Raw genomic sequence first — 57,671 nt, forward strand, 5'->3', positions numbered from 1 at the left:
AGCGTTTACCTATTCCAATCAATGAACCAAGGTGCCATCGCAGGTATGGTGAATGCCCGTGACTCCTCGTCACGGGCATTCACCATTGAGTGTTGCGCCGGGCAACGGAACCGAGGGTTACAGAAGCTCTTGTGCCAAGTCGAGCGGGGTTCCGAAACGGTGGTTCGTGATCGAGACCGCCTGCTCGCGCAGGAAGGGCAGCAGCTCCGCATGCGGGCACGACGTCACGTCACCCGTGTACAGCGCGACGTCGGGGCTTCCCGAGCTCGCACGGCTTGCATGCGCCCAGCGCTGTGCCGATGTCTCATCACGCGGGCCAAGGACGCGCACGCGCATCCCCAGGCCACCCGAGTTCGCCACCATCGACAGGCGCGACTCCCACGAGCTCGCATCCTCGACAGTCACCTCAATGTCCATGGACTCCAGCAGCTCCAGCACGGGCTGGGGCAGTGTGTCGGCGACCGACAATCCGATGGGGCCACCGGCGAGGAGGCCGGCTGCCAGGACACGAACAGTATCTACCAGCGGCGTTCCGCTGCCCGCTCGCAGCAGAACCGGTGTGGGACGGTAGCGCAGGATGTTACGCTCACACGCCATGCCGGTCACGTCGCGATTCGCCCCGTAATCACAGGCCCAGGCGGCCGCGTCTGCGCGAACGGCACGGGTCAGCTCGGCCGCTTCGTCCTCGCTCAGATGTGGCGCAACAGCTCCGCTCAGGGCGAGCACACTCGGGGCAAGAGTCTCAGCGTTCGTGGCTTCCACCGCAGCGGTGGCACCGCGGTCCGACTCGATGTCGCCCAGACCCAACAGGTACGATGGGCCGCCGGCCTTCGTGGTCGATCCGATAGCCGAGCGCTTCCACCCACCAAAGGGCTGGCGGCGCACGATAGCGCCGGTGATGCCGCGGTTGACGTAGAGGTTACCAGCCTCGATGCCCTCCAGCCACGTGGCCAGCTCGGCACTATCGAGGGTGTGGAGGCCCGACGTCAGTCCGTAGTCGACCTCGTTGACGGCGTCGATTGCATCCTCGAGGGTGTCCACGCGCATCACGCCGAGGACGGGTGCGAAGTACTCGGTCAGGTGGAATTCGCTGCCGGGCACGACGCCCGCACGGATACCAGGGGTCCACAGCCCATCACCCAGGTAGCGGGGCTTGAGCACCCAGTGCTCACCCTCCCCCAGAGTCGTCAGGCCTCGCACCGCCTTCTCATCGTCGGGCACGACGACGGGACCGACCTGAGAGTCCAGAGATGACGGCAGGCCGACCCGCAGCGAGGCTGCCGCATCCACAAGCTGGCGCGCAATACGCGAGGAGCGTCCCGCCGAGCCAACGAGGATCAGCAGTGAGGACGCCGAGCACTTCTGTCCCGCGTGCGCGAAAGCCGAGTGGACGATGTCGCGCACCGCTAGATCGGGGTCAGCCGAGGGGGTAACGATGATGGCGTTCTTGCCACTCGTCTCACCCAGCAGGTGCATGTCGGGCTTCCAGGAGCGGAACAGACGCGCCGTGTCATACGAGCCGGTCAAGATGACGCGGTCGACACCCTCATGCGTGACCAGATGGCGCGAGACGTCCCCGTCGTCGAGCGGGGCGAGGGCCACGAGCTCGCGGGGAAGCCCGGCCTCGTGGAAGGCCGCAACAAGCTCCGCGGCGCAGCGCTTGGCCGGCGGGGCCGGCTTGAGAATGACGGAGCTGCCCGCCGCCAGAGCAGCTGCGACGCCGCCCACCGGAATGGCCACGGGGAAATTCCAGGGCGAGGCGACGACAGTGACGTCCACGGGCACAAAACGCGCCCCCGACATGTACGCCTCATCGGCGAGCTGCAACGACGCATTCGCGTAGTGATGGCAGAAGTCGATCGCTTCGCTCACCTCAGGATCGGCCTGATCGATAGTCTTGCCGGCCTCGGATCCGGCAACCTCGATGAGCTCGCCCCGGCGCGCGGCAAGAACATCGCCGACGCGATGCAGCGCGGCTGCGCGCTCCTCGGGGGTCAGGGCCTGCCAGTCACGTGCCGCCTTGGCGCTGGCCTTGATGAGACCATCGATCGCCTCGCTCGAGGACAGCGCCTGCTCGCCAGCGCGCACGGCCTCGACACCCCGCGTCGAGGTGGGGATGGCCGCAGCGATGTCGCGCGCCCACTGGCGGTTAGCAGCCAGAGCGGGATCGGAGTCCGCTTCGGAGCTAAATGGACGACGCGCGCGCTCGGCAAGGCTCCCCCGCTCGGGGCCCACCCCTGCCTCGCGCTCGGCCAGACGGTCCTGGACACGGTTGGGAACGGGCAGCGGCGCGTCCGGATCAACGTCGGACAGCGCGGCGAGGAAGCGGTCGCGCTCACGGGCGAAGACATCCTCGTTCGTGGCGATGTCGAAGACCCCGGACATGAAGTTCTCGGGTGCGGCGTTCTCCTCGAGGCGGCGCACCAGGTAGGAAATGGCGACGTCGAACTCACGAGGATTAACGACCGGGACGTAGAGAAGGAGGGAACCAACGTCACGGCGCACAACCTCTTGAATGCCAGTAGCCATGCCGGAGAGCATCTCGAATTCAACGCTGTCTTCGACGCCGCGCGCGGCGCGCAGCTCATAGGCGAAGGCAATATCAAAGACGTTCTGTCCGGCCACACCCAGTCGGATCGCACGGGTACGCTCGGGCGTCATCGCCCAGCTCAGCATCCGCTTGTAGTTGGTGTCGGTAGCCTGCTTGGACGGCCACGTCGTCAGCTCCCAGCCGTGAATCTCGGCGTCCACCCTCTCCATGGACAGGTTCGCGCCCTTGACGATGCGGACCTTAATACGCGAACCCCCCGCGTCCACGCGTGCCCGTGCCCACTCCTGGAGACGCTGGAGGGCACCGAGCGAATCAGGCAGGTAAGCCTGTAGGACAATACCGGCCTCGTAGCTGCGCATATCCGGCTGATCGAGGATGGCCGTGAACACCGCGATCGTCAGGTCGAGGTCCTTGTAATCCTCCATGTCGAGGTTCAGGAAGGTCCCGTTGTCGCGAGCGAGGCGGTAGAGCGGCAGGAGGGCGCTCACGCCGTGGTCGACGACCTCCTCGAAGCCCCACGGGTTGTGGGGGCCGGTCACCGCGGAGACCTTGATGGACACGTAGTCGACATCTTCACGGGTCACGAGGCGCGAGACCTCAGCCAGGCGATGGGCCGCTTCCTTTTCGCCAAGCACAGCCTCACCGAGGAGGTTGACGTTCAGGCGGTGACCGCCCTTGCGCAGGCGCGCGAGCGCGGGGCCAAGGCCCTTGTCGGTCGCGTCAACAACGAGGTCGCCGACGATCTCGCGGAACACTCGGCGCGCAGTGGCTGTCACAGTACGAGGAGCGAGGAGCGAAGCAGTCGAGCCGAGGCCCATCGCCGCAGCCAGAGCCGGGGGCAGGAAGTTCTTGCGGCCGGCCGACAGGCGCTTCATGGCCGCGCTGGCGACGTCCAGGTCCGCGGGACGCACGACGTCGTCGACGAATCGAGTGGTGAAGGTCAGACCATCCGGATCGGCGAGGATACGGGACAGGAGCTTGGCCGAGCGCGGCGTGGGCTCATGGGCTGACTCGTCGGCCCACCGGCGCGCGCGTAGAATTGCGCGCTCCCCCAGCGCCCACAGGTCATCGGGGCAGCGTCGAGCGTTGGAATCGTGGTGGGACGGGGTGGGAACAGCGGTGTTCGCCATGCGTAGACCTCCAGGCGTGGATGTGCGACGGTTTATCGGCCTCGCGTGGAGCGTCAACGCTGGACACGCTCAGCACAACTCCCGACGTTGTGAAGGATGCTGGTTTGTCCATCGTAACGCGCGTCAGGCTTACCTGGGCGGGCATCACGGAACGCCGACACGATCTATCAAGGGACCTAAGCCCCAAATCCCGCGAAACACTCACAACGCCAGATCATGAGTGTTGCTTCTCACATAAGGCCCGTCGCCCTACGCGGCGACGCCCCGCCTCACTCGGGGCGAATGAGCCACCGCTCTTTCATGTCAACGGCGACGCCAGCCATGACCTCGTGCATATTGAGCGTACGACCACCGTCCGCGCGCGAGCAGAGCCACTGGACCTGAAGCCCGTCCGATATCGCAACGAGGCGGCGCGCGATCTGCTCACTCGGAGCGTCCTCACGCACCTCGCCCGTGGTCTTGCCGTGCTCGAAAGCCTCAACGAGGTAGGAAATCGCACCGATGAGGTGCTCGCGGAACCAGGGGTGCGCCTGATGCTTCGAATCGATGACGGCGGCCGACATCGCCGTGTAGAGAGCCACGCCGTCGGGGTGACGCTGGTTGTGCGCCACCATATCCACCCAGGCGTCCAGCGCGGCCTCGGCCCCCTCCTCGGGGCGCGGGAGTCGGCTGACTATGCGGCGATCACGCTCATCCAGGACTGCGGCGAGCAGCTGGTCCTTCGAGGAGTAGTGATGCAGGAGCCCCGCCTTCGAAATATCGGAGGCGCGCGCGATGTCTGCAAGCGAGGTTGCCACGTAGCCCTGCGTTGAGAAAAGGGTCAGTGCCTCCGACAGGATGCGCGCCTTCTTATCCTCGCTACCGGCCTTCGGACGGCCGGGCCGACGGGTGCTCGTTGCCTTAGCATCGTTGCTCATGCGGGCTGCTCCATGTTCATTGTGACAGAGTTACCAAAAACCCATCATAGCGTGCAACCGCCTACGCGCCACCGGGTATGCGAACTTCTTTCGTCGAGTCCGCATACCCGGTGCGTCGATAGTCTCATTCGAGGCCTTACTATCCGAATCGAACATCGAACTGGGGCTTGCCCGACGCGTCCAACTCGGGGATTCCGTCCTTATCGGTCTTCAGCTTCGCGGTCACGCGAAACGTCATGTCATGCCGCTTCGACCCGCTCAAGGTGCCCTGGATCGTGTACGTCGGCTCGGCGACGTACACACCCCCATCCGCCACACTCACGGTCGTGGGCATCGTCTTGAGCTCCAGGAAGGACAGTGGCCGAGAACTAATCGCACCCGGGCAGGCGGTGTCAGTGCGGCCAGAGACGGTCGCACACGAGTTGATCAGCGGACCCATAGCCTCGAGCGCGGCGGCAGCCACCTTGTCGTTATAGACGCCCTCCAGGTACACCCGTGGGCCGGTGCGCGTGCTGTCAAAGTCCTCGTTACCTCTAACCAACACCGTCTGGGGCTCAGCGTCGATATACTCGCCCGTCTCCTCCGGGGTGACTGTGTAGACGCCCGGGTAAAGCACGATGTATGCACTGGAGGATTCCGTCAGCGTCGCGACCGACATCTTTTCACCACCGATCGAGAAATGCGTAACCTTTCTTGGCTCCACAAACACCCGCTCAATCATCGCGTTCTCAATCTTCCAGTTGGTCACCAGACCAAAGGTCTTCTTCTCCTCACTGACGCGGAACCAATGGGTGAAGCGTTCGCCGCCGAGGCGTATCGTCGCCTCCACCACGCGCTCCTTGGAGTTCTCCTCGTCGTCAACAGTCACGTCCTCCACCTCGATGCGGGCACTCGCCGAGGCCATAACCTTGTCGGAGAGGAAACCACGCTGGTCGTCGGGCAGCCCCGGATCAACCATCGCCGTCGCAGCGCTGGCCTTACCGTCCGCGAGCAGATCAAGATACTGGCGCACCTTCGCCTCGGGCGTACTCGTCCAGTTCGCAACAGTGAGGGCAATGGTTCCGACGATGACGACAGCAACGAGGGCCACAGCGCCCACGACGATGCGCTTGATACGACGGTGGCCCGTGTCCGACATCGGCGTGACCGTCACCCCGGTCTGAGGAACATCGGCCGCAGGGTCGGCCGCGTACTGGGGGTTGCTAGGAGTAGAAGGAGGCGTCGGAATCCCCGAAGGGTCCGGGGGCGAGGGCACCGCGCCTTGATTCGAGTCGTACTGCCGCTGAGACATTGCTCGTCCCCCACTCTCTTCCGCACAGATGGAATGCCCCCGACACGGTCGAATACTCGCCCAATGGCGCATCGGAGCCGCTAAATTTTCTCATACGGTATTTATTTCATCAACTGAATAATTGATGCACGAACGCATGGAAAACGCACGCGTGTCATCCCACCATGAGAAAGCGACGCCCCACCAAGGTTCCCCCGCCTGCACAAGGAGGTTTCGCGGCGGATTCAGCGCTTCTGCATCGTCACGGTGATGTTCGGTTTCCCGTCGATATCAACCTCCGGAATACCGTCCGCATTCATGATGACCGTTGCCTGTACGCGGACCGTCAGGTCGTGCACCGAGCCGTCCTGATAACGGAAGACGGCGTCTTCAAGCTCGTATGTTCCATCATCACTGGCGCTAGTCAGCGTCTGCGGTGAGCTCAGCAGCTCAATCCCCGTCACCGCTGAGGACCGCAGCTCAACTGGGCAGGAGGGACGCATGTTTGTCCCGAGTGTCGCGCAGTCCTGTAGGTTCTTGTGCGCAACGCGAAGGACATCGCCCCGCAAAGAACTCGCCAGTTGCCCGTTGAAAGACACGGATGTCGTCTCATAAGACGAGGCATGTGATCCGTTCTCCACAACCACCTGAGTTGCTTGAGCATTCACATACGGTCCAAGGCCTTCCGGCTGGAAGGTGTAGACGCCCGGAAAGAACAGATATTCGACCGGAGAAGAGTCGGAAGAACCGGCGTTTGCTGACACGCCACCGACGCTAAAGGAAGGAACGCGCAGACCAGAGACGGGAACCTTGACGAACAAGCCATCACGTATCTTCCAGACAGACGAGTCACCTTTTTCCTTGTGCCGTCGCTCCAGCGAGAATGTATGAGTAAAACGGTCGCCATTGAGGCGCAGCGTTGCCGTCACTTCCTTCGTGTCGATGCCTCCATCGCCATAGGTCGGCTCACTGACCGATTCGACGACAATCCGAGATGAGGCGGCCGTTAGTACCTCGTTCGTCAAAAACAGACGCTGTTCGTTCGGGATGCCCGGGTCGACCATCGCCAGCGCGCCCGCCGCATCCCCCTCGGCCAGGAAGCTGAGATACCGACGCACCTCACCATCGGGGGTTCCTTCGACGCGCTCGATCACCCACGCAACCGGCATGAGAGCGAAGCTGAGGGCGAAGAGAGCAACGATTCCGACAAATGTGTTCGCCTTCTTGCGGCGCTTGGGCTCCATTCCCCGATACGCTGCAAACAACATTCCGGCGGACCCAAGGTTGGATCCACTGTTGGGCACGGCTCCGGGAACACCGAACTGCGGTACCGCTTTCTTCCTCCGCATTGAGAAGCCCCTACATCCTCGGTAACTACTTCGTAGGGGTAGCGTACGCCATCGTGCCCCACTCCACAATAAGCAAGGCCTCTGAGGCGTTCGGAGTGCCTATTTCTTGTTGACAGTGAAGTGCACCGAGGTATTCTCAGCCGGGGAAGTACCCGTGCCATCCATGATGACCGCTTGCTGAGGCGCCGCCCGATCTCCTTGCGCCAGGCCTTCCGCCGTGAAGGTGTAGACACCGGGGAAGATCCTCAATTCCCTGGATCCACTTGTGAGGGGAATGGCGTCGGCACCGCTGCCTATCACGCTCACGCCCGGCACCTGGTCACCGGAGATGTGGATGGTCACCAGAAGGTCATCGAACAGATACCATTCCGTCGGCCGATCCTTCGTCGGCTTATGGTGATAGACGGTGAAATCGTGAGTGAAACGCTCGCCATTCAAGCTCATCGTCGCACGCACCGTCGCACGAGAACCCGCGCGCCACTTACTGGTCAGGCTTTCGACCGATTCGACGACGATACGAGACTCAGCTGCGCCCAGCACCTCGTTCGTCACGAGCGGGAGCTCCTCGTCCACGAGCGGCCTTGTCAACATGGCCCGCGCCGACTCTGCATCGCCCTCGGACAGGTAGGTCAAGTACTGCCGCACGGTGTCTTCGGGATTTGTACGCGGCACATCCATCAGATAGAACACGCCGAACACGAATAGGCCGCAGATAACCACGAGGATGACTCGCACCTTGGTATCAGCCTTGCGCTGTTTCTGAGAGACGACAGGAGGCGGCGCCGAGGACCATCCTCCGACAGGCTGCCCCGGTTCGCCCACATGCATCGCGCTCATCGTGCCCTCTTTCCCAATGCTCCGCTACGAGGTCTCAGTCAACTGCGTCGTCGTTCGGATCAACGACGGGCAACGCCTTCGTCGGCGGCACGCATGCATCGCCCTGCAGCGCGGGTAGGGACAGGCCGGCGGTCGCCGGAATCTCCTCCGACGACTCCGCGAGCTTGCGTGCCACGCGCGACATCGGACGGGACGAGGCCTGGGAGCCTTCCGTCGCTCGATTCATCCTCACACTATTCCTCTCTGGCACCGATGCCATTCATGTCATCCAACAGCGAGGACGCGTTCCTCGCGGCCCACATCACACTAGTCTACGGAATCGGCAGAGAAATGATCCCATGCCCCGCGCAGGACCGCCCCATCCATCATCGCCTGAGGTTCTTCCTCAGCCCGGCATGCTCGCACCGCGCCGACAACGCGGAAACCATCGGGCAGCTGCGCATCCGGCGGGAAAACGGCGATCATGCCATGTTCCTCTCCCCCTTGCAGGACCCACCGCACGGGATCGACCGCGCAGACGCGGGCTGCGGGAGCCAGGTGGGATGCCTCCGCCTCGATGGCGTCACGATCAAACTCAATGACGACGCCCGAGGCCTGAGCGATGCGCGCTGCGTCCGTCGCTGGTCCATCCGACAGGTCCATCATGGCGCGAGCGCCCGCAGCCGCGGCGGCCACGCCAGAGCCCAGCGGAGGCCTCGGCGCACGGTACGTCTCAATGAAGGGCGCCAGATCGCCCAGCTGCGCTTCCCCTCGCGCTGACGGATCGACGTGCCCACCCTCCAGGAGATCGAGGCCCGCGTAGGAGTATCCAAGGGTGCCGCTGACCGCGACGACATCTCCGGGGCGCGCGCCATCACGGCGTACCACCGGGCCCGGGCAATAGCCGAAGGCCGTGATCGAAATGACGAGCTTCTCCCCCGCACTCAGGTCTCCGCCCACCACACCGGCTCCGACCTCGCGCGCGCGGTCCCCCAGGCCTCGAACAACGTCCAGGAAAACGTCCGCGTCCATGTCACGCGGAGCCACCACCGAGGCGACGAGGGCCGAGGGGCGTCCGCCCATCGCATCGATATCCGCGAGGTTCTGAGCGGCAACGCGCGCGCCGACCTCGTAACCGGTCGACCACGACAGGTGGAAATGCTGATCCTCCACCATGACGTCCGTCGTCACAATGAATGATCCTTCGGGAGCCGCAACCTGGGCGCAGTCGTCACCGATGCCGATCATCGTGCGCTCGCCGCGCGGGAAAGACTCGCGGAAATGAGACACCAACTGTGCCTCGGATAGCTCAGCTAACTTCATAGGAACCAGACTAGTCGCGGGCGCAGCTGCGCGCCGCAAAGCCGCCTCAGTTCTCGACGCCTCGCACAGTCTGGGAGGCAAAGAGGCAGGTCGCGGCCGCGCTGGCCACGTTGAGGGACTCCGCGTCCCCCGTCATGGGAATGGACACGAGGGCGTCGCACAGGCGCATCTCGTCGCCCGAGAGGCCACGTGCCTCGTTGCCGAACACCCACGCGTGCGACTGGGACAGACGCGAGCGCGCCGACACTCCCTGCACGAGGAGGTCGGACAGGCTGAGCGAACCGGCACCACCGCTGGTGCCCAGCAGGGCCGCGCTGCGACCGTGAATGAGTGCACGTGCATCCGCGAAAGACGGGACCACGCACACGGGAATGTGGAAGACCGAGCCGGCGCTCGAGCGCACAACCTTCGGGCTCGCGGCGTCCACCGTGCCCGCGACGGCCACGACACCGACCGCACCGAATGCGTCAGCCGTGCGAATGATCGTGCCGACGTTGCCGGGGTCGCGCCCCTGAGCGAGCACGACGATCGTCTCACCAACGCTCGGCTCAGGCAGTTCGCGCGACAGCGCATCCAGAGATGCGACTGCGCAGATGCCCTGCGAGTCCCCCGACAGGGCCGCCGAGACCTCAGCGGTCACCGGGTGCACCCAGCGCGTCGCGCGCCGGGCGGCTTCCACGACATCCGCGTGGGTGTCCCACGCGTCCTCGCGCACGTACACGTCACGCACCGCATCCGGTCGGTGGAGGGCTAGTTCGCGCACTGCCTGAGGGCCCTCGACAAGCATGAGGCCCGAGCGTGAACGCGCCGAGCGCCCGACCAGACCCGATACCCTACGCACGCGATCGGCGCGGGGATTATCGAGAACGGTCAGGCGCTCGGCGAAAAGGCTCACCTATCAGGCCTTGGGGGCGTTGATGTCGGCGGGCAGCGCGTCCTTGGCGACCTTCACCAGGGCGTTGAACGCGTTGATGTCGTTGACAGCCAGCTCGGCCAGCATGCGGCGGTCGACCTCGACGCCAGCCAGGTTCAGGCCCTGGATGAGGCGGTTGTAGGTCAGGCCCTGGGCGCGGGAGGCAGCGTTGATGCGCTGGATCCACAGACGACGGAAGTCGCCCTTCTTGGCCTTGCGGTCGCGGTAGGAGTAGACGAAGGAGTGAGTGACCTGCTCCTTGGCCTTGCGGTACATGCGCGAGCGCTGGCCGCGGTAGCCGGAGGCCTGCTCGAGTACGGTACGACGCTTCTTCTTGGCGTTGACAGAACGCTTAACACGTGCCATTTTCTACTGTTCTCCTCTTACTCGAGCTCAGATGCCCAGCATGCGCTTGACGCGCTTGACGTCAGCGGTCTCCAGGACCTGGTCGGTCGCCAGACGGCGGGTCTTACGGCTGGACTTGTGCTCCAGCAGGTGGCGGGCGCCGGCCTGCTCGCGCATGATCTTGCCCGAGCCGGTCGTGCGGAAGCGCTTCTTAGCACCGGAATGAGTCTTGTTCTTCGGCATTTCTATTCCTTCGTTGTGAGGCGATGGGTATCGCCGTCAGTCCTGTTCGTCAGCCTTGTCGGCTGCCACTCGGGCCTGGTCCTTGCTGGCGCGCTCCGCGCGCTTGCCCCGGCGCTCAGCGCGCTCGGCCTCGCGGCGCTTGCGCTGCTCAGTCAGGGCGTCAGCCTTGCGCTTGGTGGGGGCCAGCACCATCGTCATGTTGCGCCCGTCCTGACGGGGCATCGATTCGACGGTGGCAAGGTCACCAATCTCCTCGGCGAGGCGCTGCAGGAGGCGAACGCCAGCCTCGGGGCGAGACTGCTCTCGACCGCGGAACATGATCATGACCTTGACCTTGTCGCCGGCGGACAGGAAGCGCTCAACATGGCCCTTCTTGACGCCGAAGTCGTGATCGTCGATCTTCAGTCGGAAGCGGATTTCCTTCAGCTGCGTGTTCGCCTGGTTGCGGCGAGCATCGCGGGCCTTCTGGGCGGCTTCGTACTTGTACTTGCCGTAATCCATGAGCTTTGCGACGGGCGGCTTGGCGTTCGGCGCAACCTCAACCAGGTCGAGCCCGGCCTCTTCGGCCAGACGCAGCGCGTCCTCAACTCGGACGACGCCGACCTGTTCACCTCCGGGTCCCACGAGGCGAACCTCGGGGACTCGAATACGCTCATTGATGCGAGTCTCGCTGATGAGCGGCTCCTTCCACAGAATCCTTATGCGTGTAACGAAAAGCCTCCGTTACGCGACGCGCACGGAGGCTTCCATAGGGTCAACACACACGGGTGTTGACCGTCGTACCCGATCCCCTGCGCAACGCCCTTGCGGGCGGCATCCTCTCTGTCGAGAGGCGGGTATCCAGGTGGGATCTCTCCGCTTGCGTTCCGGGCTTTCGCCCAGACGGTCATATGTACTCTACCAGAAACAGCACAAGAGCGCCAGATCAGCAATCATTGCACGCCTCACGCTGTGCTGGGACTACTCGATGCCGATTCAGCGCAGCACGGGCGCGATCTCGACCCGGTCGGCCGCAGCGATGAGGCGCGGGTTCGACCCCAGGGCGTTCAGGGCGGCCGACAGGCTTTCTTTCATTGACGAGGCATCGGCCCCCTGCGCGAAAGACGTGCGATCCACGGACACGAGCACGCGCGTGAGTCCGTCGCCCGCGTAGGCGATCTCAACGTCGGCGATGGCCGGGCACGCCGCGGAGGCCTCGGCGAGCAGGAGCTCACGCAGAGCCTCGTCGCGCCAGGCAGGCAACCACTCATCCCCCTGCGCGAGCGCGGCCACGGCGGGACGCGGCAGTAGCACCGCGTCGGTACCCGGGTTGACGACAATGCGCCCACCCGTCTCGACGAGGGCGGTCAGCCCGATCGTGCGGAAGTCCAGGGCCATCGGACGGTCACCGGGGCGGTGAGCGGACAGTGCCTGCGCCGACGAGTAGATCGCGAGCGCCTCCCCCGCGGGGGTCTGCGCGCGCACGAAGTCGATCGGATTATGACCGTTTTCGCCGGCGTGAACGCCCGTCACGCGCGGGTCTGGTTCGACGTCGATGGGAACGATCACGCGTTCAAAGACGAGAGCATCGACGAGCGCCTCAAGCCTGGCCGCCCCCGCGTCGCTCCCCTGCCCCAGCGCGAGCGCCCGGGCGGTCCGAGGAAGCCCCTGCCCCACGTCTGCACGGTCGTGGCTCATCATCGACAGGCGCTGCGCCAGTCGGTTCTTCTGTTCCTCGGTGAGAGAAGGTGGCGTGTGAGTCATGAGAGTTCCTCGTATCCGGCAACGTCCAGCGCATCGGCCAGAGTGAATGCGCCCTGGTACAGGGCCTTTCCGACGATCGCGCCCTCGATGCCGAGGGCACGCAGGGCTTCGATGTCGGCCAGGGAGTTGACCCCACCCGAGGCGATGATACGTGCGGGGGTCTGGTCCGCGACGCGGGCCAGCAGGTCTCGATTGGAACCATTCATCTGACCGTCACGAGTCACGTCTGTGACGACGAGGCGGGCCACACCCGCCTCATTCAGGACGCCCAGGGCTTCCCAGACGTTGCCGCCCTCGCTACTCCCGCCACGCGCGGCCAGGCGATCGTCGCGCACGTCCAGGCACACGGCGACGCGCTCACCAAAAGCGTCGACGGCCTCGCACACGGCGTCGATATCGCCCAGAGCCTGCGTCGCAATGTTGACGCGCTCGGGGCCCATCGCCAGCCCGGCCTCGATGGCCGCTCGGCTCGTGATGCCTCCCGACAGCTCGACGCGCACGGGAACCTCACGGATCACCCGGGCGAGCAGCTCAGAGTTTTCGCCGCGACCGAACGCTAGATCCAGGTCCACGAGGTGCACCCAGCGGGCCCCGGCCTCGTTAAACGAACGAGCGACATCAATCGGGCTCCCCCAGGAGCCCTCGTCAATCGATCCGGAGGACAGGCGCACGGCCTGACCATCCGTCACGTCGATCGCGGGCAGCAGTTCGAGGATCGTCATGATTGCTTGCGTCGCAGCCAACCGAAGGGGCCACCGCCCTGGCAGCTGCCGTCGGCAGCCACGGAATCCTTATAGTCGGCGGGGGTCGTACGACCCAGCAGGAGGTCCTCCGTCGCCGCGGGCATCGCACCCAGCAGGAGGCCCGCGGGAATCGTCTCCTCGGGCTCACCGCTCACGTAGCGCTGGGCGGAGATACGACCCGAGACGCCCGGCTCCACGCCGTCCCCCTCGACGAGCCAGCTCATGAGCGCGACCGCCCCGTACTTCGACAGGTTCGAGACGGCCCGGGCCACGCGATCCACCGCGTCGGGCATCGGACGCTGGCCGGTCAGCAGAGCGTCGAGCTCCTCCTCGTCGGTCGGCGTCGTCTCGACGCGCAGCCACACGGCGGTCCACGGCTTGAGACGCACGATCGACTCACGCACACCCGTCAAAGCGAGCAGCGAGTGCAGCGCTTCCGGGTAGGAAATCGGGGCGAGCACGAGGGCAACCGACAGGCGACCACCCTCCAGGTGCAGGGACTCGTCAACGGGAGTGTCGTCCGGATCGAGGGACGGCAGAGAATCGCCCGCGGCAGGCGTCGATCCCAGCGATGCAACCAGCGACTGGAACTCCGCATCGATATCGTCGTTGTGAGCGCTCACCGCTCCTCCTTATACTGTGTGTCTCTACCCAAGGATACTGTCCATCCACGCCCTCGCGCGTGATGCGCTCTCCACCAGCGAAAGGATTCACCATGAGCACACCGACGATCCCCGTGCGCGGGGAGATCAAGCTCGGCCAATTCGTCAAGCTCGCCTCCCTCGCGGAGGACGGCGCACAGGCCCGCGAACTCATCCAGGCCGGCGACGTGACTGTCAACGGCGAGGTGGAGACACGCCGCGGCCATCACCTGAGTACCGGCGACCTCGTCGAGGTCGACGCCCCCTGGGGAAAGGCCTCCGCTATCGTCGGATCCGCCTCCTGAGCACGCCCGTCGACGACGCGAGCCGAGTCCCATCGGGGCCCGGCTCGCATCATATTAGGACGAGGTCACGACCCCACCCGCGCCGACGACTGCCTTGATGTGGCTGAAGAAGGCGCTCGTCTGTTCGACGCGCAGCTTGGGATCCAGCTCGACGACCGTCGTACGCCCAGGCTCCGTCAGGTGCAGGCGCACCGGGGAACCGCCCGGGTAGGACTCGAGGACACCGCGCAGGTCGGTGAGAAGCTCGGGCGTGCAACGCGCGGCCGGCAGGCGCAGGTCGAGGGGCAGGTCCGCCCCACCTGACAGATCCAGGAGCGTCATCGACTGGCCGTAGATGGTCATGCCCTCTTCGCGCACGTTCACCTTGCCCTCAATCTGGACGATGATGTCCTGCGCGAGGTAGGTCTGAATCGACTCGTAGGAGCGCGGGAAGAAGAGCACGTCCACCGAGCCCGACAGGTCCTCGATGGTCGCGATCGCCCACGCGTTACCCTGCTTCGTCACCTTCGTCGTCACGCCCGAAATAAGGCCCGCGATCTTCACGACGCGGTCCGCCATCGCCCCGTCGGAGCCGACGACCTGGGCGATCTCGTAGTCTTGGTGGCGAGCCAGCGCTGCCTCCACGCCGCGCAGCGGGTGGTCGGAGACGTACAGGCCCAGCATCTCGCGCTCGGCCGCCAGCTTCGTCTTGCGATCAAACTCGGGGAGGTCCGGGATGTCGATCGTCAGACCCGAGCCCGTGTCCTCATCCTCCCCCAGAGCGCCGAACAGGTCGAACTGTCCGATCGCCTCGTTGCGCTTAACGTCGATGATCGCGTCCACGGCCTCGTCGCAGCGCGCGAGGAGGGCACGGCGCGTGTGCCCCATCGAGTCGAAAGCGCCGGCGCGGATGAGGGACTGGATCGTGCGCTTGTTGCACACCACCTGAGGCACCTTGTCCAGGAAGTCCTGGAACGAGGCGAACCGCCCCTTCTCAGCGCGGGTTTCCACAATCGCATCGACGACCGGGCCGCCCACGTTCTGGATGGCGTTCAGGCCGAAGCGGATCGCCTCGCCGTCAGGCGCAAAGTTACCCATCGACGCGTTCACGTCCGGAGGCAGGACCGTGATGTCCATGTGACGGCACTCCGCCAGGTACAGGGCTCGACGATCCTTGTTGTCCTTCGTCGAGGTCAGCAGGGCGGCCATGTACTCCGTCGGGAAGTTCGCCTTGAGGAAGGCCGTCCAGTAGGAGACGAGGCCATATGCGGCCGAGTGGGCCTTGTTGAAGGCATAGGCGGAGAAGGGAACGACGACGTCCCACAGCGCCTTGATCGACTCCTCGGAGTAGCCGTTATCGACCATGCCCTGGCGGAAGCCCTTGAACTGCTGGTCCAGGACCTCCTTCTTCTTCTTACCCATGGCCTTACGCAGAATGTCTGCCTGGCCCAGCGAGTAGCCCGCCAGCTTCTGGGCGATCTGCATGACCTGCTCCTGATACACGATCAGGCCGAATGTCGTACCCAGAATGTCCTCGAGCGGCTCCGCCAGCTCCGGGTGGATGGGCGTGATCTCCTGGCGCCCGTTCTTACGCAGCGCGTAGTTCGTGTGGGAGTTCGCACCCATCGGGCCGGGACGGTACAGGGCGCCGACGGCCGAGATGTCTTCGAAGTTGTCGGGCTTCATGAGCTTGAGGAGGTCGCGCATACCGCCACCATCCAGCTGGAAGACGCCGAGGGTGTCGCCTCGTCCCAGCAGCTCGTAGGTTTTCTTGTCGTCGAAGGTCAGGTGGTCGAGATCCGGGTCCGGCTTGCCGTTGAGCGCGATGTTCGCAAGGGCATCGGACACGACGGTCAGGTTACGCAGGCCCAGGAAGTCCATCTTCAGCAGGCCCAGCGTCTCGCACGTCGGGTAGTCGAACTGCGTGATGATCGCGCCGTCCTGCGGGCGCTTCATGACCGGGATGATGTCGGTGAGAGTGTGGGAGCTCATGATGACCGCACACGCGTGCACGCCCCACTGGCGCGTCAGGCCCTCCAGGCCGAGCGCGTACTGGACAACCTCGTGCGTGTCCGGGTTCTCCTCGTAGAACTTACGGAACTCCGCGGCCTCGGCGTAGCGCTTGTCCTTCTCGTCGAAGATGCCGTGGACCGTGATGTCCTTGCCCATGATCGCCGGGGGCAGCGCCTTGGTGAGCTGCTCGCCGACCTTGAAGTCCTTGCCGAGGATGCGCGCGGAGTCCTTCAGGGCCTGCTTGGTCTTAATCGTGCCGTAGGTGACGACCTGGCTGATGCGGTCCTCGCCGTACTTGCGCTTAACGTAGGCGATGACCTCGTCGCGCCTGCGTTCGTCGAAGTCGACGTCGAAGTCGGGCATCGAGATTCGTTCGGGGTTGAGGAATCGCTCGAAAATCAGGCCGTGCTCGAGGGGATTGAGCTCGGTGATCTTCAGGGCGTAGGCCACCATCGAGCCCGCGCCCGAGCCACGGCCCGGTCCCACGCGGATGCCCTGGGACTTCGCCCAGTTGATGTAGTCGGCGACCGTGAGGAAGTAGCCGGGGAAACCCATCTTGATGATGACGTCTTCCTCGTACTGGGCCTGCTTGCGCACGTCGTCAGGAATACCGTTCGGGAAGCGGTCGCGCAGGCCTCGCTCGACTTCCTTGATGAACCACGAGGTCTTGTCTTCACCCTCGGGCACTGGGAAGTCGGGCATGTAGTTGGCGCCCTCCTTCGTGGTCGTGAAGTGCACGTCGCAGCGCTCGGCGATCTCGAGGGTCGAGTCGCAGGCGCCGGGCAGCTCGCTCCACAGCGCACGCATCTCGTCCGAGGAGCGGATGTAGTAGCCGTCGCCGTCAAACTTGAATCGGTCGGGGTCGTTGATGCGCGAGCCCGAGTTGATGCACAGGAGTGCGTCCTGGATCTTGCGGTCCTCGCGCTTGACGTAGTGCGCGTCGTTGGTCGCCACGAGGGGTGCGTTCATGAGCTTGGCGATCTCGAGGACCTGCTGGTGGGTGCGTCGCTCGATGTCGATGCCGTGGTCCATGACCTCGACGTAGAAGTTCTCCGCGCCGAAAATGTCGCGCAGCTCCGCGGCCTCAGCCACGGCCTCGTCCCACTGCCCCAGGCGCAGACGCGTCTGCACGGCGCCCGAGGGGCAGCCCGTGAACACGATGAGACCCTCGTGGAACTGGCTGAGCAGCTCCTTGTCGGCGCGGGGCCACTTGCCGAACTGGCCGTCCGTCGAGGCGTAGGACCCCAGGCGGAAGAGGTTGTGCATGCCGGTCGTGTTGTACGCGACCAGGGTCAGGTGGTTGTAGGAGCCGCCGGCGCTCACATCGTCGGAGCGCTGCCACGGCTCGCCCCACAGGACTTTCTGGCGATCAAAGCGCGAGGTCCCCGGCGTCACGTACGCCTCAAGGCCGATGATCGGCTTGACGCCCGCGTTCTTGCAGTTCGTGTAGAAGTCGAAGGCGCCGAAAAGATACCCGTGATCCGTCAGGCCAATCGCAGGTTGCCCGAGGCGAGCGGCCTCCTCCGCCATCGCTTTCGTCTTCGCCGCCCCGTCGAGCATCGAATACTCGGAGTGGTTGTGAAGGTGCACGAAGGAATCAGCCATGCGTCGATTCTACTGTCCGAGGCGCGCGCACCCACGGTGAACGCCCCGAGCGGAGCGGTCGTTCATCTCACGGCGGACACCTCGTGCCCGAGGCCGAGGCCGGGGCTGAGAAAAGCCGACTCCCCACCGACGATGCTTCAGTCGCGCGGGTGGCGCAGCTCCTCGAGGGCATCCGCGAGATCAGCCGGATACGGGCTGGACACGCTCATCGGCATCCCCGTGCGAGGGTGGTCGAATCCGAGGCGAACGGCGTGCAGCCACTGCCGGGTGAGCCCCAGGCGCTCCGCCTGGGTCGGGTCGGCGCCGTAGAACGTATCACCCACGCACGGGTGCCCGACGGCAGCCATGTGGACGCGGATCTGGTGAGTGCGTCCCGTCTCGAGGTGTACCTCGGTGAGCTGGGCGCCCGCCATGAGCTCGAGCGTGTCGTAGTGGGTGATAGCGCGCTTACCACCGTCGATGACGGCCATGCGCCATTCGCGCGAGGGGTGACGACCGATAGGCGCATCGATCGTGCCCGAGGCCGGGTCGAGGTGCCCGGCTACGACGGCGTGGTACACCTTCTCAATCGTGCGTTCCTTGAACGCGCGCTTCATGACCGTGTATGCGAGCTCAGACTTGGCGACCATCATCGCGCCGGATGTGCCCACGTCGAGGCGGTGCACGATGCCCTGGCGCTCGGGGGGCCCGTAGCTGGTGATGCGATATCCGGCCGCCTCCAGGTTGCCCAGGACCGTGGGGCCTTCCCAACCGGGGCCGGTGTGTGCGGCGACGCCGACCGGCTTGTCGACGACGACGATATCCTCGTCGTCGTACAGGATCGCCATATCGGTGACCGGCGTCGGCTTGTTCTCGGGTTCGGGGATGCTCACCTCGATAATGTCCATAGCACCGAGACGATCAGACTTTCCCGCGCTCACGCCGTTGATGAGGACGTGTCCCTCCCCCGCCAGCTCCGCGCAGCGCGAGCGCGACAGGCCGAGCATGCGGGCCAGAGCAGCGTCGACCCTCTCACCCACGAGGGCGTCGGGGACGGGAAGCATACGCGAACTCACTGAGCATCCTCCTTCGAGGGCTCACGGGAGAGCGCGAGGGCCAGCAAAGGTGCCCCGAGAACGATCCAAATGTCCGCAACGTTGCCGACGAACCAGGTGCCGTAAGCGATGAAGTCGGTGACGTGTCCGATGCCGAAGCCAGGTTCGGCAGTCAGTCGATCAATGAGGTTGCCGACGGCACCGCCCGTCAGCAACGCGATTGCCAGCAGGGTCGACGCACGATGAACGCGCCGAGCAAGCACGACGAGAACGCCAATGATAACGACGGTGAAAATCGTGAGAATCCAGGTCTTCCCAGCCGCAAAGGAAAAAGCGGCGCCCGAGTTGTGGACGAGCCGCAAAGAAAGCCACTCCCCGATCAGAGGGCGCGGCTCCTGCCCGTCGAGGGCAACGCGCGCCCACATCTTCGACGCCTGGTCGGTAACAATCGCGGCCACAAATACGAGGCCCGCGTAGATCCACGTCGAACGGGAGTGGGTCGGGTGGGAGGAGTCAGCCATGGTTCCCTATCTTAAACGAGCGGCGGCGGCGCACCGCGAAGTGCACCGCCGCCGGTCAAAGCGATTGCGATCAGTTCTCGCCGTTGCCGACCTCGTTGAGGAGGGTCTCGAGGTGGCTGCGCAGGTTCGTGCGGTACTCGGCTTCGAAGGTACGCAGACCGTTGATCTTGTTCTCGAGCAGCTCGCGCTCCTGGTCGAGCTGGGAGAGCAGCGAATCCTTCTGCTTCTGAGCGTCGGCGATGATCGCCTCGCGCTCGGCGTTGGCCTCGGCGATGATCTTCGCGGACTGCTCTTCGCCGTCGCGCACGTACTCGTCGTGGACGCGCTGGGCAAGGGCCAGCATCGAGGTGGCGGACTCGGCGTCCTGAGGGCCGGTGATGGCCGGGGCGGGGGCCGGGGTCTCGACGACCGGAGCCGCAACGGGGGCGGGGGTCTCGGCCGGGGTGTAGTCGGAGTTGGACAGCTCGGCAATGCGACGCTCCGCAGCTTCGAGCTTCTCCTTCAGATCCTGGTTCTCCATCTGCAGGGAGTAGATGGTGGAGACAACCTCGTCGAGGAACTCATCAACCTCGTCCTGGTCGTATCCCTCGCGGAACTTGACGTACTGGAACTTCTTGTTGAGGACATCCTCGGTGGTGAGCAGGGCCATTTCTTCGCCTCTCGGTCGTTTCGATTGGACGCGCGGGAGCCGCACGCCTGGACGACCGGGAAGGCCGCCCGCTATCACGTCACGAAAATAATAACTGAAATTGTCACACTAGCAACATCCATCACGAGAAGAGGTCCATTTTTGTGGGGCCTCTCATCTCGAGATTTAGGTACTACAGGCTCATGAAGTACAGAACATTAGCCAAACGCTGCGTAACGATGAGGACCAGGAACAAGACCATGAAACCGACATCAATCGCCATGCCGCCACCGACGCGCAGCGGCGGAACATAGCGCCCAATCCAACGAATCGGAGGATCGGTCAGCGCGTAGAGAACATTCGCAAGAACGAGCAGAATCCCACTCGGGCGCCATCCGCGCGCGAAAAACTGAACCCAGTCCAGAATGACGCGCGCGAACAGCACCATCATGTACAGGTTGATGAGGACGCTCAGCCCCCACCCGAACCAGCCGAGGATGATCACAGAGATTCTCAGCCCTGGTTATACAGCGAGCCGCGTCGGCCCGACGTGTTGTCGCCCTGGACCTCGACGGAAGCCGGGGACAGGAGGAACACGCGGTTGGTGACGCGCTCGATAACGCCGTGCAGTCCGAAGGTCAGACCGGCGGCGAAGTCGACGAGGCGACGCGCCTCCTCTTCACCCATGTCGGTGAGGTTGATGATGACGGGCGTGCCATCGCGGAACGCCTCGCCGATCGTCACGGCATCGGAGTAGGCGGTGGGGTGGATCGTCACGATGCGCGTGAGGTCCTCAGCCGGCTCCTCACGGCGAATGCTCGTCAGGGTCGGGCGGGACACGGGAGTAATGTCGGCCACGGGTGCTACCTCTTCCACCTCATCGAATTCTTCGAATTCATCGATGGGCTCCTCGGGTGAGTACCAGCCCATGAACTTACGTGCGCGTGCACCGAACGACTCGCTCATTGTTCCTCCTTCAGCCGATGCATAGCCACAAGCTACAGTTACCGAGCGGCCTCGCCTCGCAGGGCGCTCGGCGCGTCGCGAGTAGGGGTGCTGGCGCCCCTCATCACGGGGCATTCATCGACGAGGCCGTGGCACAGCGTGGCACGTTCACGGGACCCTCGCGGACGGGAGCCGAGGTCAGGCGGGAACGATAATCAGCGCTTGACGCCCGCACGAGGAGTCGCGGCGATAGGAGAAAAGAGAAGGGTCTTCTCGGGTGCATCGCGCATCGATATCGACGTCCACCCCCAAGGCTTCAAGGGAGGAGGCTGCGGCATGAGGCAGGTCAAGCGCGGAGGTCCCCCAAGACGTCAGAGTGCGAATGCCGGGCATGAGGGCCTCGCTCTCCTCGGCCATTCCTGCGGGCACCTCGTAGCAGCTCCCACAGATTGCCGGGCCAATGAGAGCGTCGATGGGACCGTCAGCGAGGGAGCGGATGCGCTCCACCGCACGAGCGAGGATTCCTCCGAGGAAGCCGCGCCTGCCCGCATGCACGGCCGCGACGATCTGACCGGAAGCGGCAGAAAAGACGACGGGGAGACAGTCGGCTGTTTGAACGGCAAGGGCAGGAGCCCCCTGACAACCGCGAGCGTCGATGACGACGCCATCGGCATCGACGGGACCCCACTCCCCCGGCGCTGGATGCTCGAGCGCGGCCTCACTATCCACGTTAACGAGCTCATCACCACACACCCGAAGAAGCTCGACCCGGGTCGAGTGAGTTTGATCCATCCAGACGACGTCGCGGCCCAGCCGTTGCGCGAGCGACTGACGCCGCTCGCGAACGAGGGATGGATCATCACCCACATGCAAGCCAACATTGCCGCATAGCGCACCGGTGCCCGGGTCCACCTCAGTAAGGTGGACCCGGGCACCGGCCCAGAGCTGTTCAGTCATCAGCGCAGGAAGGGGGGAATATCCAGCTCTTCCTTCTCCGGGGCCTCAGGGTAGACGCGAGGAACCTCGAAGGAGTGCTCGGACTCGGACTCCTCGTATTCCACGGCCGCAGGCGCCTCGACGGGGGCAGGAGCAGCCTCGCGAACCGGCGCTGCCACGTCGGCGCGGTGCAGCGGGCGACGCGTGGACACCTGGCTGATGCGAGTGGTCTCGGCAGCGGGAGCCTTCGCCTCGGGAGCAGCGGGACGCTGCTGAGCGACGGGTGCCGCAACGCGGGCAGCGGTGGGACGCGACAGCTGAGCGTCGGTCGCGTCGTCGAAGCCGGCAGCGATGACCGTGACACGAATCTCGTCTCCGAGGGCATCGTCGATGACGTTACCGAAGATGATGTTGGCCTCGGGGTGGGCGGCCTCACGCACAAGCTGCGAAGAAGCGAAGACCTCCTGCAGGGTGAGGTCGGAGCCTCCCTGGAAGAACATGAGCACGCCGTGCGCACCGTCGATCGACGCTTCGAGCAGCGGAGACGAAATCGCGCTCTCGACAGCGCGTAGCGCGCGATCCTCGCCGGTCGCGGCACCGATGCCCATGAGGGCCGAACCGGCATCCTTCATGACCGACTTGACATCGTTGAAGTCCACGTTGATGAGGCCCGGCGTCGTGATCAGCTCGGTGATGCCCTGAACACCCGATAGGAGGACCTGGTCGGCAGCGCGGAAGGCATCGAGCACGGAGATGTTCGCGTCGGAGATCTCCAGGAGACGATCGTTGGGGATCACGATGAGGGTATCGACCTCTTCGCGCAGCGTGGTCACGCCACCCTCGGCCTGGGCTGCACGGCGGTTACCCTCGAAGGAGAAGGGACGCGTGACGACGCCAACCGTCAGGGCGCCAGCGTCGCGGGCGATCTTGGCGACGACGGGGGCAGCGCCAGTACCGGTGCCACCGCCCTCACCGGCGGTCACGAAGACCATGTCCGCACCCTCGAGCGCAGCGGTGATTTCGTCGATGTGGTCCTCGGCAGCCTTACGCCCGACCGCGGGATCCGCGCCGGCTCCCAGGCCGTGCGTCAGTTCGCGGCCGATGTCGAGCTTCGTCTCGGCATCAGACATGAGCAGAGCCTGCGCGTCAGTGTTGACCGCGATGAACTCAACGCCCTTGAGGCCGACCTCGATCATTCGGTTCACGGCGTTAACTCCGCCGCCCCCGACGCCGACGACCTTGATCACTGCCAGGTGGTTTTGCGGTGTCGCCATGGATGTCTCCCTTGCATCAGACCCTCAACCTTTAGTTGAAGGTTGATGTTTAACGTGCTTCGTGTCGGAAAGAAGTTAGGGGTCCGCGAGCGATCCTTCAAGCCAACACGCGGACAACAAAGAAGGCTTAACTGGTCACAGGGTGATTCGGCGATGACACGTCGTAGGTCGTCGCCTTCACATTCGCCAGCAACGTGGCGAGCACTCTCGCCTTTTGAGGCGCATCCGCGTTCGTTCCCCACTTGACAGTCTGACCGCCACGCAGCGTGAAACTCACCTGCGTGCCCGTCGACGTCACAGTGGCCACCTGCGAGCGCGTACTGTCATCCAGCGCGCCCAGTGCTGAGGCGATATCGGCGGCACCGACACTGCGATCTTCTGGCAGCGTGACCACCGGGTAGTCCCCCGCACTGGCAACCTGCTGGAACGCCACACCCTGGTCGTCCACCAGCTGATAGCCGCCGGTGCCTGCCTCCACAGCCATAGGCGTACGCATCGTCACGGAGATACGCAGGCTCGTCGGCCACCGACGAGTGACCGTCGCCGAACGCACCGCAACATTCGATTCGACCGCGCGCGCAACCGCAGACGTGCTCAGACGCGTCAACGGCACGCCCTCAAAAGACGCAATCGACGAGCGCACGGAGTCAGCGGTCACGAGTGCGCCGTCCTCACCCGAGACGATCACCGCTGACGAAGAGAACGCAAAAATCGGCGAGAAGAACGCAACCCATGCACCGCCGCCAGCTAGAGCGAGCGTCACAAGTGTGAGCGCAATACGACGCGCAACGAGCATACGACGCGCACGATGACGCTCGCGCAGGCGATCGCCCAGGTCCGCCGCTTCCTCGCCTCCCAGCACGGACGCAGCATCGGCAACCGGCAGTGGCCGGTCAACCACCGAGCGCGCGCGGCGGCGCTCCACCAGCGAGACGGGACGGCGGGTCGTTTTCTCTGCCTCCCCAACTTCCTCGGGCTCGGGCGTCGAAGCGATAATCTCGTCGAAAGGTGAGCCGGCCTCACCCGTATCAGACGGACGCTCGTCACGAGGGCGCGAGCCCCCCGGACGCCTTGGGGAAGGCGGCCTCATGCCTCCATCCGCTTCCACTCATCCAGCACGTCCGACGCGCAGTGAGTGATGGAACCCGCACCCATCGTCAGGCACAGGCCACCCTCGGGGGTCAGCGAAGCGGCCAAGCGAGCGGCCTCGTGCATGTCCTCGATGTAGGACGCCCCCTCGATGCGCGACGCGATCAGCGTGGAGTCCACGCCGGGTTCGGGATCCTCGCGTGCACCATAGATACCCGCCAGGACGACGTGGTCCGCGCCCGACAAGGCCTGCGCAAAGCGCTCGGCGAAGATACGGGTCCGCGAGTACAGGTGCGGCTGGAACACGACGGTGACCTCACCCTCTCCGGAGACGACCTGCGCCTCGCGGATCGCAGCCTCGACCTCTGTCGGGTGATGGGCGTAGTCATCAAACAGGCGACGCGTACCAACCTGGCCACGCGCCTCGAAGCGACGGGCCGCGCCCGTGAACTCGCCCAAGCCATCGGCAATCACCTGGGGTTCGAGCCCGCACTCAATACCGGCCACCCACGCAGCAGTCGCATTGAGAACATTGTGTTCACCGGGCACTCTCAACGTCAGCGACGCGCTGCGCTCCCCCCACGTCAGGGACGCGCCGGCTCCGTGAGCCTCGACGCGTACATCGGAAATCACAACATCGGGTGCCTGGAGCGCGCGCTCCGCACGCCCGTACGTCACGACGCGCAATCCTTCGCTGCGAGCAGAGTCCGCCAGACGCACAGCGCCCTCATCCTCCGCACACGTCACCAGAAGGCCACCGGGGACCAAACGACGAGCGAACTCGACGAAGATCTCTTCGAACTCCTCGCGCGAGTGGTATCGGTCCAGGTGATCGGGCTCCACATTCGTGACGATCTCGATCGCCGGAGAGTAATTCAGGAACGACCCATCGGACTCGTCGGCCTCGGCAACGAACACGTCGCCGGCACCCAGGTGAGCACCCGTTCCCAGCTGCGGCAGCACGCCGCCCACGGCGACGGACGGATCCAGGCCGCACGCCGACAGCGCGATCGCCAGCATGCCCGACGTCGTCGTCTTTCCGTGCGCGCCAGCAACGCCCACAAAGCGCATGCCCGACGCCGCCAGCGCGAGCGCCTGCGAACGGTGGATCACCAGCTGGCCGCGCTCGCGCGCGATCTCCAACTCCGGGTTGTCTTCGCGGATCGCGGTCGACACAACGACCACAGAGGCCGGGTCCACGTGCGAGGCCTCGTGCCCGACGAACGCGCGCACACCAACGGAGCGCAGATGTTCAAGAACCGCGGATTCCTCGCGGTCCGAGCCCTCCACGGTCGCACCGCGCGATACCAGCAGCTCGGCAACAACGCTCATGCCGGCACCGCCGATACCAATCAGATGAAAACGATCCTGCAGCGTCGGCTCACTCATGGCCGCCCTCCTTCACCTGTTCCAGGGCCAGATCGGCCAACGCGCGAGCCGCACCCGCGCGGCCCAGGGACTGCGAGGCGGCAGCCATGTCCGCCAGACGCGTCGAGCCCAGCAGCGGGAATACATTGCGGCGCACGAAGTCAGCCGTGAAGTCCTTATCGTCGATGAGCTGCGCTCCACCGGCGGCCACGTGGTCCGACGCATTCAGGCGCTGCTCGCCGTTACCGATCGGCAGCGGCACGTAGATGCAGGGCAGGCCCAGGGCCTCCATCTCGGCCACGGTTCCCGCACCCGAACGGCACACGACGAGATCCGCAACGGCCAGCGCGTCCTCCATCGTGGTCAGGTAATCAATGACGTGCCAACGATCCGACAGGCCCGCTGCCTCGACGGCGGCGCGCACAGGCTCATCCTTGCCCCGGCCCGTCAAGTGCACGACCTGGGCACCCTCCGGAAGAGCATCGGCGGCCCCGGTCATCGACTCATTGACGTGCAGTGCGCCTAGGGAACCACCCGTGACGAGCAGCGTCGGCACATCGGGGTTCACGCCCAGACGCTCGGCAGCCTCCCGGCGCGCCTGCGCCGCCCCCTGCGCATCTTGGCGGCGGCTCGCCAGATCTGCAATTGCCGCACGCAGAGGCAGGCCCGTCACGACCGTGTTGCCGCTACGCGCACTCAGAGGGGTCGATGGGAAGGTGAGGGCGACGACCGCCGCATTGCGCGCTCCCACCTTGTTGGCCAGGCCCGGGCGAGCATTCTGCTCATGGATGACGATCGGGACACCCGCGCGCTTGGCCGCGATGTACGCGGGCGTTGACACGTAGCCGCCGAAACCAACGAGGACGTCGGCCCCTTCCAGGGCACGCGAGCAACGCTTCACGGCGTCCGAGAAACGCGACGGCAGGGTGAAGAAGGCGAGGGAAGGACGGCGCGGCAACGGCACGCGAGGAATCTCCACCAGTGGGAAGCCGGCAGCCGGAACCAGATCCGACTCCAAACCAGCCGACGTCCCCAGAACCACGACCTCGGCACCACTCTCACGCAGCTGTGCTGCTGTCGCGAGCAGAGGATTCACGTGGCCGGCGGTCCCGCCGCCAGCCATCACAACCTTGACCATAAGCGTCTCCTTTACGCGTGCGTAGCCCCAGTTTAGCGAGCCGCGCGCCGACGGGGTGCCACGCGGGGGTCGCGCCCCGCCGACGCCTCGTCCGGCCGACCGATCATCCGCATGCCTGCACGGGCGCGCGCAAACGACGCCACGACCGCGATCGCAGTGATCGTAAAGAGGAAGGATGATCCGCCGTAGGACACCAGCGGCAGCGGAACGCCGATAACAGGGCCCAGACCCGTCACCGACAGCACGTTAATGGTCGTCTGAACGCCGATCCACGAGGCGACACCCGAAGACACGACGACGACAAACAGATCCGAGGACTCGCGGGCCACGCGAATCATGCCCCACACCAGCAGGCCCAGGCACACAAGGACAGCGAGGGTGCCAAGCAGGCCAAATTCCTCGCCGACAATCGCGAAGATGAAGTCCGTGTGGGCCGCCTGCAGGTAGTTCCACTTCTCTCGCGATGCCCCGGGGCCAAGTCCAGTCAGACCACCCGAGCCCAGCGCCCATAGCGAATGGTCGATCTGTTCGGGAGCCGACTCATCCGGGCCTTTCGACGTGCCCGGCAGGATCGCGAGGATACGACGAATACGAGTGGGGTTCGACAGAACGAGGAGCACCATCGTCGGCACAGCGAGCATGACGAGACCGCCGAACCAACGCTTCGGCAGGCCGGCCACCCACACGGCACCAAGAGCGCCCACCGCAACGACCATCGCCGTGCCCATGTCGCGGCCGAGCATGACCGCACCCAGGGCGATAAGGATGGGAAGGCCAACCGCTACCGCCATCGCGCGCAAATCCGAGCGCTTCGACGCCGACTTCGAGACCATCAGTGCCAAGAAGACGATGAGCGCAAGCTTCAGGAACTCCGACGGCTGGGCCATGATTGGGCCGACCTTCACCCAGTTCGCGTTACCGCCCTCGGAACGGCCCAACGGGCTCAGGACCAGCGTCTGGAAGCCGAGCGCCCCCACAAACATGACCGGCGCGAGATAGACGAACCAGCGCTGGGGCACCAACTGGACGATCATCGCGATCAGCAGGGACACGACGATGATGAGCAGCGGGCGCGCATACGCCGTGTAGGGGTTCTCCCCCTGCGCGATCGAGGTCACCGTTTGCGCAGAAAAACCCATCACGAGGCCGAACACCGAGAGCACGATGGCCGGCAGGACGACGAGATAGTACGTCGTCACCGGATCCTCTTGACGTTCCTGGCCAGACCCGAAACGGATTCGAGGCAACGTGACCGTTGGGATGTGCCACCCGCGCTTATTCGTCGCCACCGGCGCTCCCCCACTGGGCAGCCAGGCGCGACACCGCGTCAGCGAAGGCATCGCCGCGCTGACCGTAGTTGTCGAACTGATCCCACGACGCACACGCGGGTGCGAGCACAACGGTATCGCCCGGCATAGACAGTGCCACAGCCTCGTTCACGACGGAGAACATCCAGTCCTCGTGGCCGTCAACCTCAACGAAGGGCACCTGAGGGGCACCTTCCGCCAGGGCGCGAACCAGGGCGGAGCGGTCCTCGCCGATAACGACGACGCCGCGCAGGATCGGCTCGACCTGCGTGATGAGCTCCGTGAAATCCTGGCCCTTCGCGTCGCCGCCAACAATCCAGATCGCGCTACGAGGAGGCAGCCCCGCCAGCGAGGCGCGTGCGGCGTGCGCATTCGTGGCCTTCGAGTCGTCCACCCACGTCAGGTCCGCCGCCCGGGCGATGATCGCGCGGCGGTGGCCTGCCGGACGGAAGGAGCGCAACCCCTCTTCCACGGCCTCGGGCTCGACGCCGTACGCGCGGGCAAGCGCGGCAGCCGCCAGCGCATCGCACAACACGGCAGCCGACGGGTGCGCCCCGTAAGCCCCCGACAGATCGGACACGTGCGCGAGGGCAGCCGCCTGCCGCGCGCGGTTCTCCACGAATGCGCGGTCGACCAGGAGCCCCTCAACGATGCCGAACTGCGACACCGAGGGAGCGCCAAGCGTCAGGCCGATGGCGCGCGCGCCCTCGACGACGTCCGCGTTCTCCACCATGGCCTCGACGCGTCGATCGGACGCGGGATAGATGCACGCCTTGATCGTGTTCTCGTAGACGCGGGCCTTGTCGGCTGCGTAGGCCTCGACGCTCCCATGCCAGTCCAGGTGATCCGCGTCCACGTTCAGACAGATCGACGCCAGCGGCGATACCGTGTGTGCCGTGTGCAGCTGGAAGCTCGACAGCTCAACCGCGAACACCTCAGCATCGGAATCAATGGCCCGCGTGATCGGAGTTCCGATATTGCCGACCTCTTCGACCTTGACGCCCGCGCTTCGCAGGATCTGACCGAGCATACCCACGGTCGTGGTCTTGCCGTTCGTGCCCGTCACCGTCAGCCAGGGACGTCCCGCGTGCGGGCCCTCCTCCTGCAGACGCCAGGCGAGTTCCACCTCTCCCCACAGGTCGATTCCTGCCTGCTCGCAGGCAGCAAACACAGGATGGTGCGCGGGCACGCCCGGGGACACGACGACGAGGTCGGGGCCGGCCTCGATGATCGCGCTCGTGAGGGCGGTCGGGTCCTGCTCAGCGTGGACCTCAACACCGGCGACGTCGTCAAAGAAGAGTGACTGCCCGCCGCGCGCGTCAAACGCACGCACCTGCCAGTCGCGGGCAAGCAATGCTCCCGCCGCACCCTGACCAGACTTGCCCCAACCGACAACAGCAGCGAGACGACTCATCGACGAGACACCCACTCCGCGTAGAACATACCCGCACCGGCGACCGCGACGATCGCAGCAATCAGCCAGAAACGAATCACGATCGTGACTTCCTTCCAGCCCAGCAGCTCGAAGTGGTGATGCAGAGGAGCCATACGGAACACGCGCTTTCCGGTGGCTTTGAAGACGCCGATCTGGATGACATCCGACAGCACGACAGCCACGAACAGACCGCCGACGATGATGGCGAGCAGCTGGGTCTGAGTGAGGATCGACAGGCCGGCGACCGCGCCACCCAGTGCGAGAGCGCCCGTATCACCCATGAAGATCTGCGCAGGCGACGCGTTCCACCACAGGAAGCCCGCCAACGCACCGATCAGCGCGGCACAGAAAATCGCCAAGTCGAGAGGGTCGCGCGTCGAGTAGCAATTCGCCTGATTCGCGCCCAGCTGCGTGCATGCCTGAATACGCTGGAAGTAGGTGATGAAGGTGTAGGCCCCGAACACGAAGATGGACACACCCGCCGCGAGGCCGTCCAGGCCGTCGGTCAGGTTCGTCGCGTTCGACCACGCCGTCACGATGAGGTTGGTCCAAATGAGGTACAGAACGATGCCCAGACCCAGGCCCGCAAAACCCAGGGTCAGGGCAGTGGGACGCGCGAAAGAAATCTCGAGCGTACCCGCGTACTCACCGAATTCGTTCGGCATGATCAGGGTGCCCAGCGCAAAGAGCGACGCCACTGCAACCTGTCCGATGATCTTCCCCGACGGGTGCAGACCGAGGGAACGCTGACGCATGATCTTGATGCCGTCATCGAGCAGGCCGATGACGCCCAAGCCCACGAACAGGAACACGAGCAGCAGGCCGGACCACGACGGGCCCGCACCGGCGACCGCTGAGCCGATCAGCCACGCGACAACGGTCGCCAGAATGATGACGACGCCACCCATCGTGGGCGTGCCACGCTTGGTCAGGTGCTGGGTCGGACCGTCCTGGCGAATGAACTGACCGTATTGGTGCAGCACCAGAAAACGGATGAGCAGCGGCGTGCCCGTCACGGACAGCGCCATGGCGATAATGAACGCCGAGATAAGTCCAATCACCGGTTCGTTCCCTTCTCTCGCAGGATGTCTGCGACCTGCCACGAATGTGACCCGTAGGAGCCTTTGACGAGGATGACGGCGCCATCCACGGCGTGTTCAATCACCAGGCGCGCGGCCTGCTCGGGATCCGATGCGACCTCACGATGAGGCACGCTTGGTGCTCCCTCTAGATAGTAGTGGGCATCCGAGCCCAGGCCAATGAGTGTGTCGACACCCGCATCGGCGATCAGCGACCCCACCTGCTCGTGCAGCGGCTGGGAGTCTTCACCCAGTTCCAGCATTTCTCCGAGAACAGCAATCTTGCGAGCGTCCGAGCCGATCGAGGCCAGCGCCGCGATGCCCGCGCGCATCGAGTCGAGGTTCGCGTTGTAGGAGTCATCGATCAAAGTGATCTCTGTGCCCTCCACGGTGAGCTCGTGCACGTCCATGCGGTGGGGGCTCAGGGCACGGGCGCTCGACAGGACTGCGGCCACGGTCTCCAGGCCGACGCCGAGGGTCAGCGCGCCGGCAGCGGCGGCCAGCGCGTTCGCCACGTGGTGCCGTCCGACGATCTTCAGGTCGATCTGCGCTTGGCCCTGAGGGGCCACGAGGGTGAAAGAAGCACGATCCGCACGATCGAGGCGCACGTCGAGCGCGCGCACGTCGGCGCGAGGATCGCCCGAGGCGGAGAAGCGGATCACCTCACCGGTTGCCAGAGGTGCCATTGCCTCGACGTTCGGGTCGTCGGTGTTGAGAATGACGGGACCACCCGGACGAGTGCCGCGGATGAGTTCGGCCTTTGCTGCGGCAACTCCCTCGAACCCGCCGAAGCCGCCGACGTGGGCATGTCCCACGCACAGCTCAATGGCCACGTCCGGGGCGACGATGTCCGTCAGGTAGGTGATGTGGCCGGGGCCCGAGGCGCCCATCTCGAGAACGAGGTGACGCGTCGTTTCATCAGCCAGGAGAACGGTTAGCGGCAGGCCGACCTCGTTGTTAAAGGAAAGCTTGGGGGCCACCGTCGGCCCGTCCTCGCTCATGATCTGGAGCAGCAGGTCCTTCGTCGTGGTCTTGCCCACCGAACCCGTCATCGCAATGACGTCGAGGTCGCCCCCGCTGCGCAGCTTGTCAACGTGTGCCCGCGCCAGGGCTCCCAGCGCCTCGGTCGAATCATGCACGACGATCTGAGCCACGGCCTCGTCGACTTCATGCTCAACGATGACGGCAACGGCACCGCGCTCGACGGCGCCCGACACGAAGGAGTGCCCGTCGGCGGCCTCGCCGCGGCGCGCGACGTAGAGCGATCCCTCGCCTGCCTCACGCGAGTCAGTGACCACCGGGCCTGTCACGAGCACATCGGGACCGACCAGGCGACCCGACACTGCCTCAGCAATCCACTGTGCTGATGTCTGCATGTTCTACTCCTTCAGACTCACGGCGTCGTCGGATACAGGTTAGCGGACGACGTGGAGGCGGGGATACCCAGGTTGCCGACGGCGGTGCGCGCAATGTCGCCAAACAGCGGCGCCGACGAATCGGATGAGACCGACGCCACCCTCGGGTTGTAGAGTACGACCGCGATCGCCAGACGCGGAGCATCCGCGGGAATGATGCCTGCAGTCGTCGACACAAGGCCCGATGCGCCGTCAATGATCGTTTCAGCGGTACCGGTCTTGACACCCACCCGGTATCCCGGAACCTTGGCCGCACCAGCGGTGCCCAGGTCATCTTCGACGACGGATTCCATCATGGTGAGCAGCTGCGAGGCCGCCGTTGCGTCCATCACCTGCACCGGCTGGCTCGTGTCGGGAACCTCGACCGTTCCATCCGCGTTCGTCCACGACTTCACGATATGCGGGGCAATACGCACTCCCCCGTTCGCGATCGTCGCCATCGCGGATGCCTCCTGCATCGCGGTGATCGCGTAGGCCTGACCGAACATCGTCACGTAGCGGTCACGCCCCTGCCACTGATCCGAACTGCGCATCAGGCCAGCGGACTCGCCGGGCAGCTCAATACCCGTCTCCTGACCGAAACCAAAGGCGCGCATCATGGAGTAGCGCTGCTCATCGCTCATCGTCTGACCGATCAAGACGGTGCCGGTGTTTGATGACTCCGCAAGAACGCCCGTCGCCGTCAGAGTCTCGCCATCATGCTCATGGAAATCGGTGATGGGACCGCCCGCGTCGGGCAGATCCAGGGCATAGGGCACCTGGAAGACACTGGTGGGCGTGATCGTGCCCTGGTTGAGGGCTGCACCCACGGTAACGAGCTTGCCCACGGAACCGGGCTCAAAGGTGTCCTGAACGGCGTGCACCTTCTGGGGGTTAGCGTTGTCGGGTTCCTTGGAGTTCGAATCCGCCATCACGAGCACGTGACCCGTTGCCACGTCCTCGATGACGACCGCACCCCAGTCGGCCTGGTGCTTCGCGACACGCGCATCCAGCAGGTCCTGGACCTGATGCTGCAGGTCAGCGTGCAACGTGAGCTCCACGTTGCCACCGTTCTTCGGCTCGACGGTCGTCTTCTTGCCGCCGGGCATCACCGCACCATTGGGCGCAATCTCGAAGGCCTGTGCGCCGGGCGTACCCGTGAGCAGCGCGTCGAACTGGGCCTCCATGCCGGAGGAGCCCTGCCCCTCGGCGTTGACCGTCCCAATAACGGGGGCTGCCACGTTGCCGTTGGGGTATTCGCGCTCGAAGACGGACTCCCACTCAATGCCGTAGATGTCAAGCTTGCGGATCTCGCGATAGGACACCGCATCCACGTTGCGCTTGATGTACACGTAGGTGGAGTCACCCAGCATCATGCCGCCAAGCTCCGCCTCGTTCATGCCGAGGATCGGAGCCAGGAGGCGCGCCGCTTCCGCAGGACCACGACCGACCTCGTTACCGTCATCGTCGCGGTGAACGAAGGCACGAATGTTCACCTGGTTGACGGCGATGTCGTACGTCTGGATTGAGTTCGCCAGGACGACGCCCGTCGCGTCGGTGATCGTGCCGCGCGCAGCAGCGACCTCCGTCGAGGAGGTACGCACGCGCTGGCCCTGAGCGGCCAGAGACGGCCCCTCGATGATCTGCAGCTGAACCAAACGCACGCCACAGATACACAGGGCACCAACAAGGATGCCTACGATCCATCGCGAACGGGTAATGACGGTATCCATTGGTACTCGCCTTCCGGGTTACTTCGCGGGAGTCCCAGCCTCGACGGTACCAGTTTCGAGGGTAATGAAGCCCGACTTACCCGCGGGCACCATTCCGTTTGCCTTCGCAGCCTTCTCGAGCTCCGTCGGCGAGGCCTTGCGATCGAGTTCCGCACGCATCGTCCACGACTGGGCCTCCAGCTCGTTGAGGACGAGCTGCTGCTCGCGAATCTCGAACGAGGTCTGAGCCATGCGCGTATTGAGAACCATCGACACGACAACGGAGGCCACAGCGACGGCCACGAAGAGCATGAGGATCGCGGCGACCGAACGGCGAGGACGGGTTCCCTCGACGATGCGCAGCTCGTGGGCCTCTTCGCGGCGCAGCTCGGGACGCGCTGCAGGACGTGCCTTCGCAGTTGCTGCACTCATGAGAGGTCCTTCCATTCGCGGATGAGTTCCGCACCGCGCAGTCGCACGGATGCGGATCGGGGGTTGTGGTCTTGTTCGGCCTGATCGGCCTTGTTTGCGCCCTTCGTCAGCAGGCGCAGGCTGGGAGCCATCTCCTCGGGGATGATCGGCAGTCCGGGAGGAGCGCTACTGGTCGACCCGCGACGCAGAACATCCTTGACTATCCGGTCCTCGAGACTCTGGTAGGACTCCACGACCAGGCGTCCACCCACTCGAAGGCTTCCAAGGGCCCTGGGAAGCGCCCGTTCGAGGATGGTCAGCTCGTCGTTGACGGCGACGCGCAGCGCCTGGAAGGTGCGCTTGGCAGGGTTACCGCCGGTGCGCCGCGCGGGGGCGGGGATCGCCTCGCGGATAATGTCCACGAGCTCCCCGGTACGCGTGATCGGCGCAGTATCGCGGCGACGGATGATGAGCCGAGCGATACGCGGCGCAAATTTCTCTTCGCCGTAGGTGCGCAGGATTCGGATCAGTTCACCTTCCGAGGCCGTGGCCAGCAGATCGGCTGCACTGGGACCGGTGGTTGAATCCATCCGCATATCCAGGGGCGCATCCTTCGAGTACGCGAAGCCACGCTCGGCCTCGTCGAGCTGCAAGGAGGACACACCCAGGTCCATGAGGATGCCGTCCACGCGCGCACCCTGACCGAGCTGGTCCTCGACCGCCTCATCGATGTTGTCGTAGGTGGTATGGACCGCGCGGAAACGCGTCCCAAAACGCTCAAGGCGCTCAGAGGCGAGGGCGATCGCCTGAGGGTCGCGGTCGATGCCGATGACCGTCAGGTTCTCGAAGCGCTCGAGCGCACCCTCGGTGTGTCCACCCATCCCCAGGGTTCCATCCACGAGGACAGCGCCGGGACGATCAATCGCGGGGGCCAGCATGTCGAGGCACTCCGTGAGGAGTACGGGAACGTGGCGTTCGCTCGCGGGGCGCGACAAATCGCGCACCGAGTCCGATGCATCGCGCATGCCGCGCCTCCTTTACGTCTCTTGCGATCCGTGCACCCAGGTCCCCCACCGTGCTCCGCCATCGGGGAAGTGATGTCGGAACAGCGGGCGGAGACCTGAGAACACGGGTCAGAACATTCCCGGAATGATCTCTTCCGCTGTATTGGAGAAGACCTCTTCCTGAACCGCGAGGTAGTCGCGCCAAGCCGAGGCGTTCCAGATTTCGGCTCGCGATCCCGCGCCAATGACGGCGAGTTCTCGATCCAGACCCGCATACGCACGCAGGTCCGCGGGGACGCTAATACGCCCCTGCTTGTCCGGAATCTCCTTATAGGCTCCCGAGAGCATCACGCGGATCCAGTCACGCGCCTGCTTGGACGACAGGGGCGCGCGGCGCAGTTCCGCGGTCATGTTCTCGAATTCCGCGGCAGGGAATGCATAGATGCAGTGCTCTTGGCCGCGAGTGAGGACGATTCCACCCTCCATGTCCTCGCGAAAGCGCGCAGGCAGGAACATACGACCCTTGTCGTCGAGCTTGGGCTCGTACGTACCGAGGAACATGTCACCGCCCTCCCCTGTTCGGAACTTTCCCCCACTTTAACCCACCACACCCCATGTTTACACAAAAACTTACGGCGTGGCGTGAAAAACATAGTCCAGAAACAGCTTGGTTTCAGGGAAAAATTCAGGTGGAGAAAAGTGGGGGAAATCTTGGACACATTCGGTGCGTCACGCCCACGACAACACCTCTCACCACTGGCCGCATCATCGGATGAAGGAGCGCATTTTCATTGCAATCACAATGTTTTCACGAGGTTTGGGCGCACTCAGAGAACAGCGCCCCCCTCTCAGGGAGGACAGTGGGGAGCGCGGTGGGGAACCCCGGGGAGCAAGGTGGGGAGCAGGGTGGGAAACCCCGGGGAGCAAGGTGGGGAGCAAGGTGGAGGAACACCGAGCGACTCACACAACACCACAGAGCAGGGAATCTCAGGTGGATCCGATGGAACGTCTCAGCCCGTATTCGCCACAATCACATGCGACATATCAAAGTGGGGCGCCCCGGTCTCCCGGCGCGCCCCACTTCGTCAGCTGTGTGCGTACGACGTCAGTCGTTGTCCTTGCGATTATCCCAGCGTCGTTCCTGATCCTGGATGAAGGAATCCCAACCACCGCTCTCGTTCTTCTTGTCGGAGGCGGACTTCTCGGTGGCACTCGCCCTGCCCCCGGGCCGCGACAGCGCATAGAGCACACCGGCGACGGTCAGAGCAAAACCGGCGACCCCCAGGAGGATCGACAGCACGGAGTAGCCCAGAGAGACAGCGGCAACCAGAACGATCATGCCCAGGACGGCGCCCGTCAGGCCGAGCGCGATGCGGCGCGGACCACGAGGTGCCGCAGGCGCCTCGGATTCAGGTTCGTCAGAGACAGGGGCAGACATCTGCGAGGCCAACGCCGGGTCTTCCTCGCGCAGAGATGCTTCCATCTGCTCAAGGATCTTCTTCTCATACTCGGTGAGAGCCATTGGGCGCCCCTTTCACATGGGTGTTACCGACAGCTTAGCGCGTCCACGATGCCAGAGACTAACTGGCCTTACAGGAGGGTCCCCTGCTGCGGCTCGCCAACACCCACACCTGGCCCATCCGTGCCCGTGCTTCGTCGGTCAGAGGAAACCTCAGTGGAGGACGCCTGCCGGTCATCCGCGCCGAAGGACCGCCTCTCGGGTGTTTTCTTACCGAGCAGGGTGGCCGGAGCGAGCGCGCCCGCGCCAAACTTCGTGCGAATCTGATCCATCGCCCGTTCCGAAGCAGCCGGGCGCTCGTCACGATCCAGAGTGACGGCCACTCCCCCGGAGCGTGCCTGCAGCCCCTCGACGCGCACACCAAACAGGCGCACCCCACCAATTGGCAGGTCCTCGCGCGCAAAGAGCTCACGCGCGGCCCTCGCGATATCTCGCCCCGTGTCCGTGGGAGCTACAAGGCTCACACTGCGCGTGATCGTATGAAAGTCGGCGCCACGCATCTTGATCCCAATAGTCCACCCGACGACCCCACCCGCGCGCAGCCGCCGCGCGCAATCGTGTGAGGCCGCCAGGATGAATTCCTCGATCTGCGCCCGCGAGCGCACGTCCTCCTCGAAGGTGCGTTCCATGCCAACAGATTTTTCGGCGCGCGCGGGGGCCACCGGGCGCGGATCGATGCCCCACGCGAGGTCGTGCAGGTGATGGGCGGAGGCGACTCCAAGGAGCTTCGTCAGGCGCGCGAGGGGCGCGTGGGCGAGGTCGCCGATCGTATCGATTCCTTCGCGGTCGAGAATCGCTCCGGTGCGGCCGCCCACTCCCCACAGGGCCCCCACGGGGAGGCCGTGGAGGAACCCGACGGTTGCCTCGTGCGGAATGAGCAGCAGGCCATCGGGTTTTGCGTGCGAGGAGGCGATCTTCGCAACCGACTTGGTCGAGGCGATGCCGACGGAGGCGGGAAGGCCAACGCTGTCGCGGATGCGCATGCGGATGAGGGTCGCGATCTCGAGAGGCGATCCGAGGCGCCGCCTCGCCCCGGACACGTCGAGGAAGGCCTCGTCGATGGAGACCTGCTCCAGCGCGGGAGTGATTGTCGCGAGGATCCCCATTACTTCCTGTGAATAGCGCCGATACAGGCCATGGCTGCCGGGGACGAAAGCCGCGTGGGGGCACAGGGCGCGGGCGCGCGAGGTGGGCATGCCGGCGCGCACGCCCAGGGCCCGGGCCTCGTAGGTGGCGGAGGTGACGACTCCGCGTCCGGACGTCCCGCCCACGATGATGGGGCGGCCAACGAGGCTGGGGTCCTCGCGCATCTCGACCTGGGCGAAGAAGGAGTCCATGTCAACGTGGAGGATCGGGGTAGCAGAGTCGTCCGAACCCCAGTCGCGTTTGGCGCGCGCGTCCCTGGGAGCGTTTGACATGTCACCTCCTGCGCCTGTGGCCGTCGTCCATGGTTACAGTGTCCACCATGGCACGCTCATCTTCGTCACGCGACATCTCCTTCGACACGGATTTCGGCTCGGCGCGTATCCGGTGGGACGGGCCGCGCGCGACGCTGTTCCTGGGAGACGTGGAGTCGTCGGCGGTCGACACGTCGGATCCCACCTACCTGGAGTTTGAGTACATGCAGCACATGGATGCCGTCGTGTCCTCGCTGTGGGAGCCACAGGAGCGTTTCCGCGCACTTCACGTGGGTGGCGCGGCGTGCGCGCTCGCGTGCGCCTGGTCGGCGTCGCACCCGCAGTCCCGCCACGTCGCCGTCGAGGTCGATCGCCTGCTTGCCGACCAGGTACGCGAGCACTTTCCCATCCCCAAGGCCCCGCAGGTCAAGATCCGCGTTGGAGACGGGCGCGCCGTCCTTGATCAGACACGCGAGGATTCTTTCGACGTCATCGTGCGCGATGCCTTCGCGTCGGGGGTCACCCCCGATCACCTGCGCACGCGTGAGTGCGCGCAGCGGGCACGCGCAGCACTCACCGCACGGGGCATCTACCTGGTGAACTGCGCACACGGCGGACCGGCTAACGCGCGCCACGACATCGCGGCGCTACAAGAAGTCTTCCCCTTCGTGGCGTCCATCCAGGACCCGAAGGTCGGGCGGAGCGGACGCCGCGGCAACGTCGTCGCCCTGGCGAGCGCCACAGACGTCGTCGACGTTGATCGCATCGATCGCGCCCTGCGCACGCTGGCACTTCCGGCGCGCATCACACGTCCTCGGGACCTGGAACGGTGGGTGGCTGGAACTCCCGCGCTCACGGACGCGCAGGCGGGGTATCCGCAGGCCGACTAACGAGGCTGTGGCGCGCAGGCGGAGACACGCCCCCAGGGCATGGGCTCAGCCCGCCGCCGACGCCGCTCTCTTAGGCGCGGTGACGCGGAGAGGAAGGACCGGGACCCTCTCCCCTGCGGCGTGCCTCGACGCGAGCGAGAACATCTTCGAGGGTGTCGGGCTTAGCGGGTTCCTCGACCTCTTCGGCGCGCGGCGCGCGCTGGACGGACTCGATTTCTTCATCCTGGGCGCGAGAGACCTGCGCGAGGTAGGCCTCAATGACATCACCGATATCCTTCGGGCTCTTCTCCTCGGCGCCGGTCACGGGAGGCTGCCCCATGCCGGGAAGCGGGATCGCCCCTGCGCCACCGGTCCACGCATCGAAATGTTCTTCGAGGGCGGACACGGTATGCGAGATCTCCGGATTGCCCTCGACGAGCTTCTCGATGCTCTCCTGATCCTGGGCGGCCCCCTGTTCGAGATCACCGACAGGCAACGACAGGTCCGCAAACTTCGCGAAGGAGGTCAAGAGGGCCGAGGATGCGGCCGGGTAGCCGGTGTCCGCCATGTAATACGGAACCGCCCCGAGCAGCGCGAGCCCGCCGATTCCCTGCTGTCCCATGCGGATCTGCATGAAGGTGGACAGCGGCGAGGGGAACTGCATGTGATTCGAGATCGCGTTGGACCCCGACGGCAGGAGCGACTCGTCCGTCGCCTGGACGTGGACGGGCGTGGGACGCGTGTGCGGCACACCGGAGGGAACACCATGCAGCGAGAAGGTGATCTCCACACCCGCGCGTTCGCAGATATCGCGAATCGCGGCAGTGAAAGACTCCCAGTGGGCATCCGGCTCCGCACCATGCAGGACCAGGATCGGATTGCCCATATCGTCTTCGACGAGGTCGAGGACAGTCTGCGGCATCACCATGTCCGGGGAGGACACCCAGTTATCCACGGTGACGATAGGCCGATGCGAGCGGTAGTCCATGAGCGTGTCGGCATCAAACGTCGCGACTCGCTCGTTATGCAGGGAACGCAGCAGCTGGCGGATCGCCATGCGCCCCGCCGCTCCGGCGTCAATCGCCCCATCGAAATGAATGAGGAGAATCTTCGCCTTCGCGCCGGCGGCAGGACCGTCGGCATACAGGTCAGTGGCGTTCATACTCACGTCTCCTCCTCATACTCATTCTTCTGCCTCATGTCTAACGTACCTGTGCTGCACCCGCCACGTCACGCGGGAATCAATTTTGAGCTTGGGGCGAAGTCGCGCACACGCGCCGGACAGTGGAAGCGCCGACGGCAAAAGTAGGGGACAATAGAGGGCCACAGAAACGAGGAGGAGCCATGGCCACGAGCACTCATGACGAGTCGTCGACCGACCTTCCGTTGCCCGAACAGGATTTCGTCGACCGCGCCTACGAGCGCCTGGATGCGCTGCGGGCCTCCTACCGCGAGCGCCAAGGACGCGTTCACTCCACCCACGGCGTCGGTAATGCGCAGGGCTGGACTGAACGTGAGGCCCTGTCCGCTCACCTGGGCGAGATGGCTGCTCGCCTCGAAGGCGTAGAGGAACGCCTCGTGTTCGGCCGCCTCGACATGGTGGATCAGTCGGTACGTCACGTGGGTCGTCTGTCACTGTCACACGAGGACGGCACTCCCCTCCTCGTGGACTGGCGCGCACCCGCCGCGCGTCCCTTCTACCAGGCCACGTCGGCCGAGCCGGACGGCGTCGTACGCCGCCGCCATATTTCCACGCGCGACCGTCGAGTCACCGGCCTGGAGGACGAGCTGCTGGACGCATCGAACGCGTCGGGCCTGGAACTCCAGGGCGAGGGTGCCCTCATGCATGCGCTGAGCGAGGCTCGCGACGGCCACATGGGCGACATCGTCGCCACCATTCAGTCCGAGCAGGACCGCATCATTCGTGCGTCCGATAAGGGCCTCATGGTGGTGCAGGGCGGTCCCGGCACCGGTAAGACGGCAGTCGCGCTGCACCGCATCGCCTACCTCCTGTACGCCCACCGCGAGCGCCTCGAGCGTTCGGGCGTTCTTCTCGTCGGCCCCTCGCGTCTGTTCCTGCGTTATATCGAGCAGGTGCTCCCCTCCCTGGGCGAGACGGGTGTCGTCTCGGTGACGTTGGGCGATCTGGTGCCCGGTGTGCATGCTCGAGCCGAGGACGACGAGGCCGTGGCGCGGATCAAGGGCCTGCCGGCGTGGGCGAAGATCGTCAAGGAGGCGGTACGCGCGCTCGCGAAGCTCCCCAAGGAAGACCAGGTCCTGCGCGTGTGGAACCGCGAGGTGACGCTGACGCGCACCGACGTGGAGAGCGCGAGGCGCCGGGCGAAGCGTTCGGGCCGCGCGCATAACGTGGCACGAGAGTCCTTCGCGCGCGAACTCATGGACGTTTTGGCCCTGCGCCTGGCGCGCGAGGCCGGGGACGCGGACTCCGAGGGCGGCGTCGATCCCGAGGTCAAGCGCTCGTGGCTCATCGAGATCCGTGATTCGGTGGATTGCAGGCGTGCGATCAACACGGCGTGGATGCCGACGAGCGCTCAGACTCTGCTGCGTCGCCTCTACGCTCGCCCCGAGGTGCTCGCGTCGGCAAACCGTAAGGCTGGCTCTCCCCTGCGCCCCGACGAGCTGGCGGCGATCGTGCGCCCGCGTTCGGCTCCGTGGACGGTGTCGGATGTGCCGATCCTGGATGAGTGCGAGGAGCTCCTCGGCCCCATGCCGTCGTCTTCCTCCTCGTCGCGCGAGGCCGACGAGGGCGCGATTGAGCGCGCTCGCGAGGCGATCGAAGCTCAGAACCTGGGTGGCGGCATCGTCACCGCCCAGATGCTGGCGGATCAGGTCGCCGGTCAGGAGTCGTGGACTCCCCTGTCCGAGCGCGCCGCCAAGGACCGCACGTGGGCGTACGGCCACATTGTGGTCGACGAGGCTCAGGAGCTCTCTTCCATGGCTTGGCGCGCCCTGCTGCGCCGCTGCCCCTCGCGTTCGTTCACGGTCGTGGGAGACCTCGATCAGCGGCGCGGGAATAAACGCCCGCCGACATGGGAGAAGGCACTCGGCCCTGCCGCCCGCGCCCTGGCGGCCGAGTACGCGCTGACGGTCTCGTACCGCACGCCCGCGACCCTCACGGCCCTTGCAGAAGGTGTCGTTGCGCGCGCCGGCGTCCCCGTCCTCTACCCGATGACTGCCGTGCGCGACGTCGAGGATTGCTACCGCGTCACCCACGTAGACGCGCCCGAGGACACCCCGGCCTCGTCGAAGGACAACAGCCCCCTGTGGCGCGCCGTCGCCCAAGCCCAGCGCGAGGCCGAGGAGCGTCTCGATCGCGAGGCGGGGACCTCCCGCGGCCGCATCGCCCTCATTGTCGGCAACGAACGCGCCCGCGCGTGGGGAGCCGACGTGGACGGCGAGACGGCCCTCTCCGAGCGCGTCAGCCTCCTGTCGGCCGTGGCCTCCAAGGGCCTCGAGTTCGACTCGGTCATCCTCGTCGAACCCGCGGAAATCCTCGGTGATGGCGTCGGTGACCTTTTCGTCGCCCTCACCCGCGCCACCCACGACGTGCACGTCATCCACTGCGCTCCCCTGCCCGCCGGCATGGAAGAGTGGTAGGAGCGACCACACCCTGACACCGCGTGTCCCTTTCCGCTCCCGTCTGCCATGATGGGGACATGACACGCGCACTGCTCCTGGAAAACCCGCACGACGTCGCCGACGATATTTTCGCCAAGTTCGGCATCGAGGTCACCCGCGTGACGGGCGCCCTGTCCGAGGACGACCTCATCGACGCGCTCGAAGGCGTGGACTACCTGGGCCTGCGTTCCAAGACCGAGGTCACCGAGCGAGTGCTGCGCGCGCGCCCCGAACTCAAGGCCATCGGAGCCTTCTGCATCGGCACAAACCAGATCGATCTGGCGACGGCTACCGAGATGGGCGTCGCCGTGTTCAACGCCCCCTACTCCAACACGCGCTCCGTCGTCGAGCTCGCCATCGGCGAGATCATCGACCTCTCGCGCCGCGTCACCGTCAAAAACTCGCGTCTGCACCGCGGCGTGTGGGACAAGAGCGCGGACGGCGCCCACGAGGTGCGCGGGCACACCCTGGGCATCATCGGCTACGGCAACATCGGCACCCAGCTGTCAGTCCTGGCCGAGGCCATGGGCCTCAACGTCATCTTCTACGACGCCGCCGAGCGCCTCGCCCTGGGCAACGCCACGCAGATGCCGACCATGGAGGCCGTCCTGCGCGAGGCCGACATCATCTCCGTGCACGTGGACGGCCAGGAATCCAACACGAACCTCATCGGACGCGTCGAGTTCGAGCTCATGAAGCCCGGTGCCCTGTTCATTAACCTGTCTCGCGGTCACGTCGTCGACGTTGATGCGCTACACGCCGCGCTCGTGTCCGGTCACCTGGGCGGTGCGGCCATCGACGTGTTCCCCGAGGAGCCACGCGCCAACGGCGACCCCTTCGACTCGCCCCTCGCAACCCTCGACAACGTCATTCTCACGCCCCACATCGGCGGCTCGACGGAGGAAGCGCAGTACGACATCGGCCGTTTCGTGGCCGCTAAGATCGGCGAGTACCAGGCCAGTGGCTCCACGGACATGAGCGTGAACCTGCCGAACCTGACGATGAATATCGGCAAGCGCTCGCGCTACCGCGTGCGCCTCATCCACCGCAACGTGCCCGGCGTCATGGCACGCGTCAATCAGATCTTCGCTTCCTCCGAGGCGAACGTCGACGCCCAGATCCTGGCCACTGTGGACGAGGTCGGCTATGTGCTCACCGACATTTCGGCGGGCCTGGGACGCGAGGCACTCGAGGAGCTCAGCCACCTGCCTGAAACGGTCCGTCTGATCGCGACGCCGCTATAAACTGTCGCGTTCATCGCGTTTCCACCTGGTCAACAGGCACGGCGGTTACGGTATCGTAGGTATATCGTTTCCAAAGGAGGACAGATGGACCTCACGTCGCAGCTGCGCGGCCTGTACGCGCCCGGTGTTGCCTACGAGATCGCAACCCCTGAGCGCCCCATCCCAGAGATGGTTCTGGAGGTCGCTTCGCGCTACCCGGAGCGCGCTGCCATCGACTTTTTCGCACGCCAGCTCACCTACGCCGAGCTAGCCGAGGACATGCGTCGGGCAGCGGGAGCGCTCCATCAAGCGGGGGTCCACCCCGGAGACCGGGTTGCCCTCGTCATGCCGAATTGCCCGCAGCACGCCATCGCCGTCCTGGGCACGATGCTCCTCGGTGCCGTCGTCGTGGAACACAATCCGCTTGCCCCCGCGGGCGAGCTGGAGGGCGAGTACGAGCGCCACGGCGCTCGCGTCACCATCGCCTGGTCGAAGTCCCTGGAGAAACTCACGTTCCTCGGGCGCGGCCACACCACCTTTTCGATGGACCTGACGACGGCTCTGCCCACGGCCTCGCGCCTGGCTCTCAAGCTTCCCGTCAAGGCCGCACGCGAGAAGCGCGATCAGCTGTCAAGTCCGCGCCCCGGCTGGGCACGCTCCTGGACACGAGCCATGCGCTCGGCCACCCCTTGGCAGGGCAGTTGCCCGTCCGCCATGGACGACGTCGCTCTCCTCATTCACACGGGCGGCACGACGGGCGTGCCAAAGGCCGCCGCGCTCACGCACACCAACCTCATGGCGAACGTCGAGGAATCGATCGCGTGGGTTCCCGTCCTCCACGAGGGCGCCGAGGTGTTCTACTGCATCCTGCCCCTCTTCCACGCCTTCGGCTTCACAATCGGCTTCCTGGCGGGCCTGCGTCTGGGCGCGACAATCGCCATGTTCCCCAAGTTCGATACGGCCATGGTCCTGGCGGCGCAGCGTCGCCTGCCGTGTACCTTCTTCCTGGGTGTTCCGCCCATGTACGAGCGTCTTCTGGCAGCAGCGGAGAGCACGAATGTGGACCTGTCGTCCATCCATTTCTCCCTCTCCGGCGCAATGCCCCTGTCGGCGTCCTTGGCCGATCAGTGGGAACAGGCGACCGGCGGCCTGATGATCGAGGGCTACGGCATGACCGAAGCCTCGCCGATTCTTCTCGGCTCCCCCCTCGCTTCTTCGCGCGCACGCGGCGCACTCGGCATCCCCTTCCCCTCCACCCAGGTGAAGATCGTGGATCCGGAGAATCCGAGCCGTGAAGTTGCCGAGGGCGAGGTCGGTGAACTCATCGCGCGCGGCCCTCAGGTGTTCTCTGGCTACTGGAACCAGGACGATGAAACCGCCGAGGTGTTCACGCAGGACGGCTGGCTGCGCACCGGTGACCTGGTCCAGGTGCGCGACGGCTTCATCTACATGGCCGACCGCCGCAAGGAAATGATCAACTCCTCCGGATTCAACGTCTACCCCTCGCAGGTCGAAGAGGCCGTACGCTCAATGCCCGGCGTCCTCGACGTCGCGGCCGTCGGCGTGCCCGCGGGTGAGTCCGGCGAAGACGTCGTCGCAGCGGTTGTACTCGAGGCCGGCGCGTCCGTAACGCTCACCGACCTGCGCAAGTGGGCGGAGAAGTCCCTGGCCCACTACGCCCTCCCCCGTCAGATCGTCGTCATGACCGAGCTGCCCCGCTCACAGCTCGGCAAGGTCATGCGTAAGAAGGTGCGCGAGCAGATCATGGGCGCGCAGGCGGCAGCGACGGATGCCGTGGCGGGTGCGCGCGAGGCAGTCTCCGAGAAGGTGGCCGAAGCACGTGACGCCGCTTCCGAGGCCATGGCCGGAGCCCGCGAGTCCATGTCCGAGAAGGTGGCCGAGGCGCGAGAGGCTGCATCCGAAGCAGTGGCAGGTGCCCGCGGCGCCGTCTCCGATGCTGTCGCAGGGGCCCGCGAGTCCGTGTCCGAGGCTGTCGCGGGAGTTCGCGGAGCACTGAACGATGAACAGCCGCGTCCCGTGTCTGACGAGCAAGTCGACAGCTCGGATGCAGTTGAGCAGGCATGCGAGCACTAGCCGTACCTGACAAGACAGATGAAAAAGTGCCCGGTTCCCTATGCTGGGACCGGGCGCTTCTCATGTCATGCGATCAGTCATCTCCGAGCAACGTGGGTTCATTGGAGACGGAACGCTTACGAGGGGCGCGAGCCTTGCGAGGCTTCTTTGTGGGCGCAGGAGCAGGAGGCGCGGCATGGGTCGCGACCTCGGGGACGTCGGATGCAGACCCATCACCCTGGGAGCGCTCACGCAACGCGTGAATGGCCTGCTCAAAATCGTCGAGGGTATCGAACTGGCGATAGACCGAAGCGAAGCGCAGGTAGGCGATGACATCCAGGTCCCTCAGGAACGGCAGAATCGCCTGACCAACCTCGTTCGTCGACACGTTAGAGACGCCGGTGGAGCGCAGCTGTTCCTCCACCTGCTGAGCAAGGATCGCGAGCTGATCGTCCGATACAGGCCTGCCCTGGCAGGCTTTCTTCACGCCCGAGACAACCTTGTTGCGGGAGAATGACTCGACGACGCCGGAGCGCTTGACGACCTGGAAGGATGACGTTTCAAGCGTCGTAAAACGCTTCTTACAGTGCGTGCACTCACGACGGCGTCGAATCGAGGCGCCGTCGTCCGCGATGCGCGTGTCGACGACGCGCGAATCCGGGTTATGACAGAAAGGGCAGTGCACCCCTCAACGGTACACGTTCAGACACCCATCTGTCACAGGAGTCCCACGCGTCACCGTCATCGGACAGGAACGACGACACGCTGCCCCGGCTGCAGAGCTCCCTCAACGTCATTGAGGCGCTCAATATCAGCCACAACCTCTTCGAGCGGACGATCCGTCTTCACATTCTGCGCAAGCGACCACACGGAGTCACCACTGACAACAGCCTTCGTGACCGTCGGGCCATCGTAGGCAGCGGGCTGGATGGCCAGACCGAGGGCGCCGGCACCCACGGAGAGCACGAGCGTCGCAAGCGCGCCCGCAACAATACTGCGGCGAGAGGAGCGGGCGCGAGTACGCGGCGCAGCAGGAGCACGCAGGAATGACGGATCGTCACCGCGCTGAGCATCGAGACGACGACGCGCAGACGGAGCGGTGGAGATGTCACGAACGGTCGCCAGTGGCGCCTCCTCGACAGTACGAAGCGGAGAGCGACGCACAGGGAACGAGACGGCAGTCTGCGTTGCAACGGGAACACTCATGAGAACCTCCAGAAAACTCAATCGAACATCTGTTCGTCGAACACCTGTACGATAACACGCGCCGTGCACAATGTCGAGACGCACTCGAACATATGTTTCATTTTGCGTGAAATCGGCTTATCCTTGACGTATCCAGTGGACACCGAGCCATGCACATCTGTGTCCACCCCGATGCGAAGGAGAGGCCATGACGGAGCGCTCGATCAGCGATCGACACCGTGCGATCTTGCGAGTTATCAACGAAAAGCTGGCGTCGAGCGGCTTTCCTCCCTCTGTGCGCGAGATCGCATCCGCAGTCGGTTTGGCTTCACCGTCGACGGTGAAGCATCACCTCGACGCACTCGAGGCCGACGGGTACCTGGTCCGCGAGCCCGGTCTGCCTCGCGCCCTCGATCTCACCGATCGAGCGCGCACCGAGCTCGGCATCGCTCCGTCGTCGCAGCCTTCCGAGAAGGTCGTTCGTATCGAGGTCCCCGTCTCTCACGTGGAAGAGGAAGGCACGGCGATTCCGCTTGTGGGCCGTATCGCCGCCGGCGCCCCCATCACGGCGGAACAGCACGTAGAGGACGTATTCCACCTCCCTACGTCCATGACCGGTCACGGTGATCTGTTCATGCTCGAAGTCAGCGGCGAGTCGATGGTCGATGCGGGCATCTTCGACGGGGACTACGTTGTCATCCGCTCACAAAACGAGGCACGCAATGGCGAGTTTGTGGCAGCCATGATCGACGGGGAAGCAACAGTCAAGGAACTCTCCATCACGGGCGGTCACGTATGGCTACTCCCCCACAACCAGGACTACTCCCCCATCCCCGGCGACGAAGCCACCATCCTGGGCAAGGTCGTGACCGTTATCCGCTCTCTCTGACGCACCGCATAAGACAGTGGCACCACCCAACAAGGGTGGTGCCACTGTCTTATGCGAATGAGACTCAGAAGCCCAGGTCGCGGGCAACCTGACGCAGGCGCTGGGCCGATGCGGTCAGGCCATCGCGCTCGTTAAGCGTGAGCGGCGGGTTCAGGACGCGTCCGGCACCGTCGCGGCCGACGATCGTCGGGGCGGCCATGACCACGTCAGAGATGCCCTCCCAGTCCTCGAGCAGCGTCGAGATGGTGAGGACACGCTGCTCATCGCGCAGCACCGCACCTGCGATGTTCGCGGCAGACAGGCCGATCGCGTAGTTCGTCGCACCCTTGCCCTCGATGATCTTGTATGCGGACTGGACGACCTCCTGTGCAATGGAGTTGCGCAGAGCCGAGTCGAAGACACCGCCGGACAGGGTCGGGCCCCACTGCGACAGCGGGACGTTGCCGATCTCGGCGCTGGACCACAGGGCAACCTCGGAGTCGCCGTGCTCACCCGCCACGTACGCGTGGATGTTCTGGGTGGCCACGCCGGTCTCACGCGAGACCAGGTAGCGCAGGCGGGACGTGTCGAGCACCGTGCCGGATCCGAAGACCTGGTTGCGGGGCAGGCCCGTGAGCTTCAGCGCCACGTAGGTGACGACGTCGACGGGGTTCGTGACGAACATGAAGCGGGCATCCGGAGCCACATTCTGCAGGTTCGGCACGATCTTCTTCATGAGGTTGACGGTCGAGCCGGCCAGCTCCAGGCGGGACTGCCCGGGCTGCTGCTTCGCACCAGCCGTGACGATGATCAGGTCGGCGCCACGAACGATCTCAACGTCATCCGAGCCCTCGATCGAGCCGGCCGGTGTGAACTGGATGCCGTGGGCCATGTCGAGGGCTTCGGCCTCCACCTTGGCTTTGTTGATGTCCTGAAGAACGATCGAGCGGGCGTCGCCGCGCATCGCACAGGCGTACGCGACCGCCGTGCCAACGGCACCGGCACCGATGATGGCGATCTTGGAAGGACGTCCGGAGGACTTTGACGGGTACAGGGTCTGCGCTTTGTTTTCCACGAGTGTCTCCTAGAGTCTGCGGGCACCTTTATTGTCTCAGATAGGGGCCCGTACGCGCCCGTTATCTGCACGACGTTTTACTGGCTCGAGGAGCACCCGTCCCTATTGGTCAGAACCCTTCGCGAGGCGCCGCAGGGCACCGCGAACAACCTCCGGATCCGTCGTCGGCCACATGGCGGGCAGGGAACGCATGATGAAGCCGCCATAGCGCTTGGTCACCACGCGCGGATCGAGGATCGCCACGACGCCCCGGTCGTCGGTCGAGCGCAGGAGGCGCCCCACGCCCTGGGCCATCATGAGCGCCGCGTGCGTGAGGGACACCGACACGAAACCGTTACCGCCCCGGCGCTCGACATCCATCGAGCGGGCGCGCGAGACGGGATCATCCGGGCGCGGGAACGGGATCTTGTCGATGACGACAAGGCGGCAGGCATCCCCCGCGACGTCGACGCCCTGCCACAGGGACATCGTGCCGACCAGGCACGAGTCACGTTCCTCGCGGAACCGCTGGATCAGCTGCGCCAGGGTCTCTTCACCCTGCAGGTAGACGGTCAGGTCCGTACGCTCGCGCAGGGCCTGCGCTCCCGCCATCGCCCCGCGTCGTGACGCGAAGAGGGCGAGCATCCCGCCGCCCGAGGCCTGCGCCAGTTCCACGAGCTCGTCGAGCAGCTCCTCGGAGGGGCCGTCTCGCCCCGGCAGAGGCAGATGGGTTGCCACATAGCGGATTCCCTGTCGACCGTGGTCAAAGGGAGAACCCACGTCGATACCGTGCCACGGCACCCCGGAGATAGCCATGCCAGCCTGGGCGGCCATGAAGTCGAAGTTTCCACCGATCGCGAGGGTCGCGGAGGTGAGGATCGCCGGTCGTTCACCGATGCCGGTTCCACCGATCGCCGCCGATACATCGAGGGGCCCCACCGTCAGTCGCGCATTGTCCGATTCGTCCTTCGTGATGTAGGCGATCGACTGGTCGGGGTCTCGTCCCCACGCGTCAAGAGCTCCGATCAGCTCGTCGATAGCGGCGCGGGCCAGGAGCTTGGCGGCGGGTTCTCCCTGCGCCTCGGAGACCTCGTGGCTGGCGCGACGGGCCGCGCCGTCCAGCACGATCATCGCATCGACGAGGGCGCTCGGCCGGTATTCCAAGAGCCCCGCCTCCAAGGGGGCCATCGCTGCACCCAGCCCGGCCCCGGCCTCGTCCAGGTCGGTGGAATCGATCGAGAGATTCGAGCGCAGGGAGCGGGCCACACGGCTCACGCGGGCGACCGTCAGGTCGGCTGCAGCCTGGGAGCGCACGCGGTCGGCCAGCTCGTGGGCCTCGTCGATAACGACGGCGTCGTACTCACCGAAGAGTTCGCCCTCACCGCACGCGTTGATGCCAAACAACGAATGGTTCGTGACGACGACGTCCGCGTCCGCGGCCTCCATGCGTGCCGCCTGCGCGAAGCACTCGTCGATAAGCGGGCAGTGCTTGCCCAGGCACTCGGGTTTGGCGACCGATGCGTGGTGCCAGGCTCGATCCGAGACGCCCGGAACCAGGTCGTCGCGGTCCCCCGTCGTGGTCTCGCTGATCCACTCGCGGATGCGCAGGATCTCCTTGCCGAGCTCGCCCGTCGGGCCGACGCTCATGTCCCGATCCTCGAACAGCGTACCCTCGGTTGGATAGCCGCCATCCAGCTTGTGCAGGCACGCGTAGTTCGACCAGCCTTTGAGCACCGCAACCTTCAGGCGCGCGCCCGTCGCCGAAGCAACCGCGTCGACGACCACCGGCGCGTCCTTGACGAGGATCTGGCGCTGCAGCGCGAGCGTCGCGGTGGAGACCACCCCGCGCACGCCGTTCGTCGCGCAGTGCGTCAGCAGCGGCACCAGGTAGCCCACGGACTTGCCCGTGCCCGTGCCCGCCTGCACGAGAAGATGCTGGCGGTCCTCCAGGGCAGCGGCGCCTTCGGCGACCATCGAGGCCTGCCCCTCGCGCGGGGACCCGCCCATCTGGGCGACGACCGCGTCGAGAACGCGACCCGAGGCCTCGACCAGGTCCGCGCTCACTCCCCGCTCACCGCCGCGTCACCCACGGTGCCGCCCACCGCCTCGCGGGCGATGACGGCAGCCAGGGCCTCGTCGACGCGCGCGACGATCCGGGTGCCCGTCTCGACGTACTCCTCGCGCTCGACGTCGCCCTCCTCGTGGATGCGGTGCACGAGTGAGCCGGCCGAGTACGGCAGGATCGCATCGACGGCCACGCGAGGCCGGGGCAGCATGTCTTCGAGGGCCGCGCGCAGCGCCTCCACGCCCCAGCCCGTGTGTGCGCTCAGCGGAACAGCGTTCGGGAATACGGTGCGCAGCAGCGCGATCTGCTCGGGCGAGGCAAGGTCCGCCTTGTTCAGCGCGATCAGCTCCGGGATCTCCGAGGCGCCCTCGATAGTGTCGATGACCGCGCGCACGGCCTGCACCTGGGAGACCGGGTCGGGATGGGCGGCGTCCACGACGTGCAAGATGATGTCGGCCTGGCCGACCTCCTCCAGGGTCGAGCGGAACGCCTCGACCAGCTGGGTGGGCAGGTTACGCACGAAGCCGACCGTGTCGGTGAGGGTGTACTCGCGACCGTCTGCGGCGCGCGCACGGCGCACCGTCGGGTCCAGCGTCGCGAACAGCGCGTCCTGGACCAGGACACCCGCGTCCGTCAGGCGGTTAAGCAGCGTCGACTTGCCGGCGTTCGTGTACCCGGCGATGGCCACCGAGGGCACTGCCCCGCGGCGGCGCGAATTGCGCTGCGTGCGGCGGGCGGGTTCCATGCGCGCGATGTCCGCGCGCAGCTTCGCCATGCGAGTGCGGATGCGGCGACGGTCCAGCTCGATCTTGGTCTCACCGGGGCCGCGAGAGCCGATACCCGCGCCGCCCGCGACGCGGCCACCGGCCTGACGGGACATCGACTCACCCCAGCCGCGCAGGCGCGGCAGCAGGTACTCGAGCTGCGCGAGCTCGACCTGCGCCTTGCCCTCACGGGACTTGGCATGCTGGGCGAAAATGTCGAGGATGAGGGCCGTGCGGTCGACGACCTTGGCGTCGACAACGTCCTCCAGCCCACGACGCTGGGAGGGGGCCAGCTCCTCGTCAACGATGACGGTGTCGGCCTCGACGCTGCGCACGATATCGGCCAGCTCGCGGGCCTTGCCAGACCCCAGGTAGGTTGCGGGGTCGGGTTTCATGCGCCGCTGGATGATGCCGTCGAGCACGCGCGAACCGGCGGTCTCCGCGAGCGCGGCCAGCTCGCGCAGCGAGTTCTCGGCTTCCTCTTCGCTCTGCGTGGTGCGCAGGCCCACGAGCACGACCTTTTCTAGTCGCACCTGGCGGTATTCGACCTCGGAGATGTCCTCACGGTCGGAGGCGCCCGTGTCGACGCGGCGCGTGCCCGCGCGGGCCTCGCGCTCGAGGGCACCGGCGTCCTGGGAGGTGTCCTGACCCGTCGTCGATGCGAGCGCCGTTCCCGAGCGCGCGAGGATACGCGCGACAACGTCGTTGACGCGCTGGTCGCGCTCCTCTTTCGAAGAGTCCGCACCTGTGTGGGTCGTGTCCATAACCATCCTTTTCGTGGGGGCTTCTAGTGTCGCACGCGCCGCCCCCATCTGCGCCTGCGCGCGCGGGCGCGATAGGCTTTCTTCCGTGGACGAACAGTATTTCACCGACTCTTCCCCTGCGAGCGCGGAGGAGATCCGCACGATCGAGGTGAGCGCCCGCGGCTTCGACCTGTCGATGCGCGTGTCGTCGCGCGTGTTCTCGGGTTCTAAACTTGATCTGGGTACGCGTCAGCTCCTGGAGATCGCCCCGGACTTGCCTGAGGTCGGGACATTCCTGGACCTGGGCTGCGGGTGGGGTCCGATTGCGACGATCATGTCGCTGGAGTCCCCGAACGCTGCCGTGTGGGCGGTGGACGTGAACTCTCGCGCGGTGGATCTGACGCAGCGCAACGCGCAGTCCAACGGGGCGAACGGCGTGCGAGCCCTCAAGGCCGAGGAGGCGCTGGCCTCCTCGCAGCAGACAGACACGCTTTTCGACGTCATCTGGTCGAACCCGCCCGTGCGCATCGGCAAGGATGCGATGCACGAAATGCTCCTGGCATGGCTGGGCAGGCTCGCCCCCACCGGCGTCGCCTACCTGGTCGTCCAGCGCAACCTGGGAGCGGATTCGCTCATCACGTGGCTGAACGGCCAGGGCCTGCGGGCCTCGAAGTACGCGTCCAAGAAGGGCTTCCGCATCATCGAGGTCCGCCCCACCTGACGCTCTCCTCTTCCTCGACGAGGCCGGGGCCTCGTTACGCTGTCTGCTTATGTTTCCCGGGGCCGGGCTCAGGGCAGGCGGATCTCGGCGACTCGGGTCGCTGGGCCGGTGAGGAACACCGAGGCGTCCGTGATGCGGGGATGCTCCCCCGACCAGTCGATGACGCCGTCGAGGCCAACGATGACCGTTCCGCCCGGAATGTCGACAACCCACTGAGTGGGCGCACCGGGACCGCGGCGCAGTGCCGTTGCGAGGGCCGCCGCGCAGCATCCGGTGCCGCACGCCTGGGTCTCCCCCACGCCTCGTTCCAGCACGCGCATCGCGATGTGTCCGCTCTCCGCACCGGCTTCGGTCAGGTCGACGACCAGCTCGAGGTTGGTCCCCGCCTGGGGCGCCGGATCGTAGGAGGGACGCTGTGCCTGCGGGATCTGGGAGACGTCAACGGTGGGCAGGAACACGCCGCGCAGGGTCTCCTCGTTGGCAAGCTCGACGACCGTGTGCGGGTTGGGCATGTCCACCCAGATACCGCCGAGCACGCCGTCGATGCCCGGGACTCGCACATCGATCGTCTCGCGCGCCGGAGAGGCCGCCGGACCCATGTCGACACGGTAGCTCGCCCCCTGCCCCTCGTCCTCGGATTCGGGGGTCACGCGCTTGATGCCGCCGCGCGTGGCCACGTCCAGCGTCTGCCCAACCGGCAGATCCACGAGGCCCTCGCGGCGCAGGTGATCGACGAAGACGCGCACGCCGTTGCCGCACATCTCCGCCTTCGAGCCGTCCGCGTTGCGGTAGTCCATGAACCACAGGCCGTCACGCTCGACGGCCCGGATGAAGCCATCCGCACCGATCCCGAAGGCCGGCGAGCACAGCGTCGCGACCTCGACCTCGCTGGGGTCGTAGTCGTCGTATTGGTCCGTGGCAACGACGAAGGAATTACCGGCACCGTGGGCCTTGACGACGCGGGCGTGGGCGGGCAGCTGCGTGTTCATCATGGCTCCACCGTAGCCCCCGTCTCCCAGGCGTGCAGCCGCCGATCGTGTTACGAGGGTCCCAGGGCAGCCTCGGCCTCGCGCTGCGTCAGCTCCACGACGTGGCGCACCATGGCCTCGTTCGAGCCGAAGTCCTCCACGTCCAGCCAGTGCACGCGCGGATCCGGTCGCAACCACTTGACCTGGCGGCGCGCGAGCTGGCGGGTAGCCAGCGCGATCGACTCCACGGCCTCGTCCTCACTCATCTGCCCGTCGATGACGGCAAGCGCCTGGGCGTACCCCGTCGCGCGCGACGCGGTCTTCGCCTCGCGCAGGCCCACATCGGTGAGGGCGCGCACCTCCTCGATAAGGCCACCGTCCATCATGGCGCGCGTGCGCACCGCGATGCGCTCGTCGAGCTCCTCCATCGGGCGACGCAGCGCCACCATGAGTGAGGGCGCCACGAACTCGTGGCGGGGCATGGACGCCGAATAGGGTCGCCCGGTCAGCTCGATCACCTCGAGGGCGCGGATGATCCGGCGGGCGTTGTGCGGGTCGATACGCTCAGCTGAGATCGGGTCGAGCTGGGTCAGGCGATCGTGCAGGCCGCGCGAACCCATCGGCCCCTCGGCTTCTTCTTCGAGTCGGGCGCGCACGGCCGGGTCCGTGCCCGGGAACTCGATGACGTCCAGGAGGGCGCGCTGATAGAGGCCGGAGCCTCCCGCGACCACCGCGACGCCCCCGCGCTCGTGAATGCCCGCTACATCGGCGCGCGCGTGCTTCTGGTAGGCGGCCACCGATGCCTCGTCTCGAACGTCGAGCACGTCGATCTGGTGATGGGCGATCCCTCGGCGTTCCTCCACCGGGGTCTTCGCCGTCCCCACGTCCATGCCTCGGTAGAGCTGCAGGGCGTCCGCGGAGACGATCTCGCCCGCGCTTTGGGCCCCCAGCGCCTCCGGAAGCACGCAGGCCAGCTCCAGGGCCAGGTCCGATTTGCCCGAGGCCGTGGGCCCCACAACCGCGCACACGACGTCCGACGCGCGCCTCACCGATGTCTCCATGGCCACCAGTGTACGGGTGCCTCCCACAGATACCACCCAACAACGGCTAGGCTTAATACCATGAGCACAACTGACACTCTCCCGGTCACCCTCGACCGGGTCATCGAAGCGGTCGAGGCCGTGGGGCTTATCCCCTTCGTGTCCAACACCGGCCAGGTCGCGGCCATCCTGCCGAACCGCACCGTCCGCATCGCTGTCCCCGAGGGACACCCCGTCCAGGGAGTCGCGGACTACCCGCGCTTCTTCGACCCCTCGCACGCCGACGCCATCGCCTCCGCGGTGCGCCGCCTCAATGCGTCGACCTACCTGCCGAAGATCACCTCCGGCACGACCGAGATCGGCACCATTGCCCTGCACCTGCAGCACACCTTCAACTGGGTCGTGGGTGCCACGGATGCGCAGGTTCACGCCGAGGTCTCCCAGTTCATCATGGCCGCTGTCGCCATGATGAACCAGCTCGACATCATGTTCCCCGACCAGTGGACCAAGGAGGGCTCCAATGCCTGAGTGGAAGAGCTTCACCTTCGGCGATGACGGCGAGGCCAAGGCGTCACCGCTGCCCACCCCCGCCGCTCCCTCCCCCGCGATGGAAGCCGACGAGTACGCCGCCAAGTGGGGCACCGAGGTGTCCGAGCTGACGATCGAGCGCATCGAAAAGGTGCTCGAGGGCGACGGCCTGCCGCACGGTTCGAATGAGTTCATCGCCGTCACCCAGCTGGAGGACGTGCAGTTCCAGATTCATCGCGAGCCCGCAGACGCCCCCTGGGCGCAGATCGAGACGCGCATTGCTGTACCCGGCGAGGGGCACACGGAGGTCTCCCTGCAGGAAAAGGCGAACCAATGGAACAACGCCCACCTGCAGCCGACCGTCTTTCCGATCGAAGATGGCGATGGCTGGGCCCTGATGGCCGCGTCGCGTTTCTTCGTCGGCGAGGGCCTGTCAGATCGCCAGATCCACGCGATGCTGCGCCGCGGCCTGATCATCGGCCTGTCCGCCGCTCAGGAAGTCCCCGCGCTCTTTGGTGAGGGTGCCGAGGAGTAAGCCTCCAGCTCGACGCAGATGAGTAGTGCCCCGTTCCTCCAGCTGGAGGAACGGGGCACTCTCGGTTGAGTGTGCGCCGACTACATGCGAAGGCGCGGCAGGTACCGCGTGTGCGGAGGGGCCACGGGTCGCATAGGGGGGCTCGAATCGACCCGCACTACCGAGAGTGCTCCCGCATGTCGATCGCCTCGTCGTCGTGACGATCGCCACGACACAAAAGTAACTCAGGAGTCGTGGGTCACACATTTGTTTGATGAAGACATTTTCCCATCTTTTGTCACCATCAAGCGAGCAAACGTGCAGTATTTCTGGTGGGTAGCCAATACGTGAGCCTCCCCAGGTCGTTCACCTGAGGAGGCTCGAAGCGGTTGGGTGCCCGATCAGCTCGGGGCACCCACGCGCAGCGTGGGGATACCCAGCGACACCGTGGTGTCGGGTTCATCCGAGGCCTGGCGCGCCTCCCACGCGTCTCCCGCGCGCGTGCGGCGCACCTCGAACAAGCCGCCCTGCGCACCCGAGTCGGCGATCAGGTGGTGCGGGGCGCCGTAGGTGACCGTCGCGCGGATCATGTCGCCCGGGCGCGGACGATCCGCCTCGGCCATACCCTCGGGCAGGGCGACGTGCACGAGACGGTTGTCGCGGGCGCGTCCCGAAATACGGTGTGTGGCACCATCCTTACGGCCATCACCCTCGGAGACGAGGACCTCGACCTCGGTCCCGGCCAGCGCGGCGTTATCCTCGGCGCAGATACGCTCCTGGAGCTTGATGAGACGCTGGTAACGCTCGAGCGCAACGTCGTCCGGCACCTGATCCTCGCGGTCCGCCGCGGGCGTACCCGGGCGTGGAGAGTAGAGGAACGTGAAGGCGGAGGAGAAACGAGCCTGCTCAACGACGTCGAGAGTCGCCTGGAAATCCTCTTCCGTCTCGCCGGGGAAGCCGACGATGATGTCCGTCGTGATTGCAGCCTCCGGGATGGCGGCGCGCACGCGCTCCAGGATGCCCATGAAACGATCGCGGCGGTAGGAGCGGCGCATCTGACGCAGGATCGCATCGGAACCCGACTGCAGAGGCATGTGCAGGCTCGGCATGACCGTGGGAGTCTCCGCCATCGCCGCAATCACGTCGTCCGTGAAGGCTGCGGGGTGAGGCGAGGTGAATCGCACGCGCTCAATGCCCTCGACGCGGCCGACAGCGCGCAGCAGGTCAGCAAACGCACCGCGCTCGCCGAAACCCACGCCGTAGGAGTTGACGTTCTGTCCCAGCAGGGTCACCTCGATGGCACCCTGGGAGGCGACGGCCTCAACCTCGGCGAGAATATC

The 57,671-nt window shown here is 65.6% G+C and carries 53 protein-coding genes (1 of these 53 running past the window's edge); 9 read left to right on the plus strand and 44 right to left on the minus strand.

Annotated features, from left to right (window positions below; translation table 11 throughout):
* Positions 1-117: 117 nt before the first annotated feature.
* The 14 genes from HMPREF1137_RS00775 to HMPREF1137_RS00840 form a co-directional block, all read right to left on the minus strand.
* Positions 118-3,681: a proline dehydrogenase family protein gene (locus tag HMPREF1137_RS00775; RefSeq protein ID WP_007587837.1), complete on the minus strand. Its 3,564-nt coding sequence runs from the start codon at positions 3,679-3,681 to the stop codon at positions 118-120.
* Positions 3,682-3,950: 269 nt separating this feature from the next.
* Positions 3,951-4,598 (minus strand): TetR/AcrR family transcriptional regulator, encoded by a 648-nt coding sequence (locus HMPREF1137_RS00780; RefSeq protein WP_007587779.1) that lies wholly within the window; start codon positions 4,596-4,598, stop codon positions 3,951-3,953.
* 139 nt (positions 4,599-4,737) lie between these two features.
* A complete protein-coding gene (locus tag HMPREF1137_RS00785; protein ID WP_231283982.1) occupies positions 4,738-5,889 on the minus strand; it encodes a zinc ribbon domain-containing protein in 1,152 nt (383 codons plus the stop codon).
* A 224-nt stretch (positions 5,890-6,113) separates the two neighbouring features.
* Entirely contained in the window at positions 6,114-7,112 is a 999-nt protein-coding gene (locus HMPREF1137_RS00790) for a hypothetical protein (protein WP_007587711.1), read from the minus strand.
* Between the two features lie 204 nt (positions 7,113-7,316).
* Positions 7,317-8,054, minus strand: a complete 738-nt coding sequence (locus HMPREF1137_RS00795; RefSeq protein WP_231283983.1) for a hypothetical protein — start codon at positions 8,052-8,054, stop codon at positions 7,317-7,319.
* Between the two features lie 34 nt (positions 8,055-8,088).
* A complete protein-coding gene (locus tag HMPREF1137_RS00800) occupies positions 8,089-8,280 on the minus strand; it encodes a hypothetical protein (protein ID WP_007587810.1) in 192 nt (63 codons plus the stop codon).
* An 80-nt stretch (positions 8,281-8,360) separates the two neighbouring features.
* Positions 8,361-9,356: a thiamine-phosphate kinase gene (gene thiL / locus HMPREF1137_RS00805; RefSeq protein WP_034496118.1), complete on the minus strand. Its 996-nt coding sequence runs from the start codon at positions 9,354-9,356 to the stop codon at positions 8,361-8,363.
* A gap of 46 nt (positions 9,357-9,402) precedes the next feature.
* Positions 9,403-10,251, minus strand: coding sequence for a TrmH family RNA methyltransferase (locus tag HMPREF1137_RS00810; protein ID WP_007587763.1), 849 nt, complete (start codon positions 10,249-10,251; stop codon positions 9,403-9,405).
* A 3-nt stretch (positions 10,252-10,254) separates the two neighbouring features.
* Positions 10,255-10,635, minus strand: coding sequence for a 50S ribosomal protein L20 (gene rplT / locus HMPREF1137_RS00815; RefSeq protein ID WP_007587751.1), 381 nt, complete (start codon positions 10,633-10,635; stop codon positions 10,255-10,257).
* Between the two features lie 27 nt (positions 10,636-10,662).
* On the minus strand, positions 10,663-10,857 hold the full coding sequence (gene rpmI / locus HMPREF1137_RS00820) for a 50S ribosomal protein L35 (RefSeq protein WP_003792667.1): 195 nt from the start codon (positions 10,855-10,857) through the stop codon (positions 10,663-10,665).
* Positions 10,858-10,893: 36 nt separating this feature from the next.
* Positions 10,894-11,559, minus strand: a complete 666-nt coding sequence (infC, locus tag HMPREF1137_RS00825) for a translation initiation factor IF-3 (protein WP_081445781.1) — start codon at positions 11,557-11,559, stop codon at positions 10,894-10,896.
* Between the two features lie 273 nt (positions 11,560-11,832).
* Entirely contained in the window at positions 11,833-12,600 is a 768-nt protein-coding gene (locus HMPREF1137_RS00830; RefSeq protein WP_007587730.1) for an SseB family protein, read from the minus strand.
* Positions 12,597-13,322: a HisA/HisF-related TIM barrel protein gene (locus HMPREF1137_RS00835; protein ID WP_007587828.1), complete on the minus strand. Its 726-nt coding sequence runs from the start codon at positions 13,320-13,322 to the stop codon at positions 12,597-12,599. Before HMPREF1137_RS00835 ends, HMPREF1137_RS00830 begins: the two co-directional genes overlap by 4 nt.
* Entirely contained in the window at positions 13,319-13,966 is a 648-nt protein-coding gene (locus HMPREF1137_RS00840) for a hypothetical protein (protein ID WP_007587778.1), read from the minus strand. The genes HMPREF1137_RS00835 and HMPREF1137_RS00840 overlap by 4 nt, the downstream gene beginning before the upstream one ends.
* Positions 13,967-14,058: 92 nt before the next feature.
* Between HMPREF1137_RS00840 and HMPREF1137_RS00845 the strand changes: the two genes are divergently transcribed.
* The gene (locus HMPREF1137_RS00845; RefSeq protein WP_007587765.1) at positions 14,059-14,289 is read left to right on the plus strand and encodes an RNA-binding S4 domain-containing protein; all 231 of its coding nucleotides are present in this window, start codon (positions 14,059-14,061) and stop codon (positions 14,287-14,289) included.
* Between the two features lie 54 nt (positions 14,290-14,343).
* Here HMPREF1137_RS00845 and dnaE read toward each other — a convergent pair whose 3' ends face one another.
* From dnaE to dinB, 21 genes are all read right to left on the minus strand, one after another.
* On the minus strand, positions 14,344-17,886 hold the full coding sequence (dnaE, locus tag HMPREF1137_RS00850) for a DNA polymerase III subunit alpha (protein ID WP_007587783.1): 3,543 nt from the start codon (positions 17,884-17,886) through the stop codon (positions 14,344-14,346).
* A gap of 137 nt (positions 17,887-18,023) precedes the next feature.
* A complete protein-coding gene (locus tag HMPREF1137_RS00855; protein ID WP_034496148.1) occupies positions 18,024-18,929 on the minus strand; it encodes an RluA family pseudouridine synthase in 906 nt (301 codons plus the stop codon).
* A gap of 8 nt (positions 18,930-18,937) precedes the next feature.
* Positions 18,938-19,441 (minus strand): signal peptidase II, encoded by a 504-nt coding sequence (lspA, locus tag HMPREF1137_RS00860; protein WP_007587699.1) that lies wholly within the window; start codon positions 19,439-19,441, stop codon positions 18,938-18,940.
* Positions 19,442-19,511: 70 nt separating this feature from the next.
* A complete protein-coding gene (locus HMPREF1137_RS00865) occupies positions 19,512-20,090 on the minus strand; it encodes a DivIVA domain-containing protein (protein ID WP_007587709.1) in 579 nt (192 codons plus the stop codon).
* 172 nt (positions 20,091-20,262) lie between these two features.
* Positions 20,263-20,574, minus strand: coding sequence for a YggT family protein (locus HMPREF1137_RS00870; protein WP_007587858.1), 312 nt, complete (start codon positions 20,572-20,574; stop codon positions 20,263-20,265).
* Between the two features lie 8 nt (positions 20,575-20,582).
* Positions 20,583-21,035, minus strand: a complete 453-nt coding sequence (locus tag HMPREF1137_RS00875) for a cell division protein SepF (protein ID WP_007587720.1) — start codon at positions 21,033-21,035, stop codon at positions 20,583-20,585.
* 177 nt (positions 21,036-21,212) lie between these two features.
* Positions 21,213-21,971, minus strand: a complete 759-nt coding sequence (locus tag HMPREF1137_RS00880; RefSeq protein ID WP_034496121.1) for a purine nucleoside phosphorylase YfiH/LACC1 family protein — start codon at positions 21,969-21,971, stop codon at positions 21,213-21,215.
* Positions 21,971-23,224 (minus strand): cell division protein FtsZ, encoded by a 1,254-nt coding sequence (gene ftsZ / locus HMPREF1137_RS00885; RefSeq protein WP_007587808.1) that lies wholly within the window; start codon positions 23,222-23,224, stop codon positions 21,971-21,973. Before ftsZ ends, HMPREF1137_RS00880 begins: the two co-directional genes overlap by 1 nt.
* Before the next feature lie 127 nt (positions 23,225-23,351).
* Positions 23,352-24,314 carry a cell division protein FtsQ/DivIB gene (locus tag HMPREF1137_RS00890; RefSeq protein WP_007587845.1) on the minus strand — a complete coding sequence of 321 codons (963 nt, stop codon included), beginning with the start codon at positions 24,312-24,314 and terminating at the stop codon, positions 23,352-23,354.
* Positions 24,311-25,702, minus strand: coding sequence for a UDP-N-acetylmuramate--L-alanine ligase (gene murC, locus HMPREF1137_RS00895; protein ID WP_007587724.1), 1,392 nt, complete (start codon positions 25,700-25,702; stop codon positions 24,311-24,313). Before murC ends, HMPREF1137_RS00890 begins: the two co-directional genes overlap by 4 nt.
* Positions 25,695-26,819 carry an undecaprenyldiphospho-muramoylpentapeptide beta-N-acetylglucosaminyltransferase gene (gene murG, locus HMPREF1137_RS00900; protein WP_007587873.1) on the minus strand — a complete coding sequence of 375 codons (1,125 nt, stop codon included), beginning with the start codon at positions 26,817-26,819 and terminating at the stop codon, positions 25,695-25,697. The genes murC and murG overlap by 8 nt, the downstream gene beginning before the upstream one ends.
* 32 nt (positions 26,820-26,851) lie before the next feature.
* On the minus strand, positions 26,852-28,108 hold the full coding sequence (locus tag HMPREF1137_RS00905) for an FtsW/RodA/SpoVE family cell cycle protein (RefSeq protein WP_034496125.1): 1,257 nt from the start codon (positions 28,106-28,108) through the stop codon (positions 26,852-26,854).
* A complete protein-coding gene (gene murD / locus HMPREF1137_RS00910; protein WP_034496128.1) occupies positions 28,095-29,540 on the minus strand; it encodes a UDP-N-acetylmuramoyl-L-alanine--D-glutamate ligase in 1,446 nt (481 codons plus the stop codon). The genes HMPREF1137_RS00905 and murD overlap by 14 nt, the downstream gene beginning before the upstream one ends.
* On the minus strand, positions 29,537-30,622 hold the full coding sequence (gene mraY / locus HMPREF1137_RS00915; RefSeq protein WP_007587839.1) for a phospho-N-acetylmuramoyl-pentapeptide-transferase: 1,086 nt from the start codon (positions 30,620-30,622) through the stop codon (positions 29,537-29,539). The genes murD and mraY overlap by 4 nt, the downstream gene beginning before the upstream one ends.
* Entirely contained in the window at positions 30,619-32,016 is a 1,398-nt protein-coding gene (locus HMPREF1137_RS00920) for a UDP-N-acetylmuramoyl-tripeptide--D-alanyl-D-alanine ligase (protein ID WP_007587849.1), read from the minus strand. Before HMPREF1137_RS00920 ends, mraY begins: the two co-directional genes overlap by 4 nt.
* 17 nt (positions 32,017-32,033) lie before the next feature.
* Positions 32,034-33,767, minus strand: coding sequence for a peptidoglycan D,D-transpeptidase FtsI family protein (locus tag HMPREF1137_RS00925; protein ID WP_007587728.1), 1,734 nt, complete (start codon positions 33,765-33,767; stop codon positions 32,034-32,036).
* 18 nt (positions 33,768-33,785) lie between these two features.
* Positions 33,786-34,178, minus strand: coding sequence for a cell division protein FtsL (ftsL, locus tag HMPREF1137_RS00930; protein ID WP_007587764.1), 393 nt, complete (start codon positions 34,176-34,178; stop codon positions 33,786-33,788).
* Positions 34,175-35,182 (minus strand): 16S rRNA (cytosine(1402)-N(4))-methyltransferase RsmH, encoded by a 1,008-nt coding sequence (gene rsmH, locus HMPREF1137_RS00935; protein WP_007587830.1) that lies wholly within the window; start codon positions 35,180-35,182, stop codon positions 34,175-34,177. Before rsmH ends, ftsL begins: the two co-directional genes overlap by 4 nt.
* A gap of 108 nt (positions 35,183-35,290) precedes the next feature.
* Positions 35,291-35,722, minus strand: coding sequence for a division/cell wall cluster transcriptional repressor MraZ (mraZ, locus tag HMPREF1137_RS00940; RefSeq protein ID WP_007587853.1), 432 nt, complete (start codon positions 35,720-35,722; stop codon positions 35,291-35,293).
* Between the two features lie 544 nt (positions 35,723-36,266).
* Complete coding sequence (locus HMPREF1137_RS00945; protein WP_007587707.1) at positions 36,267-36,683, minus strand: DUF3040 domain-containing protein; 417 nt, start codon at positions 36,681-36,683, stop codon at positions 36,267-36,269.
* Positions 36,684-36,751: 68 nt separating this feature from the next.
* Positions 36,752-38,098, minus strand: a complete 1,347-nt coding sequence (gene dinB, locus HMPREF1137_RS00950) for a DNA polymerase IV (RefSeq protein WP_007587850.1) — start codon at positions 38,096-38,098, stop codon at positions 36,752-36,754.
* Positions 38,099-38,145: 47 nt separating this feature from the next.
* On the opposite strand from dinB, the gene HMPREF1137_RS00955 reads away from it, so the two are divergent.
* A complete protein-coding gene (locus HMPREF1137_RS00955) occupies positions 38,146-38,967 on the plus strand; it encodes a spermidine synthase (protein ID WP_231283984.1) in 822 nt (273 codons plus the stop codon).
* Positions 38,968-39,037: 70 nt separating this feature from the next.
* Here the strand turns inward: HMPREF1137_RS00955 and HMPREF1137_RS00960 are convergent, their stop codons facing one another.
* On the minus strand, positions 39,038-40,114 hold the full coding sequence (locus HMPREF1137_RS00960; RefSeq protein WP_050980919.1) for a PAC2 family protein: 1,077 nt from the start codon (positions 40,112-40,114) through the stop codon (positions 39,038-39,040).
* A gap of 176 nt (positions 40,115-40,290) precedes the next feature.
* Here HMPREF1137_RS00960 and HMPREF1137_RS00965 point away from each other — a divergent pair, with 176 nt between their 5' ends.
* The 3 genes from HMPREF1137_RS00965 to HMPREF1137_RS00975 all read left to right on the plus strand — a co-directional run bounded on the left by HMPREF1137_RS00965 (position 40,291) and on the right by HMPREF1137_RS00975 (position 45,902).
* Positions 40,291-42,564: a HelD family protein gene (locus tag HMPREF1137_RS00965; RefSeq protein WP_007587854.1), complete on the plus strand. Its 2,274-nt coding sequence runs from the start codon at positions 40,291-40,293 to the stop codon at positions 42,562-42,564.
* 59 nt (positions 42,565-42,623) lie between these two features.
* A complete protein-coding gene (serA, locus tag HMPREF1137_RS00970) occupies positions 42,624-43,829 on the plus strand; it encodes a phosphoglycerate dehydrogenase (RefSeq protein WP_007587722.1) in 1,206 nt (401 codons plus the stop codon).
* Positions 43,830-43,913: 84 nt separating this feature from the next.
* A complete protein-coding gene (locus HMPREF1137_RS00975) occupies positions 43,914-45,902 on the plus strand; it encodes an AMP-binding protein (RefSeq protein ID WP_007587746.1) in 1,989 nt (662 codons plus the stop codon).
* 73 nt (positions 45,903-45,975) lie between these two features.
* Here the strand turns inward: HMPREF1137_RS00975 and nrdR are convergent, their stop codons facing one another.
* Both nrdR and HMPREF1137_RS00985 read right to left on the minus strand, forming a co-directional pair.
* On the minus strand, positions 45,976-46,566 hold the full coding sequence (nrdR, locus tag HMPREF1137_RS00980; protein WP_007587732.1) for a transcriptional regulator NrdR: 591 nt from the start codon (positions 46,564-46,566) through the stop codon (positions 45,976-45,978).
* A 56-nt stretch (positions 46,567-46,622) separates the two neighbouring features.
* The gene (locus HMPREF1137_RS00985; protein WP_007587741.1) at positions 46,623-47,087 is read right to left on the minus strand and encodes a LysM peptidoglycan-binding domain-containing protein; all 465 of its coding nucleotides are present in this window, start codon (positions 47,085-47,087) and stop codon (positions 46,623-46,625) included.
* 187 nt (positions 47,088-47,274) lie between these two features.
* Here HMPREF1137_RS00985 and lexA point away from each other — a divergent pair, with 187 nt between their 5' ends.
* Positions 47,275-47,955 (plus strand): transcriptional repressor LexA, encoded by a 681-nt coding sequence (lexA, locus tag HMPREF1137_RS00995; protein ID WP_007587809.1) that lies wholly within the window; start codon positions 47,275-47,277, stop codon positions 47,953-47,955.
* Positions 47,956-48,019: 64 nt separating this feature from the next.
* Here the strand turns inward: lexA and HMPREF1137_RS01000 are convergent, their stop codons facing one another.
* The 3 genes from HMPREF1137_RS01000 to hflX all read right to left on the minus strand — a co-directional run bounded on the left by HMPREF1137_RS01000 (position 48,020) and on the right by hflX (position 52,581).
* Positions 48,020-49,009, minus strand: a complete 990-nt coding sequence (locus HMPREF1137_RS01000; RefSeq protein WP_007587840.1) for an L-lactate dehydrogenase — start codon at positions 49,007-49,009, stop codon at positions 48,020-48,022.
* Between the two features lie 102 nt (positions 49,010-49,111).
* The gene (locus tag HMPREF1137_RS01005; RefSeq protein WP_007587838.1) at positions 49,112-51,052 is read right to left on the minus strand and encodes an ATP-dependent DNA helicase; all 1,941 of its coding nucleotides are present in this window, start codon (positions 51,050-51,052) and stop codon (positions 49,112-49,114) included.
* Positions 51,049-52,581: a GTPase HflX gene (gene hflX / locus HMPREF1137_RS01010; RefSeq protein ID WP_007587744.1), complete on the minus strand. Its 1,533-nt coding sequence runs from the start codon at positions 52,579-52,581 to the stop codon at positions 51,049-51,051. Before hflX ends, HMPREF1137_RS01005 begins: the two co-directional genes overlap by 4 nt.
* A gap of 85 nt (positions 52,582-52,666) precedes the next feature.
* Between hflX and HMPREF1137_RS01015 the strand changes: the two genes are divergently transcribed.
* Entirely contained in the window at positions 52,667-53,281 is a 615-nt protein-coding gene (locus tag HMPREF1137_RS01015; RefSeq protein ID WP_007587752.1) for a class I SAM-dependent methyltransferase, read from the plus strand.
* A 68-nt stretch (positions 53,282-53,349) separates the two neighbouring features.
* On the opposite strand, the gene dapF is transcribed toward HMPREF1137_RS01015, so the two are convergent.
* Positions 53,350-54,273, minus strand: a complete 924-nt coding sequence (gene dapF / locus HMPREF1137_RS01020; RefSeq protein ID WP_034496136.1) for a diaminopimelate epimerase — start codon at positions 54,271-54,273, stop codon at positions 53,350-53,352.
* 47 nt (positions 54,274-54,320) lie between these two features.
* A complete protein-coding gene (gene miaA, locus HMPREF1137_RS01025) occupies positions 54,321-55,310 on the minus strand; it encodes a tRNA (adenosine(37)-N6)-dimethylallyltransferase MiaA (protein ID WP_034496138.1) in 990 nt (329 codons plus the stop codon).
* Between the two features lie 60 nt (positions 55,311-55,370).
* On the opposite strand from miaA, the gene HMPREF1137_RS01030 reads away from it, so the two are divergent.
* The gene (locus HMPREF1137_RS01030; protein WP_007587819.1) at positions 55,371-55,817 is read left to right on the plus strand and encodes a hypothetical protein; all 447 of its coding nucleotides are present in this window, start codon (positions 55,371-55,373) and stop codon (positions 55,815-55,817) included.
* Positions 55,810-56,352 carry a YbjN domain-containing protein gene (locus HMPREF1137_RS01035; RefSeq protein ID WP_007587824.1) on the plus strand — a complete coding sequence of 181 codons (543 nt, stop codon included), beginning with the start codon at positions 55,810-55,812 and terminating at the stop codon, positions 56,350-56,352. The genes HMPREF1137_RS01030 and HMPREF1137_RS01035 overlap by 8 nt, the downstream gene beginning before the upstream one ends.
* 380 nt (positions 56,353-56,732) lie before the next feature.
* Here the strand turns inward: HMPREF1137_RS01035 and miaB are convergent, their stop codons facing one another.
* A protein-coding gene (gene miaB, locus HMPREF1137_RS01040) for a tRNA (N6-isopentenyl adenosine(37)-C2)-methylthiotransferase MiaB (RefSeq protein WP_034496140.1) crosses the window boundary here: on the minus strand, positions 56,733-57,671 show its 3' portion. The gene runs 600 nt beyond the window's last position; 939 of the gene's 1,539 nt are visible here — the last part of the coding sequence; its start codon lies off the right edge, out of view; its stop codon occupies positions 56,733-56,735.

The organism is Actinomyces sp. ICM39 (assembly GCF_000282935.1).
GTDB lineage: Bacteria > Actinomycetota > Actinomycetes > Actinomycetales > Actinomycetaceae > Pauljensenia > Pauljensenia odontolytica_B.

Coding starts and splice junctions, on each gene's coding strand:
- HMPREF1137_RS00775 (WP_007587837.1), bottom strand. CDS start 3,681: ATGGCGAACACCGCTGTTCCCACCCCGTCCCACCACGATTCCAACGCT.
- HMPREF1137_RS00780 (WP_007587779.1), bottom strand. CDS start 4,598: ATGAGCAACGATGCTAAGGCAACGAGCACCCGTCGGCCCGGCCGTCCG.
- HMPREF1137_RS00785 (WP_231283982.1), bottom strand. CDS start 5,889: ATGTCTCAGCGGCAGTACGACTCGAATCAAGGCGCGGTGCCCTCGCCC.
- HMPREF1137_RS00790 (WP_007587711.1), bottom strand. CDS start 7,112: ATGGAGCCCAAGCGCCGCAAGAAGGCGAACACATTTGTCGGAATCGTT.
- HMPREF1137_RS00795 (WP_231283983.1), bottom strand. CDS start 8,054: ATGAGCGCGATGCATGTGGGCGAACCGGGGCAGCCTGTCGGAGGATGG.
- HMPREF1137_RS00800 (WP_007587810.1), bottom strand. CDS start 8,280: ATGAATCGAGCGACGGAAGGCTCCCAGGCCTCGTCCCGTCCGATGTCG.
- thiL (WP_034496118.1), bottom strand. CDS start 9,356: ATGAAGTTAGCTGAGCTATCCGAGGCACAGTTGGTGTCTCATTTCCGC.
- rplT (WP_007587751.1), bottom strand. CDS start 10,635: ATGGCACGTGTTAAGCGTTCTGTCAACGCCAAGAAGAAGCGTCGTACC.
- rpmI (WP_003792667.1), bottom strand. CDS start 10,857: ATGCCGAAGAACAAGACTCATTCCGGTGCTAAGAAGCGCTTCCGCACG.
- HMPREF1137_RS00830 (WP_007587730.1), bottom strand. CDS start 12,600: ATGACTCACACGCCACCTTCTCTCACCGAGGAACAGAAGAACCGACTG.
- HMPREF1137_RS00835 (WP_007587828.1), bottom strand. CDS start 13,322: ATGACGATCCTCGAACTGCTGCCCGCGATCGACGTGACGGATGGTCAG.
- HMPREF1137_RS00845 (WP_007587765.1), top strand. CDS start 14,059: ATGAGCACACCGACGATCCCCGTGCGCGGGGAGATCAAGCTCGGCCAA.
- dnaE (WP_007587783.1), bottom strand. CDS start 17,886: ATGGCTGATTCCTTCGTGCACCTTCACAACCACTCCGAGTATTCGATG.
- HMPREF1137_RS00855 (WP_034496148.1), bottom strand. CDS start 18,929: ATGCTTCCCGTCCCCGACGCCCTCGTGGGTGAGAGGGTCGACGCTGCT.
- lspA (WP_007587699.1), bottom strand. CDS start 19,441: ATGGCTGACTCCTCCCACCCGACCCACTCCCGTTCGACGTGGATCTAC.
- HMPREF1137_RS00865 (WP_007587709.1), bottom strand. CDS start 20,090: ATGGCCCTGCTCACCACCGAGGATGTCCTCAACAAGAAGTTCCAGTAC.
- HMPREF1137_RS00875 (WP_007587720.1), bottom strand. CDS start 21,035: ATGAGCGAGTCGTTCGGTGCACGCGCACGTAAGTTCATGGGCTGGTAC.
- HMPREF1137_RS00880 (WP_034496121.1), bottom strand. CDS start 21,971: ATGACTGAACAGCTCTGGGCCGGTGCCCGGGTCCACCTTACTGAGGTG.
- ftsZ (WP_007587808.1), bottom strand. CDS start 23,224: ATGGCGACACCGCAAAACCACCTGGCAGTGATCAAGGTCGTCGGCGTC.
- HMPREF1137_RS00890 (WP_007587845.1), bottom strand. CDS start 24,314: ATGAGGCCGCCTTCCCCAAGGCGTCCGGGGGGCTCGCGCCCTCGTGAC.
- murC (WP_007587724.1), bottom strand. CDS start 25,702: ATGAGTGAGCCGACGCTGCAGGATCGTTTTCATCTGATTGGTATCGGC.
- murG (WP_007587873.1), bottom strand. CDS start 26,819: ATGGTCAAGGTTGTGATGGCTGGCGGCGGGACCGCCGGCCACGTGAAT.
- murD (WP_034496128.1), bottom strand. CDS start 29,540: ATGAGTCGTCTCGCTGCTGTTGTCGGTTGGGGCAAGTCTGGTCAGGGT.
- HMPREF1137_RS00920 (WP_007587849.1), bottom strand. CDS start 32,016: ATGCAGACATCAGCACAGTGGATTGCTGAGGCAGTGTCGGGTCGCCTG.
- HMPREF1137_RS00925 (WP_007587728.1), bottom strand. CDS start 33,767: ATGGATACCGTCATTACCCGTTCGCGATGGATCGTAGGCATCCTTGTT.
- ftsL (WP_007587764.1), bottom strand. CDS start 34,178: ATGAGTGCAGCAACTGCGAAGGCACGTCCTGCAGCGCGTCCCGAGCTG.
- rsmH (WP_007587830.1), bottom strand. CDS start 35,182: ATGCGCGATGCATCGGACTCGGTGCGCGATTTGTCGCGCCCCGCGAGC.
- mraZ (WP_007587853.1), bottom strand. CDS start 35,722: ATGTTCCTCGGTACGTACGAGCCCAAGCTCGACGACAAGGGTCGTATG.
- HMPREF1137_RS00945 (WP_007587707.1), bottom strand. CDS start 36,683: ATGGCTCTCACCGAGTATGAGAAGAAGATCCTTGAGCAGATGGAAGCA.
- dinB (WP_007587850.1), bottom strand. CDS start 38,098: ATGTCAAACGCTCCCAGGGACGCGCGCGCCAAACGCGACTGGGGTTCG.
- HMPREF1137_RS00955 (WP_231283984.1), top strand. CDS start 38,146: ATGGCACGCTCATCTTCGTCACGCGACATCTCCTTCGACACGGATTTC.
- HMPREF1137_RS00965 (WP_007587854.1), top strand. CDS start 40,291: ATGGCCACGAGCACTCATGACGAGTCGTCGACCGACCTTCCGTTGCCC.
- serA (WP_007587722.1), top strand. CDS start 42,624: ATGACACGCGCACTGCTCCTGGAAAACCCGCACGACGTCGCCGACGAT.
- HMPREF1137_RS00975 (WP_007587746.1), top strand. CDS start 43,914: ATGGACCTCACGTCGCAGCTGCGCGGCCTGTACGCGCCCGGTGTTGCC.
- HMPREF1137_RS00985 (WP_007587741.1), bottom strand. CDS start 47,087: ATGAGTGTTCCCGTTGCAACGCAGACTGCCGTCTCGTTCCCTGTGCGT.
- lexA (WP_007587809.1), top strand. CDS start 47,275: ATGACGGAGCGCTCGATCAGCGATCGACACCGTGCGATCTTGCGAGTT.
- hflX (WP_007587744.1), bottom strand. CDS start 52,581: ATGGACACGACCCACACAGGTGCGGACTCTTCGAAAGAGGAGCGCGAC.
- dapF (WP_034496136.1), bottom strand. CDS start 54,273: ATGATGAACACGCAGCTGCCCGCCCACGCCCGCGTCGTCAAGGCCCAC.
- miaA (WP_034496138.1), bottom strand. CDS start 55,310: ATGGAGACATCGGTGAGGCGCGCGTCGGACGTCGTGTGCGCGGTTGTG.
- HMPREF1137_RS01030 (WP_007587819.1), top strand. CDS start 55,371: ATGAGCACAACTGACACTCTCCCGGTCACCCTCGACCGGGTCATCGAA.
- HMPREF1137_RS01035 (WP_007587824.1), top strand. CDS start 55,810: ATGCCTGAGTGGAAGAGCTTCACCTTCGGCGATGACGGCGAGGCCAAG.